The following is a 57,671-nucleotide window of genomic DNA, read 5'->3' as shown; positions in this document are numbered from 1 at the left end:
GAGTTAGAGCAAGAATCCCTCTATCGAATCCTTTATCAAAATGGATTAGACATCGAACGTTTCATGGATGATTTCCTAGCGATTGAGCTAACAAATGAGCAACAAAAACTTCTTCAAACTGAGGCAAAGGTTGCTTTGAAGAGAATGCGAAAATCGTATGACTATGATCAAAAGGTGATTGAGTATTCTGAAGCTTTTTACAATACTTCCGACCATGCGTATCAAATTGAATATGAAACTTAAGAGTGAAGCTGTGATAGATTTCTATTGCAGCTTTTTTAAATATAAAACAATTGAAAAGCTTTTTTTAAAAAGAAGTGAAAAATAAAATCTAAAAAGCGTTTACAATAGAAAATGCATATGCTATTATTCACCTTGTAAACATTATAATGTTATAAACGGAGGTTAAGAAATGGATAGACTTGTAAATTCGATTGAACAGAAATTGATGCCGTTCGCTAACAAAATTGGTACCCAGCGACATATGATGGCAATCAGAAAGGGAATCGTGGCAACGATGCCGCTGACGATCGTCGGCTCATTCTTCACGATCTTCTTGAATTTTCCGATTCCTTCAGTCGCCGCAATGATTGAACCGTATTTAGCTATTTTAGATATTCCTTTTCGTTACACAGTAGGTATTTTGGCATTATACGCAACATTCGGGATAGCTTCACAATTAGCTAAAAGCTATAAAGTTGATTCCTTAACTGCCGGAATCTTGTCAGTCATGGCTTTTCTAGTAACTGCAGCACCTCCGCTTCGCGTATTCGACAATGTGGACGGCGTTATTGATGCTGGTCGTTACATCAATATTGCAAACCTTGGTGCAGCATCATTGTTTGGCGCAATTGTGACAGCACTTATTTCAGTTGAAAGCTATCGTATTTTCATCGAAAAGAACATTACGATTAAAATGCCAGACGGAGTTCCACCAGAAGTAACCAACTCATTTATGGCGTTAATCCCCGGAGGAGCGATTTTAGTTTTATTTTGGGTGATTCGCCATATGATTGGTTTTGATATCAATGGATTCTTGAGTAATTTATTAATGCCGTTTAAAGATGTATTAGCAGGAAATAGCTTGTTTGGCGGCTTATTAACAGTTTTCTTGATTTGCTTCTTCTGGGTATTAGGAATTCATGGCCCAGCGATCATGGGGCCAGTGATTCGTCCTTTCTGGGAATTATCGATTGCTGAAAATATGGAAGCTTTTGCGGATGGTGCTAGTGCCACTGCAATGCCAAATATTTTCACTGAGCAATTTTTACAATGGTTCATCTGGATCGGCGGAGCAGGAACTACTCTGGCATTGGTCGTATTCTTCATGTTCTCAAAATCAAAATATTTAAAGAGCCTTGGCCGTTTGTCTTTCTTACCAGGACTTTTCAATATCAACGAACCGATGATTTTCGGTGCGCCGATCGTAATGAATCCACTATTAGGGATTCCGTTTATCGTAGCGCCATTAGTGACAACGACGCTGTCTTATTTCTTGACAGTCTCAGGATTAATTCCAATGATGGTCGCGCGTTATGGCTTTACCATCCCCGCACCGATTGCTGCTTGGATGAGTACCGATTGGAGTATTGGCGCAGCGATTCTGGTAATCGTCAACTTCTTAATCTCAATGGCGATCTACTACCCGTTCTTTAAAGTATTTGAAAAACAGCAGTTAGCGCGTGAAGCAGCTGAACTAGAAGCAGAAGAGAAAGCGAAAAAAGAACAAGCTGCAAGCTTGCAGGGGGCAACTTCAAATTAAGAAGTAATTGTTCAATAGCAGAAAGGATAGAGAGGATAGCCAAATGACTGTCCTCTTCGGTAATGAAATGAACTTAATTTATTTGATCCTTCTTTTTCTAGCGAGCCATATTTATTTGGAAAAGGGGAAACTACCAGAAAAATTTGAAGAAATGAAACTTAGATATATTTTATTAGGCTCTTTAGCAGGTATTACGTTAGCGATCGTGGTGGGTATCGTACTAAATATTGCTCCATTCTTGGTGATGACCGTTACGATTTGTTCGGCATCATTGATTGCTTATAAATACCGCTCAAAATTTGATGACTTGGAACGAGGAAAAAGTGTATGAAACGTGTATTAGGAATTTCGGTCTATCCAGACCACAGTGAGATTGAACAAGATAAAGCTTACATTAAGTTGGCGCATAAATATGGGTTTGGCCGTATCTTTATGAGTATGCTAGAAGTTACTGAAGGCAAAGAGGTTGTCAAAAAGAAATTTAAAGAATTGATTTTTTTTGCCAAAGAATTAGGGTATGAAACGGTTCTAGACGTAGCGCCAAATATTTTTGAAGAATTGGGAATTTCTTATGATGATATGAGTTTCTTTCATGAATTAGGTGCAGACGGCATTCGTTTGGATTTAGGCTTTGATGGAAATAAGGAAGCTATGCTGACCTATAACCCATTTGGTGTGGCAATCGAACTGAACATGAGTAATGACGTGGCATACTTAGACAATATTCTGACCTATGAAGCCAATACGCCATTTCTATATGGCTGTCACAATTTTTATCCTCAAGATGGAACGGCTCTACCTTATGATTTCTTTGTGAAATGCAGTGAACGCTTTAAAGCTTATGGGATCCGAACAGCAGCGTTTGTTTCTTCTCAAGTAGGTACTATTGGCCCCTGGGATATCAATGATGGCTTGCCAACTCTAGAGATGCACCGTCACTTGTCGGTTGAGACAGCGACAAAACATTTATTCGCCACCAACTTAATTGATGATGTGATCATCGGAAATGCCTATGCTTCAGAAGAAGAGCTAAAAGCGATGGGAGATGTGGATCGCTATCAAACTGAATTTGCCGTTGAGTTCGTATCAGATACTACTGATGTAGAGAAACAAATTGTTTTAAACGAACAACATTATCGTCGAGGAGACATCACAGATCAGATGGTTCGTTCGACTTTTGTCCGCAAAAAATACGGACAAGAAGCCAATCCACCGCATGACAATGAAATTGAGTTTCAGCCAGGTGATATTGTGATCGGAAATGATGAATTTGGTAAGTATAAAAATGAGTTGCAAGTTGTACTAAAAGCCCATAAAGATTCAAGAAAGAATAAAGTTGGGCAGATCATTGAGGATGAAAAGATTCTTTTATCATTTATTCATCCATGGTCAAAATTCAAATTCACAGAAAAGTAGGAACGAAAATGTTGGATTTAGTTGTGCGGAATGCCAAAACAATTGACGGACAGAAATTTGATTTAGGGATTTCTGATGGAAAAATAGTAGAAATAGCTGATAAAATCACAAATAAAAGTCAAAATAAACTTGCTTTAACAGATGATCAGTACCTTTCACCAGGCTGGATCGATGATCATGTCCATTGCTATGAAAAAATGAGGCTGTACTATGATTACCCTGATGAGGTCGGAGTAAATAGAGGTGTAACGACTGTCATCGATGCGGGAACAACCGGAGCAGAAAACATCGGCAATTTTTGTGAACTAGTAAAAAAGGCGAAGACCAATGTGTATGCGCTACTGAACATTTCTAAATGGGGGATTGTCGAGCAAGATGAATTAGCTGATCTAACTAAAGTCCAACATGATGCTGTTAGAGATGCAATTGAAAAATATCCAGAGTTTATCGTAGGTTTGAAAGCTCGGATGAGCAAAACAGTGATTGGTTCAAGTGGGATCGAACCCTTACGTTTAGCTAAAGAATTTCAAAGTGAATATGGTGGACTGCCCTTGATGGTTCATGTTGGCTCCGCTCCTCCTGAATTGTCAGAAATAATGGATTTGATGGATTCAGGTGATGTATTGACGCACTGTTTTAATGGTAAGGAAAATGGAATATTAGATAGAACAACTCATAAAATAAAGGATTTTGTATGGGAAGGATATAAAAAAGGAATTGTTTTTGACATTGGACATGGTACGGATAGTTTCAATTTTGAAGTGGCAAAACAGGCATTGAATGAAGGAATGATCAGTTCCTCCATCAGTTCAGATATTTATGTCCGAAATCGTCAAAATGGACCAGTCTATGATCTAGCAACAACAATGGAAAAGCTCTTCATAGTAGGGTATTCTTGGGAAGAAATCATCAAACAGGTCACAGAAGCACCAGCAAAAAATTTCTCTTTAAAAGGAAAAGGTAAACTGGCTGTTGGTTTTGATGCGGATATTACAATATTCATCCTTAAGGACTCTGAAAAAGAAGTGACAGATTCTAATGGGAATACTTGTACAGTAAAGCAGGAAATCATCCCTGTGAAAACCATCATTGGAGGTCAAGTCTATGACAATTAATTTTGAAAAGCTAGGGTTAAAAGAAGTGATTAATGCTTCTGGTCGGATGACAATTTTAGGTGTATCAAAAGTATCAGAATCGGTATTGGCAGCACAGCGTTTTGGTGGCGAACATTTTTTTGAAATGGCTGATTTAAGTGAAAAAACCGGAGCATATATTGCGCAGCTTTTAAAGGTAGATGACGCACAGATCGTTTCTTCTGCTTCAGCAGGAATTGCACAAAGTGTTGCCGCGGTCATTGGTAAAGGAGATATCTATCATGCTTATCATCCCTATACTGATCGTATCACACAACGAGAGATCATTTTACCGAAAGGCCATAATGTCGACTATGGAACTCCTGTCGAAGTAATGGTGGAGCAAGGCGGTGGGAAAGTCGTAGAGGCTGGCTATGCCAATATGTGCTCAGCAGAGCATCTAGAAATGATGATCACTGAAAATACGGCAGCAATTTTATATGTTAAAAGCCATCATACGATTCAAAAAAGTATGCTCACTGTAGAAGAAGCGGCGGCTGTTGCGAACAGAAATCAATTGCCTCTAATCGTGGATGCCGCTGCGGAAGAAGATTTATTCTTCTATTACAAGGCGGGTGCTGATTTAGTGATTTATTCTGGGGCAAAGGCGATCGAAGGACCAAGTGCTGGGTTGGTGATCGGTAAAAAGAATAAAATCAAATGGGTTCGTTTACAGGGCAAAGGAATCGGCAGAGCGATGAAGATCGGTAAAGACAATATTCTTGGTTTTACTCAGGCGATAGAGGACTATTTAAACAACGGAAGTGAATCAGGGGATTCGATGAAAAAAAGATTGGCACCATTCATTGAATCAGTCAATCAAATCGATGGCTTAACAGCTAAGGTTGTTCAAGATGGTGCCGGTCGTGATATTTACCGCGCAAACGTTCATGTTTCAGGCAATCATACAGCAAAAGAAGTCATTGCCGAGTTAAAAAAAGAATCGCCGGCTGTTTATACGAGAGAATATCAAGCCAATAATGGCGTTATCGAATTTGATATCCGTTCTGTGGATGCAAAAGAAATGGCTTTGATCGCAGCACGTTTACGTGAGATCATGAATTAAAAGGAGAAGAAAATGTCACTACAACCAAATTATTTAGAAGATCGAATTTGTTTAAACGTTTTGGCTAATTCAGTGGAAAATGCCAAGGACTGCTATGAAGCAGCTGAAAGGCATGTTATCTTAGGTGTATTGTCGAAAAATTATGAGAGTGATGAAGCTGCAATCATAGATATGAAAAATTATCAAAAGGCGACGAACAATGCGCTATCTGTTGGCTTAGGAGCGGGTGATCCAAATCAGAGTCAAATGGTTTCACGTATATCTGGAGAATTACAGCCTCAGCATGTAAACCAAGTCTTTACGGGTGTTGGTACATCAAGAGCGTTGTTAGGTCAATCTGAAACAGTTATCAATGGCTTAGTTTCACCAACAGGAAAAGTCGGCTACGTAAATATCGCGACAGGACCGTTGAGTTCGCAAGGAGCAGAAGGAATTGTCCCAATCGAAACAGCAATCAAATTATTGCAGGATATGGGTGGAAGCTCCATTAAGTATTTCCCAATGAAAGGCCTTGCTCATAAGGAAGAATTTAAAGCAGTGGCGGAGGCTTGTGCCAAGTATAATTTTTACTTAGAACCTACTGGCGGGATTGATTTGGACAACTTTGAAGAAATCATTCAAATCGCAGTAGATGCCGACGTGAAGAAAATCATCCCTCATGTATACAGCTCGATTATCGATGCTGAAACCGGCGATACACGTCCTGAAGACGTTAAAGAATTGCTTGAAATCTGTAAAAAAGTGTTGTAATAAGTTCGTTCACTTTTTACAGTTGATGTGGCAGAAGAAATATACCTATAAAAAAACAAATCGAATGATATATGGCAAGTGAAAAGAATTCATTTTTTAAATGAAAATCTACTGATGAATAAGAAGAGGGGAGTCAGCTATGAGATTTGCTGCTTTTGGCGAAGTAATGCTACGGCTATCACCGCCAGAATACCTATTATTGGATCAAACAAATGATTTACGGATGGATTACACGGGTACCGGTGTCAACATCATGGCGAATCTGGCTCAGTTTGGTTATGAGACTTCGTTGGTGACGGTATTGCCAGATAATCGGCTTGGACAAGTGGCTAAAGCAGCGATAGCAAAATACGGAATCAAGACGGATTTATTAAGGTTCGCTCATCATCATATTGGCAGCTATTTTGCCGAAAATGGGTATGGCGCACGTCCAACACAAGTGACGTATCAGAATCGTCACCATAGTTCATTTGGTCTTAGCAATCATGAGGCCTATGATTTCGAGAAAGTTGTTGTTGAGAATGATCTGGTTCAAATTTGTGGGATTTCATTAAGCTTGACGGATGATACACGTGATGCTGCGCACACTTTAGCGAAAAAAACGGCTGAGGTCGGAAAAAAAGTTTGTTTCGATTTTAATTTCCGCCCGAGTCTGAACACTGAGCCTGATAAAGTTGCCTTTATGAGGGAACAGTATGAAAAAATCCTGCCGTATTGTGATATTGTTTTTGGGAGTGTGCGAGATTTGACTGAATTACTTCAGTTAGAGATGATAGGCACGGAAGATGAGTTGATTATGCAATTCATGGATAAGTATCAGATTGAGTGGTTTGCGGGTACTAGAAGATTCTCAGAAAACAAACTAAAACAGCAAGAGGGGTTTCTTTATAGTCGTGAAGAATATGCGGTTAGTCCAAAGCGTGAATTAACAATCTTAGATCGAATTGGTGCTGGTGATGCCTATGCTGCAGGAATTTTAACGGGGTATGTGGAGAGATGGCGTTTACAAGAAACAGTTGAATTTGCTGCGATGAATGCGGTACTGGCTCATACGATTCATGGGGACGTGCCGTTGACAACGAAAGAACAGGTTTTTACCGTTTTGGAAAATCCGGGGATTGATTTGATACGCTGATTCATCTAACTATTTAAAATCATATAGAAACGAAGGAATGAATAGCTGAATAAAGCTGTTCATTCTTTTTTGTACTTTTGAAGCAAGTTTACTCCATGCAAATTAATAATAAAAGACTGCTTAATTTGGTTTTCTTTTAGATACCTAAATCTGGTACAATTATTATATTAGGAAATAACTAGTAATTATTCATGGTTTACTCATCTTCAAATGATCGTCATTCAAATCGAAATGAGAAGGGAAGTGAAGGAAAGCTATTTGTGAAACTCTGCAAATAGTCTTTTCCGAAAGTATGAATCGAAAAGCATTATGGGTTGCTCAAACAGGGGTACTATTAGCATTATTGATCGTCGTTCAAGCGGTGACTTCTGGGTTAGGGAACACCTTAGTGACAGGCTCATTGGTCAATTTGATCTTGATTGTGGCTGTTACTACTGGAGGCTTGGCCAGTGGCATTACTATCGCTTTATTATCACCGCTCTTTGCTTTTATCTTTGGTATTGGACCGGCATTCCCACAAATTGTTTTTTGTGTTGCGATTGGAAATGCTGTATTAGTTACCATCTGGCATTTCATTGCGGGCTTCAACAAAAGACAAAGTGTTACTAATTTTGTGGTAGCGACCATCATCGGAGCGGTGGCAAAATTTGGTGTCTTATACTTATCAATTGTACAGTTCGTCGTTCCAGTGTTACTTAAAATGCCTGCTCCCAAAGCAGCTATGGTTTCAGGAGCCTTCTCATTTCCGCAGTTAATTACTGCCTTAATTGGTGGAGGGCTATCAATTTTAGTCGTACCTGTGTTGTCAAAAGCATTAAATCGTCAAAGAGCATAGCAGTTAGCTAAAAAATAGGACCCTAATCGAATTTCACGATTAGGGCCCTATTTTTATGCCTTCACTTTAGTACGATCACGATAGCTTGTATGGAGAATATGATGAGCTTTTAGGCTTCCAGGTTTTTCTAAGAAATCTTGATAGATTTTTTGAACAAGTGGGTTGTCGTTTGATTTCCGCAAGCCTTTGCCTTTATCTTCAGAGTACAAAGCCGCGGCCCGTTTGGTTTTCAAATCGACAAAGTTGCGAACCGATGCAGGTTGGACAGGTTGCCCGCCGCCGTTGATACAGCCGCCGGGACAGCCCATGATTTCAACAAAATGATAGAATTTTTCGCCAGATTCGATTCGTTCTAGCAATTTCTTCGCATTGCTGATGCCGGAAGCGACCGCCACGTTGATCGTTGCTCCGCTCATTTCATAGGTTGCTTCTTTGATTCCTTTCATTCCGCGAACTTCTGTGAACTCCACTTGTTCCAGTGAATGACCAGCCAAAGTTTCCGCAGCTGTTCTTAACGCTGCCTCCATAACGCCACCGGTAGCACCGAAGATATAGCCAGCTCCCGTTGCTTCACCGAACGGATCATCGAACGATTCGTCTGCCAGTTCCACAAAACGAACCCCGGCTTTATCAATCATCCGTGCTAATTCACGAGTCGTCAACGCCACATCACAGTCAGAATATCCGGCTGCGGCTTGATCTTCACGGGTGACTTCGAATTTCTTCGCCGTACAGGGCATGATTCCGACAACAAAAATATCTTTTGGATCGATGCCTTCTTTTTCCGCATACCAAGTCTTCGCTAATGCGCCAAACATTTGCTGCGGTGATTTGCAGGTGGACAGGTTAGGAATCAATTCAGGATGATAAGCTTCTAAATACTTAACCCAACCTGGCGAACAAGAGGTAAACATTGGGAAAGGTCCATCGTTTCCAACCCGTTCTAAAAATTCATTGGCTTCTTCCATAATAGTAAAATCTGCAGCGACATTCGTATCAAAAACCTTATCAAAGCCGATTTGTCTTAATGCAGCAACCATTTTTCCTTCAACATTAGTACCGATTGGCATATTGAAAGCTTCACCAAGAGTAACTCGAATAGAAGGGGCTGTTTGTACAATCACATGCTTCGTTGGATCTTCTAATGCTTCCCAAACTTCCTGTGTTTGATCCTTTTCATGGATCGCTCCTGTTGGGCAAACAACAATACATTGGCCACAAGAGATACATGGGACATCATCTAAGTTCTGTTCATAAGCACTGCCAATATGCGTATTGAATCCGCGGTCGTTTGGTCCAATCACGCCGACAGCTTGCCATTTCGAACAAGCGGCAACACATCTGCGACATAAAATACATTTATTATTATTACGGACCATGTGCACCGCACTGTCATCGAATTCGTATTCACAGTTTTCTCCGTTGAAATAATCCTCATCTGCCACATTAAATTCTTTACATAGTTTCTGCAACTCACAATTTCCGCTACGGATGCAGGAAAGGCATTTTCGTTCATGTGTGGATAGGATCAATTCCAGTGTGACTCTACGTGAATCGAAAACTTTCTTAGAATTGGTATTGATTTCCATTCCTTCACTAATTGGATAAACACAAGCAGTCACTAAACTGCGAGCACCTTTAACTTCCACCACACACATACGGCAAGCGCCAATTTCGTTAATTTCTTTTAAAAAGCACAAAGTAGGGATTTCAATGTTGTTGATTCGAGCTGCTTCAAGAATCGTCGATCCTTCAGGAGCAGTACAAATTTTTCCGTTGATTGTTATCATAACTTCTTTCATTTGCTCCACCTCCTATATGACCGTGATCGCATCATAGCGACAAGTATCAATACATAAGCCACATTTCGTACAGATCGACTGATCGATTTCATGGACTTGTTTCACTTCACCACTGATCGCACTAACTGGACAACCTTTAGCACATGCTCGACAGCCTGTACATTTATCAGGCAAAATTCGATATTGAATCAAGTTCTTACATACGCCAGAAGGACATCGACGCTCTTCAACATGGGCCAAGTACTCATCCTTGAAATATCGGAAGGTCGAAAGTACAGGGTTTGGAGCGGTTTGACCAAGTCCACAAAGGGAATTTTCCTGTATGTGGTGACAAAGTTCTTCCATTCGATCCAAGTCTGCTAGAGTTGCTTTTCCCATAGTAATTTTTTTTAAAATTTCTAAAAGACGTTTCGTCCCCACACGACAAGGTACACATTTTCCGCAACTTTCTTCAACGGTGAACTCAAGGAAGAACTTAGCAATGTCCACCATACAATTATCCTCGTCCATAACAATTAGACCGCCAGACCCCATCATTGAGCCGATTTTCTTTAAATTTTCATAATCAATCGGAACATCGTAATGCTCTTGTGGGATACAGCCACCTGAAGGACCACCTGTTTGAGCGGCTTTAAATTTCTTGCCTTCAGGTATACCTCCGCCAATATCTTCAACAATTTCTCGCAAAGTCGTTCCCATTGGGATTTCAACCAGGCCAGTATTTTGAATTTTTCCTCCTAAAGCGAAAACCTTCGTTCCTTTCGATTTTTCCGTTCCAAAACTAGCAAACCATTCAGGACCTCTTAAGATAATTTGAGGAATGTTGGCTAAGGTTTCAACGTTGTTTACGATTGTCGGCTTTCCAAACAATCCTTTTACAGCAGGGAATGGAGGCCGAGGACGTGGTTCACCACGATGTCCTTCGATACTTTCTAGTAATGCAGTTTCTTCGCCACAAACAAATGCTCCCGCGCCTAAACGCAGGTCTAAATCAAAGGAAAAATTACTGCCAAAGATATTTTTTCCTAGAACACCTTCTTTGCGAGCTTGTTTGATTGCGATTCGTAATCGATTAACAGCAATCGGGTATTCTGCTCGCACATAAATATATCCTTGGTTTGCTCCAATCGTATATCCTGCGATAGCCATTGCTTCGATAACAGCATGAGGATCTCCTTCCAAAACTGATCGATCCATAAACGCACCAGGATCTCCTTCATCAGCGTTACAGATAACATACTTTTGATCGGATTGGATAGCTTTAGCAAATGACCACTTCATAAAGGTAGGAAAACCAGCGCCGCCGCGTCCTCTTAGCCCTGAGGTCTCTAAGGTATTCAACACATCATCTCGTGAATACTCGTTGACTACTTTTGCTAAGGCTTGATAGCCATCGAAAGCAATGTATTCTTCGATCTTTTCAGGATTGATCCGCCCACAATTTCGCAGGGCGACACGCTTTTGTTTATGATAAAAAGGTGTATCCATCAATTTATTGATAATTTCTTTCGTTTCGTTATCGTGGTACAAAAGTTTCTCAACTAGTTTTCCTTTAACTAAATGATCTGAAACAATTTTTTTTGCATGCTTTGGCTGTACTTGGTGATAGAAGACGGCCTCTGGATAAATAATGACAATTGGTCCTTGAGCGCATAATCCAAAACAGCCAGTTTTTACAATATTTATTTTGTCTGTTAACTCATGTTTTGCCATTTCTTCTTTTAAAGCTTCAACAAACTCACCACTTTTAGAAGAAATGCATCCTGTACCGGCACAAACTAATATTTCCTTTTCGTACTGATTTTCATTGAGACCTTCATCGTCCAAACGCATTGTTACGGTTTGACGATATGTATCTCGAAGTTCCTTTAATTCATTCCAATCTCTCATATTTTTTACTCCTGACTCATGAGGCTTTATTCAACGACAACGTTCTTTCCAAAAGATTTTTATACACCTTTTGAAAAATAAAGGAGCAACAACCAGTTATTCTTTCTTTTGATACGTTAACAATACTTTGTCGGCCTTCTTCTTAGATAGGCGACCATAAACTTCTTCATTTACAGTTAAGACAGGTGCTAAGCCACAGGCACCAATACAACGGCATGATTCCAAGGTGAATTTCCGATCGGTTGTTGTTTCACCAGGTTCGATATTTAGTTCCGTTGAAAACGAATCTAAAATATCTCCTGCACCTTTTACATAGCAAGCAGTTCCCATACAAATACTAATCGTATGTTCTCCTTTAGGGACGAAAGTGAACTGCGCGTAGAAGGTTGCTGTACTGTAAAGTTCCTCCATGGGAAGTTCCAGCTCTTTAGAAAGCCTTTTCAAAACTTCGATTGGTAAATAGCCGTAGATTCTCTGTGCCTCTTGTAGAGCGGGCATTTGCGCGCCTCGTTGGCCTTTTAACTCCTCGATATAAGCTTGAAACTCTTGATACTGGCTTTCAGTTTCAATAAATTCAAATACTGCTTCTGTACTCATAAATCTATGCCTCCTCCTTCCTAATGTTAAATCAAATTTTCTGACTACTCATCATAATTTTATTTGAAAAAATTATTCTATATAAAATAAGTATATCAAAAATATCAGCATCTTTGTGATTAATCAGACAAATGAGAATGAGAACTGTTCTCGAATAATCTTCGTTGCATTAATAGACATTGTTTTTATAGGGGTGAATGAACTAAAAAGATTTGATATAGATAAAAAATTTGTTATCTAAAAATTGTGAATGATGATTAGTAAAAGCACATAAAGAAGGCTGAATATTTTAGATTTATTTAACACAGTGTTATTTTAATTTCTTTGATGAAAATATGGAGAAGGAAAATAAAACTTAAAAAAGATTTGTTTAGTTATTTTTACCTGATAATTGTTCTAGCTGCATGATTCATTTTTGGCAGAAAAAGAGGAGAAAGATGAACGGACCATGATAAAATAGTTTATTGACATGGGACGCGTCCCATAGGTTACATTGGTAGTGTAAACTGTCTTTAGGAGGAAGTCCCAATGGTAAATATCCGCGACATTGCAAAAATTACAGGTGTCTCTAAGTCAACGGTTTCACGGGTAGTTAACAAGCATCCATACGTTTCAGAAGATATCCGAAAGAAGGTACAATCCGTGATTGAGGATACAGGGTATGTGGTTAATGGCAATGCAGTAAAATTGAGTAATGGCAAAAATTATACACTTGGTGTTACCTTGCCTTATAACAGCTCTTGTTACGATAGATTAGTAAATAGCTTGCTGTTTCATGCAAGAGAAAAGGGGTATCAGGTTTTACTTCTACCGACTTATTATGATGAAAAAGCAGAAAAGGAGTATTACTCACTATTAGAGAAACGAATGATTGATGGATTAGTGTTGGTTTCTCGAGCGAAAAATTTAAAAAATTGGGACAAGCTCAACTCTAGAGGTCGAATTATTTCTACTGAAAAGGTTGATGATCCAAAAATTCCTATGATTTATCCAGACCGTACTATGGTATACCATCGGTTGTTTAAGGAACTTGGTCAGAAGGGATTTTCCAAGGTGGTCTTCACTAATAAACGAGCACTTTCTGAGAGCATTAGTGCTAAAGATAAGGCAAAGGGCTATCAAAAGTACTTCGGTGAGGTAATAACTGGTGAGAATTTCTTTCCAGGAATTGAAGGGTTCAATGACGGTTATTATTGGGCAAAAGAAACTTACAAAAAAAAGACGATTCCTGAGGTGATTTATGCGAGTGCAGATGATACAGCAGCAGGGATTATTCATGGGCTCCAAGAAATAGGCTTCCTTCACAAGCAGGATTATCATATTATTGGTGAAGGAAATTTACCCTATAGTCAGTTATTAAATTTTACTACAATTGATTTTCTTGCAGAGGACATTGGATTTGAAGTAGTGGATTATATTCTATCTAAGCAAGAAATGATTCATAAAGCTAAGGAGCCATTAATTATCAGAAGATAAAATACAATAGAAAATTTTGATTTAGGAAAGGAAATAAGAGAATGCATATCGAGCACGTAGCAATTTGGACGAAGGATTTAGAAAAAATGAGAGAGTTTTATGAAAAGTATTTTAATGTTCGCAGTTCAGAGCGTTATCATAATAAAAGAACTGGTTTTCAATCATATTTTGTCAGCTTTGATTCAGGAAGTCGCTTAGAGCTGACCTCTAAGCAACATCTTTCTAACAGGATAGCAGATAGTTTAGGTTACACGCATTTGGCGATTTCAGTTGGAACAAAGGTGGATGTCGATGCGTATGTTGAAACATTCTTAGCAGATGGTTTTCCATTGTTGAGTGGACCTAGAACTACTGGAGATGGTTATTATGAAGCGGTCATCCAAGATCCTGAAGGGAATTTGATTGAGCTTACAACAGATTAAATTATTTTATGTTATGAGAAGTTGAATAATTGGTTGCTTTTGTTTGGCCAGGTAAAAAAACTTCAATCATGTTGAGAAGTATCTTTAATCAACAAATGTGATTGAATAATTCAAATTGCTATCATAGATTTGTGAAAAGGAAATGGCTCTCGTTATTACAGATGAAGATAAAGGGCGATAAATGAGAGTTTTGAAACATTCATGATATAGCTTAATTTAATAAAGAGCTGATTTTTATATTGAATCGGTTCCAGCGGAAGAAAATATAATATATGTATAGGGATACCCAAGCACATCGTTTCACCAACTAGGTCATCCAGTATCTCTATAAATAATGGAGCGATTATTGCAATAAAAAAGAGTAGTGATTTTTTCACTGCTCTTTTTTGGACGGTTCTAAATTAAGTAGTTTCCTAAATTGTTTAAACCATTGAATTTCAAATTTTGCCTTTTCAATTCCTAGATCCAAAGTTGCGTATTGAAAACGGGCGATATCCTCCACATTTTTTAAGGTCATGAATTCAACGGCACCACCGCGCTCTTTTAAATCATTAATAATAGTTTCATCAAATTGAAAGCGAGAACCTATCCTTTCACTGAGTTTTTCTAAAGATGCCAGTTCTTGTTCCAATTCTTTAATATAATTTGCTAGTAATTCATCTCGTTTTGTTTCGTTAGTAAACCCCATAAAAAATAATTTACTTAATTCCATATTCTTTTCCTTGTAAAGGATCGGTTGAGAAATTGCTTTTTGAAAATATTCTTTTCCAGTATCAGTAATATAATAAACTTTTTTATTTACTCCACTGTCAACTCGTTCCTTAAAGGTGATCATGTTTTTGCTCAGCAGCTTTTTTAAAGCTGCTTGGATGCTGCCGGTACTATCGCTGCTAACGGTTGAAAGGGAATTTTTAATTGATTGACGTAGTTCGTAAATTGTTGATGCTTGAATCATTAGAAAACCTAAGATAATAGTGTCCATTTTTCCAACTCCTCAGAAAGCTATATCATTAAAAAAATTATAAAAAGGCTGTTGCGAAAAAGCATATAGATCCAATCAAGGCCAAAGGTGTCATTACATATTTTTCTTTTTTACTGAAGGACATAAGATTCATGCCAGTATTCAACAGCAAGTAAAATCCGAAGAAGATGCAGATTCCACGTGCTAGCGAAAAAGAGATGTTCAATGAAATAATTTTGCCAACATAAAGGACAGAGAAGATCGCTATTAATTGAAAAACGAAAGCACTGCCACTAACAAAACGCATTTTAACTGGTAGAACCTTATGTTTTCCTCCCATAGTAAACTCACCAAACGGAAGTCCCAGTGTCACTAATAAGGTTAATACTGCCATCATTCCAAAAATCACTGCCCCAATGATTGAAAATAATTCCATTTTGTTTCCCCCTAAATTGTTTTATGATGTTTGGTAATCTGTTCAATCCGCTACTTGTCAAACGAAATTGTAAAAATTTTCTGCCTTTATATTACTAATAGTAACATTACTAAAAGTAATACGCAATCTCTTTTAAAATTTTTTTGAATTTGTGATTGACTCCCACGTTACGTGTGACTCTATACTATAAGTAAGCTAGCGAAACAAAAAAGGAGAAAACTAAATGTTTAAAATTGGAGAATTCTCAAAATTATCAAACACTACAGTTCGCACATTAGACCATTATGCCACGTTAGGTCTTCTAAAACCGAAAGGAATTGATGATCAAACCAATTATCGATACTACTCGGCGGACCAATTGGCACAACTCAATCAAATCAAATTGTTGCAGCAAACGGGTTTGCCTTTAAAAACAATCAAGGAAATTATTGACACCAATGATTTAGATTTTTTAGAGAAACATTACACACTTCAAGAAGAAAAATTGCAGGAAGACTTAGATGAGCTGTTGAAAAAACAGCGAATGGTCTCTTTACTCAAGCAGAAGATGAAAGAAGGAAAAAGCATGACTCAATATAACGTAGTAGTAAAGGAAGTTCCAGAAAGAAATGTGCTCAGTGTTCGCAGTGTAATCGCGGATTACACGTTGGAAGGGGACTTGTGGCAAAAATTGCAGCAAGGTTTGAAAGAAACGAATGCTAAAATGAAGCAGCCGCCATTGAATATGACTCTTTTTCATGATGTGGAATATGTCGAGAAAAATGCGGATGTTGAAGTTCAAACAAGTGTGGTTGGAGACTACCCTGAAGTTCACACCGTTGAGTTCAAAAAAGAGCCAGCCTTTATCATGGCTTCGGTGACCTTCAGCGGCAGCTTTGAGCAAATGCCGCAAGTGACTCAAACTATCGCCGAGTGGTTAGAAGCAAACGAGTATAAAATCGTTGGTCCTATGATCAATATTGGTCACGTTTCTCCAGGAGAAGATCCAAATCCAGAAAACTGGGTGACTGAATCAGGTTTTGTTGTTTCAAAATAAGCTTAGTATCTAGCAGTTAATTCTTTTATCTAACCGCTTTTTATTATTGAAAGGATAAGCACGATGAAACATATTATTGAAGCATTTCATCCCTCGGGAGGGAAGCACTGTATTACTAATGCTTTAAAGCAGGTTTTTGACTATTATCATCGACCACTATCTGAAGCTATGCTCTTCGGTATTGGTTCTGGCTTGTCATTTACTTACATCAACTTAGCCCACTCGCCGATGATTTCTGGCAGATCAAAACCAATCGAGTTTGAAGCAAAGCTTGCGGAACGTTTAGGAGTTCGTATCAAATGTCGCCAACCGAAAAACTATCCAGTAGCTCTAGCTAAAACGAAAAAACTGATTCAGAAAAATAAACCTGTTTTGATTTATGTGGACATGCCGTTTCTAAATTATTTAAACATGGATCGAAACAGTCATTTTGGCGGACATGCTGTCGTATTATTTGGCTATGATGATGAAAATCAAGAGTTTTATCTAACTGATCGTGATTGCGCGGATTATCCCATTCGTACACCTAAAGGAAAAATCGCCTGTGATTATCATCGGGTCAGCTATCAAGAAATGGAACGTGCACGAAATAGCAATTTTAGACCCTTTCCAGCAAACAATAAATATCTAGAGTTTGATTTTTCATCTTACGAGGGAATTCAAAAAAGGGAACTTATTGCTGCTATAAAAGAGACCTGTGACAATATGCTGTGTCCTCCAGCTAAGTTGTTAGGAATCAATGGAATCATCAAGTTTTCGCAAGAAATTTTAAAATGGAAATCTTTTGACCAAAGTAAAAGGAAAATCGCTGGTATAACGAACTACTTCCAGATTAGTGAAGATGGTGGTACAGGAGGAGGCGCCTTCCGAAAAATGTACGGAGAGTTTTTAATCGAGGCCAATCAGTTGTTTAACAATCAGAGGCTTGAGCAGATTGGTCAAGGTTTCATGAAACTGGGAGAAGACTGGGATTCGCTTGCAGAAGAGTTATGGCAGCTGGGAGCGACGGGTGATGACAGTTTATTATGCACATTAAGTGAACACACTCGTACATTAGCGGATACCGAAAAAATTCTATTGGAAGAGCTAGAATTTTCGATATGTAAATAAAGTAATAAAACAGTAAATTGAACAGAAATACTGTTCAATTTACTGTTTTACTCGTTCAAATAATCTAGCTGTTTAATTAACGTATTCATTCTGAAGTCATCAATTTTTCTTCCCAAAGCAGCCAGACTTTTTATTGATGGGACGTCCTCTAAAACAAATAATCTTTCCTCAGGGATTATTGGAGTAGAAAAATTTGTCACATAAAGGTCAGAAATTAATGAATCAGACGCGACTTCAGCATAAATTTTTTCGGACTGAACATCCAACAAAAGTTTATCATGAAAATTTTTATTCAGATAATAGGCGAGAAGTTGAGCATGTTTTGGTCCTAAGTCACTACAGACTTCAGTAAGGACAGGTCTTCTTAATTGATCTAATTGCTTTGGAAGATCCTCCCAATAAATAAATAGCTCAAATAAAACTTGATGATAGTACATTGTGTACCAAGGAAATCGGTTTTTTGATTCTTGATCCTTTAAGATTTTTTCTAAGACCTTACTAAAAACAGCAAAATCTCGTTGAATAGTCAAACTATTGTATAGCTGTCTGTTATAAGCAATGTACGTTTCATAGGGATAGGTTTTGTAGGAGTTATAGACCGTTTTAAATAATGAAATACAGTTTTTACGGCTTTCATTAGAAATAGTAATTCCTAAAGCATTGACGATTAAATCGATTATATTATCACTAAAGCGTTCGATTCGTTCCTCTTCAGCTAAATTATCCCAGCTGAAATCATACCAAAAAATAGTTTGGATCAAATCTTTCTTTACCAGTTCAGTAATAGGTAGAGAGAAACTAGACAGTAACTCAGTGATTAGTGTTTCATACAAGAGCGTTTTTTCACTAGATAAGTCACGCTTATCTGAGTTAAGAAATCCTTGCTGTTGTCGAATGATACTAACGGCTATTAAAAAGGAGAGCTCAGCCCTTTGCAGGAAGTTCAACTTTAGATCAAAATGCCTATCTATTTGATTAACAGTAGTCCAGACTACTTTTTGATCTAACTGGAAGGGCCATTCATAGACATCATAAACTTCTAAAAAATAAGCAGCCATGAATAAACGAACTTGAAGCTCGTTCGTTCCAGTTAGCATCAGATTATTACGATCAATTTGTAAACCCCGCATCTTTAGTCCTTCATTTAATTTGACGATGCGGCGATACAGACTTGATGAACTGAGAAAAAGTTCCTTTTCTAATTCAGTTCGTAATTTTCCAGGTTGAAAAAAAAGAATTTCCAAAAGTTGAAAAGTTGGAGATTCTTTTAAAATATCAGAAAAGACTTCACGTACGGTATAGTTATGTTTTTCACTTAGATGTAAGTCTCCAGAGGTATTTCTTTCGATTTGTAGAATAGCATTCCATCGTTCTTCAATTTCTTGGCAATCATTTACAATTGTTTTTGGAACCGCATCCACGATTTTCGCTATTTTTTTTACAGATACATAGCTGTTAGTTGTTCGAAGTAATTCAATTATCTTAATTTGACGATTTTGGGTAGAAGATAAGGCATGTCTCATGTTAAACCCTCTTTCAATCGATTGATACCTTTAGTATATAGTAAAATTTCTCAACTGAAAATAAATAATATAATTAATATATAAAGTCCTTTTTGTTTTGAAAATTGGAAGAATTATTGATTTGTTTGTGTAATACTCGTTATATATGGAGGAATGTATAGAGTGAATAAAATAATAGATGGGTTTAAGTTGAAAGTAATCGCAATCTTGGCAATGCTGTTGAACCACATCGATAGTGGTTTCAGTATATACGAACAATCTAGCTTAGCTTTTTTCTTTACTGAATTTATTGGGAAGCTAACCTTTCCAATTATAGCATATCTCTTAGTGGAAGGATTTTTTTTACATGTAATCGAAAACTTTATGCTATAAGAATGATGTTTTTTGGCTGATTTCTATTTATCCTTTTTATCTCCTCTTTAATGGAAAAAATCCCTTCACTCTTATTGAATTAGTAAATAATATTTTTTTCACTTTACTAATAGGATTGCTACTAATGATAGTTTATGAGAAAGTTGCTTCATCCTTCTTGAGGTATTTAGTGGTTTTATTCTTTACGATGGCGGCTATGTTTTCTGATTGGCCTTTGGTCGGTGTCTTACTGATTTGTGGTTTTTACAGATGGAAAAATACGAAGTGGGACGTCCAATTACCAATTATATATACGACATTTTTTTACGTCGATGCTGATATTAATATATGTCTCTTCACCTCAATCAATGCCATTTTCTCAAGTTTTTTCTGGATTAGATATGCTAATAGTCATCCCGTTACTCGTTGCATATAGCGGTGAAAGAGACTATTCGCCAAGTTGGGTAAAATGGGGATTTTATAGTTTTTATCCTTTACATTTAGTTGCTTTAGCGTTGATTCATCAAGTGATTCAATGAAGTGATTTTAGAAGAAACATGTGAATTTTAATGAGACTAGAAAAATCGCGGGTCGCAATTTATTTTATAAAAAACTATTAATAAACAATTCAATCGGCGATGATAAGTGGAAGATTATACCTGATTTTTAACAGAAAAAAGACTCTGTTTTAAGGTTTCCTTTGAAAGAGTAAAGTGTAAAACTTAGAATTATCATCAAAATAACTAAAAATTTTACAGATTCTCAAATAAATGAGATGATTCAAGTAGTGTAATAGGACTTTAGACGGGTCCAAAATAATCTATAATGATTGTAAAATGGTATAAACAAAATGAAGCAAGGGGAGGATATTTTTGAAGAAGGTAATTATTTTAGGTTTATCAGTTGCATTGTTAGGTGGTCTAGCAGGCTGTAATTCAGATTCGGAGGAATCAATCAGTTCGAGTTCTACCTCACAACAGACAAGTCAAACAAGCAAAAGTCAATCAAGTAGTCAACAAAATACAGATTTTAAGGTTAATGTAGAGGATGCGATCAAAGAATATCAAAAGGAATATCCAGATAGCGATATTACTTCAATTGATTTAGAAACTTCTTTTGGGAACTATTTTTACAAAATCGAAGGGGTCGACGACAATAAAGAATATGAAGTCCGAGTGGACGCCGATACGAAGAAGGTCTCTAAAGAACGTGAAGAAGAATTAGATATGGAAGACAAAGAAGGTGTAAAAAGAAAAGAAGACAAGCTGAACATAGATAATCTTTTAAGCATCGAGAAAGTTTCCGAAATTGCTACAGAAAATGTTGGCAGCGGGAAAGCGACTGAATGGAGCTTAGACAAGGATATGGGGATTACCTATTGGGAAGTCAAAGTAATCGATGGACAGAAAGAAACAGAAGTAAAGATCAATGCACAATCTGGGGATATTTTAGAAACTGAAACGGATGATTAATGCTTTAAAAGAAGCTCATGGAGATAGTTATCCATGAGCCTTTTATATTTAGCCTGAGGAAATTATTCGTTCAGATTATTAAACTTTTCGATATCGTTTAAGCCCAATAATATTTAGAATAGTAAAGACAGCGATGAAGAGTACGAGAACGGCTAGATCAAGCCAAATGTTCTCCCATCCTTGTCCCTTGATCATAATATTAGTTAATGCATTACCCGCGTAGCTGAGAGGGAAGATGTAAGCAAGATCACGTACCCAGTCTGCCATGGTATCTAATGGAATCAATCCTGAGAAGAATACCTGTGGGATAACGATCAACGGAATAAACTGAACCATTTGAAATTCCGAACTAGCAAATGTCGAGACAAAAATTCCCACTGCCAATGCGGTTAATGCAATAAGAATATTAGTCAATATTACCCATAATAAACTACCGACTATTTGCAGATCGAGGACATAAATAGAGAAAAAGACGATAATAAAAGTTTGCAGAATCGCAAAAAGGCCATAACCGACTAAGTAGCCCATAACAATTTCGCTTCTTTTTACAGGTGTTGCTAGCAATCGCTCTAACGTTCCGCTGGTTCGTTCGCGAAGAAGGGCGATTCCAGAAATCAAGAAAACAAAGAAGAACACGAAAAATCCAATTAAAATTGGAAAGATTTTATCAAAGAAAGTACTGTTTGCATCACCGTAAACATACGAGTCTTTGATTTTAAAATTTTGAATAGTTATCGGTTTTTGTGCTTGAACAGCTAATTCCTGAAGCTCTTTACTCATCTCTTTCATTTTGTTAGCAGTCAAAATATTTTGAATTATCCCTTTAATTTGGGCAGTACTGCTAGGGTCTTCATTCTCATAGGAAACATGAAGGGTTGATCCGTCAAGAGTGATAAAGGCATCTAAATCATTTTCCTTCATAGTGTCGTGAATATTTTTAGTATCGGAATATTTTTTGGTTTTGACTTCATCTGAAGGGAAACTTTTCACTAAAGAGGAGGGAACTGTTTGGTCGACTCCGATTTTGACATGTGTTTCAGAATTGGAATCAAAAACAACGTTCATCAAGGATAAGACAATAACTGGCGCAATCAACATAAGGGCTAACGTTCTCTTATCACGGATTAATTCTTTGACTACACGGGTTAAAATTGCATTAAAGCGCATCATTAGCTTTCCACCTCGGCTTTTAAGAAGACTTCTTCAATTGAATCAGCCTCAAATTTTTGTTTCAACTCAGTAGGGGTTCCAAACGCGAACAGCTTTCCATCGATAATTAATCCGACGTAATCACATTTTTCGGCTTCATCCATGACATGAGTAGTGACAACGATGGCTTTATTCTGATCGGCCAAAGAACGAAGCTGGTCCCAAATTGCCACTCGCAAGCTAGGATCGATTCCTACTGTTGGTTCATCCAAAACGATTAAATCTGGGTTGGACAAGAGTGTAGTCGCTAAGGATAGTCGTCGTTTCATTCCACCTGAATATGTTTTGACAGTTTGATTTAGAAAATCCGTTAAATTGACTAAAGACATATTTTTATCGATCGCTTGTTTCAGTTTATCCTTTTCCATTCCCATCAGGTGACCGAAGAAAATCAAATTTTCTTTGGCAGTCAGCTCATTGTATAAAGCATCGCTTTGTCCCATGTAGCCGACACGACCTAAGATTTTTCGGTTAGGCATTTTGGTTTCGAAAATGGTCGTTTCCCCTTTGTCTAACTTTTCCATTCCCAGCAAACATTTTATAGTTGTAGACTTTCCAGCACCACTTGGTCCGATCAATCCTAAAATTTTTCCGGATTCAATTTGAAGATTGACATCTTGTAAGACCTCACGCTTACCAAAAGCTTTGTAAGCGTGAGAAATTTTCGCTACAGCATCATTTTCTGTCGTCAAAATATGTTCCTCCTGTTCTTCTTTTCGATTTTTCGTTTTACAATGTTAATGAATTAGATGGGAAAAATGAAGGCTGTTAACACAATAGAACAAATTTTTTTTGTACATAATCTATTTACTGAACTGCTAAAAGTCTAGGATAGAGATAGCATAATAGACAGACTGTCTATCATTTTGTACTATATGGATTATAGAACGACGAATTTGTGATGCAAGAAAAGAACTCTAATAATGGACATATTATAAAAAAATGTTCACTATGTTGTGAAAGGATATACCACGTTGAAGGAAAAAGACCTACGTTACTATCGAACTCGTAAAAATATTTTATCGGCAATGACTAGATTGCTACAAACGAAAGCATTTGAGCAGATTACTGTAACGAATATTTGTGAGGAAGCAGAAATCAGCCGCAGCGGTTTTTATCTGCACTATGTAGATAAATACGATTTAGTAGAAGTCAATTTAAAAGAATTTCGGGATCAGGCGAATCAATTTATTTTCTCAAATGCCGATACCAGTAAAACAGCTTTGTTTTCTAATATGTTGGCCTATCTCCAAAGTGATGGTAAGTTAATCGCCGCTTTAATTTCAGAAAATGGATCGGTCGAGGTTCAAAATTATATTAAACGTATGATGCAAGAAAACGCCCGAATCAATATTTTTCCGAATTTAGATTTAAAGATCAAGAATGAGATTGAAGAACATTACGCGTTATTGTTTTTAAGTAATGCGCTGTTTGGTGTTTTACAGGATTGGATCAATCGAGGACAAAAGGAATCACCAGAAGAATTGGTTAGGATAATGGACCGATTAATAACCTTTGATTTTAAGAAATCGGAAAAGCTTTAAAGAGATTCAATGCTCTTTAAAGCTTTTTTTTACGGATGAAATGAAGCCGCAATATTTCATGTGTATTCAAGAAAGTTTCCTTCTATTAGTGAAAAAAGAACATATATATAGAAGGTTGCGTATTGCACATGTATTGAATGCTTATAAAGCATGCTCTTTCTGTTTTAAGCGCATAAATAATTGTATTATTGACTACTGAATCAGAAAAGATTAGTATAGAATGATAAAAAATTAAAGGATGATGAATGTTGGAGTATGCCAATCGAATGAAAAATCTTACTGCTTCAGAAATTCGTGAATTATTGAAAGTCGCTGATCGGCCAGAAGTACTCTCGTTTGCTGGCGGACTACCAGCGGCTGAACTTTTTCCAATTAAGGAAATGGCCGCGGCCGGGGCAAGTGTCTTGAAAAACAATGGGGAAAAAGCCTTGCAATACTCTACGACTGAAGGCTTTCTACCGCTTAGAGAATGGGTAGCAAAACGTGAAAATAAACGAATCGGAACTGAATTAACTGCCGATAATATTTTGATCACCCATGGCTCTCAACAAGCATTGGATTTAGTGGGCAAATTATTGATCAATAAGGATGATGTTGTCTTATGCGAAAGTCCCACCTATTTAGCAGCGTTGAATGTTTTTAAAACTTTTGAAGGACGAATGATAGAGGTTCAGACAGATCAGGATGGGATGATCGTAAGCGACTTGGAACGAATTCTTGCTACTACAGCCAATGTGAAATTGATCTATGTGATTCCGACTTTTCAGAATCCGTCAGGGAAAACCTGGTCCTTTGAACGGAAAAAGCAAATTCTAGCAGTGGCTGATCGCTATGATATAGCTGTTATTGAAGATGCTCCCTATGAAGAATTACGTTATTCCGGTGAGTTTACCCTCCCAATGTTCAGCATTTCAGAGAATGCTAATGTCATCAGAACCGGCAGTTTTTCTAAAGTTTTATGTCCGGGTCTTCGGATTGGGTGGATCTGTGCAGATACCAAAGTGATTGAGAAATTAGTCCTGATTAAACAAAATACTGACTTACAATGCAATACGTTAACTCAAATGCAGATCGCAGAGTTTGTTCGAACGAATGATTTGGATGCACATATCGCTCACTTGATTCACACGTATAGAATACGAAGGGATGCGGCAATTTCAGCAGTTGAAAACTACTTTCCCAAAACTATTCGATATACGCATCCTGAGGGCGGCTTATTCATATGGGTGGAATTACCAGAAAAAATCAACGCAACAGACCTATTACAAAAAGGTTTGAAACGTCATGTGGCGTTTGTAAGCGGGGAATCGTTCTATGCAGAACAGCCTAAATACAATACGATGCGCCTGAATTTCTCGTGTATGGATGAAGAAAAAATTAATGCAGGATTTAAAATTTTAGGAGAATTAATCATGGAAGAACTAAAAAATGAATAAGGACATAATTGAATCAGTCAGAGAGAGTCCCTTAGTTGGAGGACTCTCTTTTTTACTGGTGATAAAAAAATAAATTGGTGAAAGTCAACTTAATGCTATACTTAAAATAGTAAAATGAAGGAGGGATTTGATGGTTGATTATGTGACACTTACTGAAGAAAATATTGCAAAGGAACATTTATGCTGCGCAATCTCAGGCAAAAAGCATAAAGCAGGTGTCGATACAAAAAGAGCCTGGCTCAGTGAGCGTTTGTCGGAAGGACATGTGTTCCGCAAATTGGATGCTAATGGGAAAGTATTCATTGAATATGCACCTCTGGAAACCGCTTGGGTACCGGTAGTCGGAGAAAACTATTTGTATATTTATTGTCTATGGGTTTCTGGCAGTTTTAAAAGACAAGGTCACGGGAAAAACCTGCTGCAGTCTTGCATTGACGATGCTAAGTGTCAAAATAAATCTGGTGTTTGTGTGATCAGTTCCCCAAAAAAGACGCCTTTTTTGACAGATAAAAAATTTGTTGAAAGGCACGGGTTTAAAGTAGTTGATCAAATTGAGGGCGGTTACGAACTTTTAGCATTATCTCTTGATGGAACAGTGCCTGCTTTTTCCGAGACGGCTAGGCAACAGACTATTGATGATCAGGCATTGACGATTTTTTATGGTCAACAATGTCCCTTCATTCCTAATGGTTTAAAAGAGGTGCAGGAATACTGTGAGGAAGAAAAGGTTCCATTGACTCTGATTCCAGTAGACAGCTATGAAAAAGCAAAAAATCTGCCGGGAATATTCAATAATTGGGCAGTGTATTATCAAGGGAAATTTTTAACGATTCATATGTTGAACAAAAATGTATTAAAAAAATTATTGGCCGGAATGTGAGTGTAAGAAGTTGAAAAAGTATATTGCCTTTTTACGGGGAGTCAATGTCAGCGGTAAAAATAAAATTGTGATGCCTTTATTGAAAAAAGCCTTTGAGGCAATCGGATTTTCAGCAGTTACAACGTATATTAATAGCGGGAATGTGCTGTTTTCTAGTGAAAGTGAAGATAGAGAAAAATTGATCCAACAATGTGAAGCAATAATTACTGATCAATTTGATTTAACCATACCAGTAACTGTTGTGGCTGTTGAAGAACTAGCTGATACCATAATGAATGCACCAGATTGGTGGAATCAGGAGAAGGAAACGGTTCATTACGCTATTTTTGTGATTCCTCCAATGACGGTGTCAGAAGTTTTCTCAGCAGTTGGTGAAATAAATCCTGATTATGAAAAAATCGCATATCATGGGGAGGTGATTTTCTGGTCGGCACCTCGTCAAACATTCAATAAGGCGCGCTGGTCAAAAATCGCCAGTTCCTCGGTCAATAAAAAATCAAGCAGCCGCTAAACTGCTTGATTTTTTTAGATAAGCGGTAAAATTTCTTGCTGGATAAAATCGATTCGATCAAAAACGTTTTCTTTGAAAAAAGCGGTGATTGCAACAACAAGTTTTTGTTCGTGATCGATGTAAATAATATTGCCACCATCTCCCATCGCCGCAATAATTGGTTTTGAGGGATCAACAATCCACCATAAATAGCCATAATCAAGATCTTCTTGATCCCAATGACTGTGCTTTTTCTGCATAGCTTCTAACCAGCTTTTTGGAACAATCTGTTGATCGTTCCAAATGCCGTTGTTTAAGATTAATTCTCCAAGCTTTATCATATCTCGCGTTGAAAAGGTTAATCCCCAGCCACCTGCATTCAACCCGGTATCATCTGCCACCCATCCATTTGAGGTGGTCGATTGATTAAATGCCATTTGATCTTTAGCGGATTTTAAATGGATGGTTTTCTCGATATCAATCTCTAATGGTTCGAATAGCTTTTCGCGAGCAAATTCTAAAGTACTTTGATTCGTTGAACGAGCAAGGATCGCAGACAGCAGATCAGGTCCAATCAGCGGTGTGTAGTTAAACTCTCCAATTGGTTGGTGTCCGCCTATTTTTTTTAACGTGAATTTCACCCAATCTTTACTCATAAAATATCTGATATAAGTCAGCGGCCAAGACTTATATTTGTAAGGCGTGGTCATCGTAAGTAAATTCTTTAGTGTAATATTTTTGAGCGCTGGATCTTTCGGTTGATATTCAGGGAAATAATCCATTAGCGGACGATTTAAATGATCGATAGAGCCATCATCGTGAGCGATTCCCAATAATAATGATAAAACACTTTTTGCAATTGAATACACATGGATCTTACTGGCTTCATCGCAGCCGTTAAAATACTGTTCATAAATCCTCTGATTATTTTTTTGCACAATAATCCCTGTAATGTTTTCGTGAGTTGTCTCGATTTTCTGTTGAATCAGCTTAAATTCTTTATCGTTCATCGTGTTCCTCCATTTCCGAAGGCGCCTTCTATACTTAGAGTAAGCGGATTAAAAATCATAATCAAGCGTTATTTTAAAAAATTACTTTATATTTTCATCTCAAACCAACTTGAAGGGCATGTATGGAATTTTTATACTTAGTTTTCTATATTCTAAATTAATTTTTTTAATTTGATTATAATTATTTTACTCAAAAACGGAGCTGGAAACTTACGTATCCTTAGAAGATCAAGCTTGTTTAGAAATCTGGTTGCCGATAAAGAAAATGAAATATATGATTAATTATTTACTCCTGCATAACCGAATTGAGGAGATTTTGACGATAAAACGTTTTCGTGATATTGTAAAGTTAGAAGAAGGAAAGTGAGGGATCCCGTATGTTTTATTCATCAATGAAGTAGGAAGCTGCATTTAGACTGTACCTCTGGAGACTAAGGGAGCAGTGTGCAGATTTTCGAAAAATTGGTGAATGGTCATCGGGGTTCTTTTTTATGCAAAAAAAGGCTTATTTGTTGTAGGCCTGATTGTCTAAAATAACACTGTGACCCAGTTTTTCGGAAATAACTGGGTCTTTTTACGCGTTCTGCTTTTCGCAGTTTATTGGAAAAGCATTATCATGCAGGTGGCTTTTGCAAGATATTGAAGGGCACAGTCTAGCAGAATCGTATGAGTATGAAGATAGAACGCGTTCATTTACGATGAGCTAGCTGTGAGCTTCATTGAAGCTAATATGAGGTGTTTATTATGACAAACATAAAAATTGATCACTTAACCTTTGGCTATGACCAACTTGGATCATTGCTTTTTGATGAGACTACAATGACTATTTCTGCTGATTGGAAGCTTGGTTTAGTGGGGAGAAACGGGCGTGGGAAAACAACGTTATTACAGCTATTAAGAGGAGAACTTCCTTATCAAGGAAAAATTACGCATCAGTTACAGATGATCTATTTTCCTAAAAAAATTGAAGATCCTACACAGATAACATATTTTGCTATATCGGAGGAAGAGTTAGAGCTTTGGAAAATAGAGCGGGAGTTAACAATGTTGGATTGTGACTTGAATGTGCTGTGGCGTCCATTTTTCACATTGTCTGGTGGCGAGCAAACAAAAGTTCTTCTGGCACTCTTATTTGTTGATGAAAATCCTTTTCCTTTGATTGATGAACCAACGAACCATTTGGATATAAAAGGAAGAGAGCAGGTTGCGAAGTACCTTAAAAAAAAGCAGCAAGGATACATCGTAGTCAGTCATGATCGAACATTTTTAGATCAAACAGTCGATCATATTTTAGCGATCGAAAAAAATCAATTGATTCTTTATCAAGGAAATTTTTCGACCTATGAAGAGCAAAAAGCACAGCGCGATGCCTATGAGCAAATTCAGAATATCAAACTAAAAAAAGAAATAAATCGATTGCATAAGACAGCTAAGGAAAAAGCAGAGTGGTCCTTTACAAGAGAGAAAGATAAAACAAATAAACCTAAGGGATTTATCGATACTGAATATCGAAGAGTTAGTCCAGGCGCGATTGGTGCTGATGCAGCTCGTATGATGAAGCGGTCAAAAGCAATTGTTCAACGAGTGGAAGGGAAAATCAGTGAGAAAGAAAAGTTACTAAAAAATATCGAGTCTATTGATTCCTTAAAAATTTCATACGAAGAAAATTATCATCGACGAATATTCAATGTAGAAAATTTAGTATTGAGATATTCTGACAAACCATTATTTAAACCAATTAGTTTTGAACTATTACGAGGAGAATGTCTAGCGATCATAGGGAGAAATGGAAGCGGAAAAACGTCGTTAATTCAAGCACTACTGGGAGAGTTTTCAGGCGAAGTTGGTGGTGTGATCCACCGAGCAAATGGATTGAAGGTTAGTCGAATAAGACAAAATTATGAAAGCAATGAAGGGACACTAGCAGAGTTTGCGGAAAAAGAGAATTTGGAGTACTCACAATTTTTAAACAATCTAAGAAAACTTGGCATGGAGCGACGAGTATTCAATAATAAAATCCAAGATATGAGTATGGGGCAACGTAAAAAAGTTGAATTAGCAAAATCGTTGTCGCAAGCGGCCAATCTCTATGTTTGGGATGAACTTTTAAATTATCTCGATGTCTTCAATCAAAAGCAAATTTTAGATTTATTGCTTCGCGCAAAGCCTACGATGATTCTGATTGAACATGACGAATATTTTGTGAAAAAGGTTAATGACAAGATGGTGATACTGTAATAAAAGGACCAATTGAGTGGAAAATTCAATTGGTCCTTTAACTATAAAGTTTTACTTAAACGATTGTAAGCGACAATCCCGAAAAGATATTGGATGATTAGTAAGAGCCCCAACCCAATACAAGCGTACTTAGAAAATGGAGAAAAGTAGTCTAAGATACTAAGAATGGAAAATAGAAATACTAGAAGGAGCTGTAGCAGTAACGTAGCTGTATAAGCTATACGTCCGCTTCTGTCTCTCAACATAATTTTCCGTTCGTCAGTCAGATCGATTGCTTCTTTCTTCAGACGCTTCTCATATTCTGCTTGATGTTTAGAGCTTGACCAATAAAAGTACTTACCAATCATAATTGCCCCCGGACAAATGCCTGCACCTGCAAAACCCCATAATAAAGATTCTAATTTAAAAGTTGTCGTTAAAGCAATCGTTAAACATACGAATCCAAATAACATGTATAGAATCCCTGTGTAAAGCATTGATTTTTTCATGATTCCTCCTCCTTTAGCAAAATGGAAAGATACCTATACCAAGAGTAGAATAAATAGGAGACAATGAATAGATTGTAGTTCAATGAGTAAAATATGGAAAGTTTCCTTTCCTTATCCTTATGATAAGTATAAGTTCATTTTACACGTATGTAAAGTGAACTTTCCATTCAGGAAATTTAACAATCATCAAATTATTGGGAAAAATATATGATGAAGTTAGATCGAATAAAAAAACAACCAACATAGTCAGCTGGTTGTCGTTTTTATCTTTTTATAAAATGGTGAGGGATACAAATCTTTTCATGTTTGTTATGGTAGAAAGCCTCAAATGCCCTCTTACCGCATTCTGCTAAGTGATGATCGATGGTTGCAAAACCCATCACTTCACTAATCAAAAGATTTTCTCGTCCAATCACTAACGGTTTTTCACTTTTGTATTGTTGTAAAATTGTGGCAGCGATGCTATCCCCAAAAGTTAAAATGCCATCGACTTTTTGTTTTTTGAAGAAACTAGCTGCTTGGACACCATCTGTAGCAACAATACAATCCCAAAAAATATTCGCCTCATCAAAATCAGGATAGACCTCTTTTGCTTTTTGAATAGAAAATTCTGAGTTGTGACTAATATTTTTACTTCGTCCCAGTGTCATACCAGGATTTTTGATTCCTTTTTCTTTCATATAGCCAAATGCTTCTTTAATCGAATTTTTTAAGTTGATATACACACAGCTTACATCAGCATTAGGAATTTCCTCGCAAAAAATAATTGGTCCGTATTGCAAGTAATCAAGAAAGACTTTGATCGAGTTCGCCTTTGTTGTGACGATTAGTCCATCAAATGCGCGCTTTGAAAATTCAGCTAAATAGCGCTTTTCCAATTCTTGATCATAGTTCGTAGGTAACAAACTAATTTGATACCCGTGGTCAAAAGCCGCCTGCATGATACCACTGAGCATCTGATCATAATAATCATGATTGATAAATGGTAAAATCACACCAATATTTTTGGTTCGTCCATAACTAAGATTTTGCGCAGAACGATTAGGAACGTAATTTAAGTCAGACATGACTTGCAGAACTTTTGCTCGCTTTTCGTCATCAACATATGGATGGTTATTAATAACTCTTGAAATTGTGGAGACTGAGTAGCCGGTGATTTTTGCGATGTCACGGATATTTGCCATGGAATCCCCTCTTTAAAATAAAACTAAGCAGCTAAATGCTCCTTTAGATATTCGATAACTGCTGGTCCAAATTGATAAAATGTGTACCGTCGATCTTCATAAAAGAAACTAACGATGGGACAACCTAAAAACTCATTAATAAATAAATGTTTGATTTCACGCAATTTAAGGTTTTGTATAATTGGTCGTTTAAACCCTCGACTTTGAACAAGCCTCAAATGATCTTCAGAAAAATGCAGGGAAACTTGAAAATGCTCTTGTGTATTCTCGTGTTGAACTTTCACATACGTATTCATAAAAATTCCTCCTTTTTTTCTTTACAAAGGAAGTATAATTTATGAAACGAGTTTCATAGCAAGCATTTTATTCCTTTTTTTAGAATAAGGAGAGCTGCTTGCGTTTATCTTCAAACGAATGTAAATAATCAAACACTTCATTACTTCTCCAAAGGATACCATGTTCTTGACAAGTTTCGCCAAAAATCTTCATTAATAGCTCATTATTGGGACTATTGCAGACGTAATTATCACCAAAAGCATATGTATATTTTTGTCTCATTCCTGGGAAATGCTTATCCAATTGCTGATAAAAATATTCACGGTTTCCGACACGCATAGTTACACCAAAACCGAAACAAAGGATTCCCTTTACACCAGCTTGAATACAATAATCTAAAATCCCACGTAAATTCTCTTCCGTGTCATTTATGAAAGGAAGGATCGGTGATAACCAAACAACAGTTGGAACTCCAACCTCCTTAAACTTTAATAATGCTTCAAAGCGTTCTTTAGTAGTTGAAACGTGAGGTTCGAGAATTTTACACAAGTTCTCATCATAGGTGGTCAAAGTCATTTCCACAACGGCTTTTGTCTTCTGATTGATGGATGTTAGTAGTTCTAAATCACGAAGAATCTGTGAAGACTTCGTTTGGATTGCGACACCAAACTCATACTTATCAATCAACTTCAATGCTCCTTGTGTTAGTTGCAGACGCGACTCTATTTGGATATAGGGGTCAGTCATAGCGCCAGTACCAATCATACAAGGTTTACGACGTCGCTGTAATTCTTGTTCAAAGATTTCTAGGGCATTGGACTTCACTTCAATATCCTCGAAGATATGGTTGATTTGATAACAGTCACTGCGACTATCACAGTAGATGCAGCCGTGAGTGCATCCTCGAAAAAGGTTCAAACCATTTTTTGCAGATAGAATTGTTTTGTACTCTTTATAATGCATGGGACACCACTTTCTTAAAACACTAAAAAGAACGAACGTTCGCTTATATTATCCCATAAAAATCTACTGTAAACAATCAAAAGTATCAGTATAATATTAGATGGAGGTGCTTTTATTGCTGAAAATTGGGGAATTCTCTCAACTTGGACAAGTATCAATTCGAACATTGCGTCATTACGATGAAATTGATCTGCTTCACCCACAACTAATTGATGAAGAATCTGGTTATCGCTATTATTCAGTAAAGCAATTAGAAATTTTGGCACAAATTGTTTTATTGAAGGACTTAAAGTTTTCTTTAAAAGAAATTAAAAGTTTAATCCAAGAAGATAAAAAGATTTTTACTGCAGCATTATTAAAAAAAGATCGTGAGATTGAAAAAGAAATTCAGCGAGATCGATTTCGCCAACAACAAATCTATCAAATGATCCAGCGAATGGAGCAGAAGGAAAAATATCAAGTAACAATAAGAAAACTTCCTGTTACCAGAGTCATTAGTCTTAGAAAAAAAATCAAAAGTTTTTATCATGAGGGATTGTTATGGGAGGAATTCATGGACTTGCTAAAAAAACAGGCAATTTTTGTTCCTTCTGATCCTGAAAAAAGTTTAACTATTTTTCACGATGGGGAATATCTAGAAGAGGACGTAGACATTGAGGTGGCGATTATTTCTGATGAAGAGGGATGCAATCCATTGGAAGTAAGAGAGCTTTCTGAATATAATCAAGCTGCTATTATGTTCGTTAAGGGAAATTACCATCAACTTCCAGAAGCTTATCGATCCTTTGCCGAATGGCTAGACAAACATCCAGAATTTGAAATGATAAAAACAACTCGACAAATTTGTCATATTGGGCCAGAACATACTGATAATCCAGAAGAATATCTAACCGAACTACAAATTCCATTGATCCCCTTGACTCTCACGTAACGTGAGGATTTATCTTCTAATTAGAGGTCGCAACTCAAAAAATTAGGAGATGTAGGTTTGATTAAATGCTATTTAGATAGAATAAAAAATAATAGATAATTCTTACTTATTACTAAACTGTTCGTTATCATTTTTTATTGTTCTAAATAAAGAGGCCTACTAATCCGAGTGGGGAGATATTATGGAAATTAGAGAAATTGGAAAAGTAAAACAGATGGATACAGGAGTCTATCTAGAAGTGTTACCTGAATATCAAGAGGGTCTTATAGGATTAGATGATTTCAGTCATCTTTATGTTTTGTACTGGTTTCACCATTTAGATATTCCGGAACTTAGAGGAGTGACTGTAAGCAAGCCTTATACAAATGGGCCAGATGAACTGGGAACATTTGCGACGCGAGGCCCCGTAAGACCCAATCCAATCGCATTATCTGCCGCAAAAATTATGAATATTCAGGGAAATAAAGTGTATTTGGAATACCTTGATGCAGAGGATGACAGTCCTATTCTGGATATTAAGCCCTATACAGCAAGTTCAGATATTTTAGAGACCTTCACAGGTCCAGAGTGGTGTAAGCATTGGCCGCAAAGTTTTGAAAGCTCAGGAGATTTTGATTGGGAAGCAGAATTCAATTTTACAGATTAAAGGAAGAAGTCTCAGAAATGAGGCTTCTTTTTTTGAATTTTGATAAAACAATTCGAGAGAGTGTTTCATCGTTGATAAATAAATCAAATGGTGCTATATTGTCAAATGTAAGTGATACAGATTTTAAGGAGATGTAATACAGTGAGTAGTAAAGGATCAGAAATTATTGTTAAAAGTTTAGAAAATCATAACGTACCGTTTATCTTTGGAATCCCTGGTGCCAAGATTGATGGTGTGTTTGATACATTAGAGGATCACGGACCAAAATTAATTTTGGCACGTCACGAACAAAACGCTGCTTTCATGGCTCAGGCTATTGGACGATTAACTGGAGAACCAGGAGTAGTGATTGCTACAAGCGGCCCCGGCGCAAGTAATCTAGCGACCGGTTTAGTTACAGCAACAGCGGAAGGGGATCCGGTATTAGCTTTAGCTGGACAAGTAAAACGCTCAGACCTTTCTAAGTTAACTCATCAAAGTATGGATAACGCCGCGCTGTTCGCGCCAATTACAAAATATAGTTCAGAAATACAGGATCCAGAAACATTATCTGAAAACATCGCAAATGCTTATCGCATTGCCAAGACTGCCAAAAAAGGTGCAAGCTTCTTATCCATCCCTCAAGATGTCACGGATGGAGAGGTTAACGGAGATGCGATTAATCCGCTATCAGCGCCGATATTGGGATCAGCTTCTGATGAAGATATTGTTGATTTAGTAAAACGTATCAGTGATGCGAAACTACCGACACTACTCGTCGGAATGCGTGCTTCTGGTAAAAAAGAAACAGCGGCTATCCGAAAATTAGTAGAAAAAACAGGTTTGCCTGTGGTTGAGACTTTCCAAGGTGCCGGGATTATTTCTAGGGAATTAGAGAACCGTTTCTTTGGTCGCGTGGGATTATTCCGTAATCAACCGGGAGATATGTTGCTGAAGCGCAGTGATCTTGTTTTAGCGATTGGTTACGATCCAATTGAGTATGAAGCAAGAAACTGGAATGCAGAAAAGGATGCGCGTATTGTGGTCATCGATGAAGTGCCTATGGAGATTGATCAATACATGCAACCAGAAGCAGAGCTAATTGGTAGCATCGCAAAAACAATTGAAAAACTAAGCGAAACAATTGAATCGTATCAGTTGTCTGCTGATGCTGAACATTATTTATCTACGCTGCAAGAAAAATTAACCAATGGCAATAGCAAAATTAAAACTGTTGAAGGTCGAGTACATCCACTAGAAGTGATTGAGACCTTACAAAAGAATGTAACAGATGATATGACTGTTACTGTGGATGTGGGTAGTCATTATATTTGGATGGCTCGCCATTTTCGCAGCTACGAACCGCGTCACTTACTATTTAGTAATGGGATGCAGACGTTAGGTGTTGCTCTTCCATGGGCGATATCTTCTGCACTGGTTCGACCTAATACACAAATTTTTTCAATTTCTGGAGATGGGGGTTTCTTGTTTTCGGCACAAGAATTAGAGACAGCCGTTCGTTTGAAACAAAAAATTATTCATTTGATTTGGAATGATGGCAGCTACAACATGGTGGAATTCCAAGAAGAAATGAAATATGATCGTTCTTCAGGCGTTCATTTCGGACCTGTTGATTTTGTAAAATATGCGGAAGCTTTTGGAGCAAAGGGTCTGCGTGCAACATCAAATACGGAGTTGGAAGCAGCGATCCAAGAAGGTTTAGCAACAGATGGACCTGTAGTTATTGATATCCCTATTGATTATACAGACAACAAAGAATTAGGGAAGACAATTTTACCGGATCAATTTTATTAAGATACGAATTATACAAACGGTATCGTTATCTCAATTAATTGTAAGCGATAAGCTGACTAATAGTTGTGAGAGTAATAGGAAGGGATTATTATGATAGTGAAAACAAAAAGTTATATCTACCAACATGGAACATTGGGTGGGTTAATGCAAGATTTGATGGAGGGTACAGAAAAAATTGGTACATTATCAAATTACGGAAATTTTGGTCTAGGAACGTTAGAGGGATCAAACGGAGAGGTTATCTTTCTAGATGGTATTATTTATCATGCTGATGAAACGGGAAAAATCAACCAATTATCTGGTGGAGAGTTGACGCCATATGCTGCAGTAACGAACTTTGAATCGGATGCAAATTACTCCTTATCTAATGTTACTGACGATACTGTTAAAAATTGGATATTAGACCAGATTAGTCACAATTTATTTGCAGCGGTCAAAATAGAAGGCTTGTTTAAAAACATGCATGTGCGTGTTGCGCCAAAACAGGAAAAACCTTATCCGCGTTTTGTAGACATTGCTCGGAATCAGCCTGAGTTTGAAGCAGAAGATATAACCGGTACAATTGTAGGCTTTTTTACACCCGGATTGTTTCATGGAGCAGCCGCAGCAGGCTTTCATCTTCACTTTATTAGTGATGATCGTAAATTCGGCGGTCATGTATTAGATTTCCAATTAAGTGAAGGTTCGGTCAATCTGATGGAGTTAGCAGAATTTCGTCAACATTTTCCAACAGAAAATGCAGCCTATTTAAAAAATGAAATTAAATTAGACGAGATTACGAAAGATATTGAAGAAGCCGAATAAAAATACCGCACCTGTTCAGGTGCGGTATTTTTATGGCTCTATAATTTCTAGGACTGATAGAAAATCATTCTTTCTAGCAAAATAAAAGTGTGAAACAGGAATCAGATACAGTCTGACCATTCTTGTTCCACACTTTTTAAATCATATTAAATACCTAATAGTGGGGCAGGATTAACGAAGCCTGACCATAAAGCAGTAGAAACTCCGAAGTGTAGATGGACACCAGTTGAGTTGCCTGTTGTTCCCATGCCACCTAATACTTGGCCGGCACTTACTTCAGAACCAATACCAACACTTGGCGCAGAGACCATATGCATGTAATAAGAGTAGTAACCATCTGGATGTTGAATGACCACATGATTCCCTGCAGACCAGTGGAAGCCAGCCTCAACAACTTTTCCACCTTTAGAAGCCATGATTGGTGTGCCAGCAGAACCAGCGAAGTCGATACCGTCATGCTGGGTACCAGAAGCTCCAGTAGGGTCTTGACGAGGTCCGAATGGACTAGTAACTACTAAACCAATTGATAGAGGAGAGGCCCAGCCGCTACTGTTTGTAGCGGGTTTTGACTCTGTTTCTGTTGTAACCATTGGATTCGTTGTTACTTGACTTGCGCTTGTATCTGTGACTGTTTGAGCTTGCTCTTGCTGCTGTTTCGCTTGCTGTTCTTGCTGTTGAGCTTCTAATTGAGCGATTTCCGCTTCTTGTTTTTGTTTAGCAGTCTCAGCCTCAGCAGCTTGCTTTTCCGCTTCTTCCGCTGCTTTTTGAGCTTCTTCTGCGGCTTTTTTCGCTTGTTTCTCAGCTTCGGCTTGTGCTTTAGCACGCGCTTCTTCTTCTTTCTTGCGTTGTTCTTCTAAAGCCTTCAATGCTTCTTGGCGTTTTTTTTCTGCTTCTTCTTTTTGTTTTTCATATTTTTCTTTTTGACCTTTTTCTGTTGCAATGCTTGCTTGAATCTCATTGATTTTCACTTGCTGATCCAATTTCGTTTGTACCAGTTGGTCTTGTTTTTCCTTTAATTCAGCAGTTTTCTTATTAATTACTGCTAAACGTTGCTCCGCTTCTTTTTCAAGCTTTTCAAGCTCAGCTTTATCTTTTGTTTGTTGTTCCATGATATTTTTACTAGCTGTTAAAATAGTAGAGACAGCCATGGTTTTCTTCACAGCTTCACCAACTGATTTAGAGTTGATTACGGCATCCACGATAGAAGCAGAATCATGCTTGGTTTGAACATCTCTTGCTTGATTACGAATCTGTTCTTCACGTTTTTGAATTTTTTCTTGAAGGACACCAATCTTAGCCGTTAAGTCACTCATTTTCTTTTCTTCATTGGTTTTTTCTTTCAAGACTTCGCTAACTTCTTTTTCTACAGCTGCAACTTGTTGTTCTACAGCCGCTTTTTGATCCTCAGCAGATTGCTCTGTTTGCTGCAACTCAGAGATTTTTTTATCTTGATCGGCAATCTTTTGATCATATTCATCTGCTAAGACGCTCAATGGAGTACTAGTTAATGTTAAGGCACATAAAGTTAGCGCCGTATATTTTTTCAACTTAATCAATGGATTCCCTCACTTTTTTCATCTTTCGGATTCAATTATATAAGAAGATATGAACAAAAACTTTAAAGTATTTGAATTTTTATCTAACCGTATAGTTTGTAACGAGAATGAAATATTTAAGTGGGAAAATAAGCAATAATTCACTTGACAGAATGTCAATTTGGTGAGCGAGATAAAATTTTATTTTCGAATGGCTCTTTTCAGTTAATGGAGTTATTCATTAAGTTAGGGTAGAATAAACCAAAAGTTATTAGTTTACTAAGGATTCGATATTTCGAATAAACTATTAACTAAATATATTTGTATAAAAATGGGGGTACCTTTATGACTTGGAAAAATCAGGAAGCGAAAGAGGAAGCATATAAACTGTTGCTATTACAACAAAAAGCATTATTGGAAGGTGAAACAGATTTAATAGCAAACTTAGCAAATTCATCTGCATTATTAAATCAAACGTTGCAAGACACAGTTTTTGCTGGGTACTATTTGTTCAAAAATGATGAGTTGGTCTTGGGGCCATTTCAAGGGAATGTTTCCTGTGTCCATATCGCGATGGGAAAAGGAGTTTGTGGAGAAGCAGCTGAAAAAAATCAAACATTCATTGTTGATAATGTATTAGAACACAAAAATTACATTGCCTGTGATTCTGCTGCTCGTTCGGAAATTGTTGTACCTATGAAGAAGGGGAATAGCTTAATTGGTGTATTAGACTTAGACAGTTCGGAAATTGGTATGTACGATCAAATTGACAGATTTTATTTAGAGCAATATGTCTCATTATTATTAGAAAATATTGGTTAAAATTACGAATGTTGCTTAAAAACACGCTTATTTCATAAATAACACCCTTAATGTGGCTTTTTAATCCGCTTAATGCTACTATATAAGTGTAGTATAAAACATTAATGAGGTGGTTGAATGAATAAAGAAGCGATTATTGTAGGGGAAAGCTATGAGTGCCGTAAAACTGATTTTGCTCGGCCGATCATTGGAGAAGTAATCCGTAAAGAGAGTAACGGCTGTATCGTAAATGTTGAACGATTTTACGGATTGGATGCAGATAAGATTGACCAAGTAAATGGGCAAGTGTTAATCAAATATAGTGAAGTTGCCGGAATCATTTCTAAAGAATGTTTCTTTAGTTAATAAGACCGTCCTGTGAAAAAAGCGCTCAGAATGATTTTCTGAGTGCTTTTTTGATGTGTCATAATAAAACTATTTTGGCCACATTATTTAAATAACGGCACCTTTTTTATTATAAACTATAAAAAAAGAGGATAAAAAAAGTTAAAATCTTTTTATGTAGAATGTTGCTTAGAAATAAGCACGGAAAACACCTATGATAAAAATTGATATCATAGGTGTTTTCTTTATCTTAAAGTTTTTCATAGATAAGGGAAGTTAAGTAATTTGCAAATTCAGTTGTAGACAGTTCATCGATATTCAGCATTTGAGCGAAATCATGAGTCATTTTTTGTTTCTGAAGCGCTTGTTCGATAGCTTTTACAATTTTTTGACTTGCTTCAAACCAACCAAGGTGATCAAGCATCATCGTTGCTGACAAAAGTAGAGAACAAGGATTAGCCCAGCCCTTCCCAGCAATATCTGGGGCAGTGCCGTGAGTTGCTTCAAAAATAGCGTGCCCAGTTTTATAATTGATGTTTGCACCTGGGGAAATGCCTATACCACCAACTTGAGCAGCTAAAGCATCTGAAATATAGTCACCATTTAAATTGGTAGTAGCTACTACTTGATACTTCTCGGGATAAAGCAGAATTTGTTGCAGAAAGTTATCAGCAATTACATCATCGACAATAATCTTTCCTGAAGCCTGGGCATCTGCTAATGCTTTCTCTGCTTTTTCAATTGTTGAATCTGCAGAGATATTTTTATAATGATTCATAGTGAAGGCTTGAGGATAATTTTTTTCAATAAAATCATAACCCCAATTTTTAAACCCACCTTCAGTAAATTTCATAATGTTTCCCTTATGAATTAATGTGACGCGTTTTTTTCCTTGTTCAATCGTATAGTCTAACGCAGCGGCTACCAATCGTTCACTGCCTTCTTGGGAAATCGGTTTGATTCCTAGCGCACTTGTCGCAGGGAAACGAACTTTGGTGACAGAGAACTGGTCTGTCAAAAAATTCATAAGCTTTTCAACTTCTTCGGAATCTTTAGCAAATTCAATACCCGCATACACATCTTCCGTATTTTCACGAAAAATGGTCATGTTCGTTTTCTCAGGTTCCTTCAAAGGTGATGGAACTCCTTTAAAATAGCGTACGGGTCTAACACAAGCGTAGAGATCCAACTCTTGACGCAAAGTGACATTCAATGAGCGAAAGCCTTCTCCAATTGGAGTCGTTAATGGCCCTTTTATAGCGATCTTATGCTTTTTGATAGCTTCCAGTGTTTCATCTGGAAGCCAAGTACCTTTTTCATTGAAAGCTTTTTCGCCAGCAAGAATTTCTAGCCAATCAATTTTGCGTTCATCCGAATATGCTGAGGAGACCGCTGCATCAACAACTTGTTTTGTAGCTTGCCAGATTTCTGGGCCGATTCCATCGCCTTCAATATAGGGGATGACTGGATTGAATGTGTATGTCATTAAGCTTGCTCCTTTTGCATTTTTTTGTTGATAACAAGTGGTAAAATACCCTGATTTTTCCAATAAGCAATGTCTGCTTCGGAATCGAAACGTAATTTTACTTGGAAGGCGATATCTTTTTCGCCTTTGGCAGTCACATGAATGATTTGATTGATCTCTGGTTCTGCAGGAAGGGCAAAACTGTAGCTTTCCAAACCGTTCAAACCGAGTGTTTCTGCTGATTCACCTGGAAGATATTCAAAAGGAATAACGCCCATCATGACAAGGTTACTACGATGAATTCGTTCATAACTCTCTGCCAGTACTGCTTTGACACCTAAAAGATTTGTTCCTTTAGCAGCCCAGTCGCGGGAAGAACCCATGCCGTAATCTTTACCAGCAAGAATAATTGTCCCAATACCTTCGTTTTGATAGCGCATAGCAGCATCGTAAATCGAAAGCTCCTCTCCTGTAGTAGAAAGCTTCGTAAATCCCCCTGTTGTATCAGGGACTAGTTGGTTTTGAATACGGATATTTCCAAATGTACCACGCATCATTACCTCGTGATTTCCACGTCTTGATCCAAAAGAGTTAAATTCTTTATAAGTCAATCCATGTTCTTTTAGGTATTTACCGGCAGGTGATTGAAGTCCAATGTTACCCGCTGGTGAAATGTGGTCTGTTGTTACTGTATCTCCGAATTTAGCCAATACTTGGAGATTTATCAATGAATTATTCTTATTTTCTTGATCGAGATTTGTAAAGAAAGGGGGATTAGCGATATAAGTCGACGTATCATCCCAGTCGTAACAATCACCATCTGAGGTTTCGATTTTGTTCCAACGTTCATTTGATTGATAAACATTCTTATATGCTTCTCTAAAATCTTCGGGATTTAAAAAATTATTGATATAATTATTTACCTCTTCTTGAGAAGGCCATAAGTCAGCTAAATAAATTTCTTTTCCGTTAACTTCAGCAAGTGCTTCTTTTGTTAAATCCTTTTTGATAGAGCCAGCTAAAGCATAGGCGATTACTAATGGCGGTGAGGCTAAATAGTTCGCCTTGATTAATGGATGAATACGTCCCTCAAAATTTCGATTCCCCGACAAAACAGCGGAAACAACGAGCTCACTTTCTTTTAAAGTAGTTTCAATCTCATCATCTAAAGGGCCGGAGTTACCAATACATGTCGTGCAGCCATAACCCACAATATCAAAGCCTAGTTTAGCTAAAGGATCTAGCAAGTTGCCTTTTTCTAAATACTGCGTCACAATCTTTGAACCTGGGGCCAAAGAAGTTTTGATAGTTGACGGAACTTTTAGTCCCAGTTCAACCGCTTTTTTAGCTAACAAGCCAGCAGCTACCATGACAGACGGGTTACTAGTATTTGTACAACTAGTAATAGCCGCTAAAGCTAAATCGCCAGTTTCAATAAATTGATCGGTCCCTTGAATTGTTTCTTTCCGAGTGAATTCTTCCGGTGTTAGGCCAAAGCCTTTCGGTCCACTTGGGTTTGTTAACGATGATTCAAAATTGTCAGCGACATCTGCTAACGGAATACGGTCCTGAGGTCTCTTAGGGCCAGCGACAGAAGAGTGTACTGTTGACAGATCTAACTCTATGATACGTGTATATACAGGAGTTTCACTTCCATCATAAAATAGTTGATTTTTCTTTGCATACGCTTCGACTAACTCAACTTGCTCGGAGGAACGACCTGTTAAACGAAGGTAGCTTAAGGTTTCTTCGTCAATCGGACAGAAACCGCAGGTAGCACCATATTCAGGTGCCATATTTGCAATTGTTGCTCGGTCGGAAAGACTGAGTGTTTTATAGCCAGAGCCAAAATATTCAACAAATTTACCTACTACTTTTTCATTACGCAGGAGTTCAGTTAAATAAAGTGCTAAATCTGTTGCTGTTGCTCCTGGGCTTAACATTCCAGTTAATTCTACTCCAATGACTTCAGGAGTAGGGAAATAGGAGGCCTCGCCTAGGATAGCAGCTTCCGCCTCAATCCCTCCGACACCCCAACCCAGTACTCCTAATCCATTAATCATTGTGGTATGAGAATCTGTTCCTTCGAGAGAATCGGGATAAAGTAGATTCTGATCATTTTTTAAAATTACATCGGAAAGATATTCAAGGTTAACCTGATGGATGATCCCGGTCTCTGGAGGAACCACCTCAAAGTTATCAAAGGCTTGTTGGGCCCATTTGAGAAATTGATAGCGTTCGTGGTTTCGTTCAAACTCTTTTTCGGTATTGTAGGATAAACTGTCTTTTGTACCTGCGCAGTCCACCTGTACAGAGTGGTCCACAACCAATGTTACTGGAATTTCAGGGTTGATTACTCTAGGATTTCCCCCTAGTTTAACAACAGCATCACGCATAGCAGCGAGATCCACTACTGCTGGAACACCAGTAAAGTCTTGTAAAACGACTCGTGACGGACGAAAAGGAACAACGCCTGTCGGCTCCTTTGCATTAAAAGCAATTAGATTCTCTAAATCAGCCAATTCATTGTGCCGCGCTAAGCTTTCTAGTAAGACTCTTATGCTGAATGGATAATCAGCAATCCTTTTCTGGTAAGCACTGACAATTTCTGAAAGATCGTAGTATGTATAATGTTCGTTATTCACAGTAAGCTCTTTTTTCCAATTCAATACAAAATACCTCCTAATTACGTTATCATTTAAAATCAGATGGGTTTATTATACGAATAAAAAAAAAGAAAGTAAATGAAATTATTAAAAGTATTTCATTTTACGCCAATGGTGTTATAATGTTTCTTAACCCGATTATAAAATAAAAATGGTTAGGAGGACACAGAGATGTTAGATTTGAACCAAATGGCTGAGGTATGCCGAAAAGAAGATTATTTAGAGGCTTCTTTATATAGGAAACACAATGTTAAAAAGGGTTTGCGTGACCTCGACGGGAAAGGTGTCTTAGCTGGTTTAACCAATATTTCTACGATTCATCCCCAAATTATGGATGGGGACAAGGTCATTTCCAAGTATGGAGAGTTACGTTATCGTGGAATAGATATCAATGAACTAGTCAACGGTTTTGTTTCAGAAGAACGTTTAGGCTTCGAAGAAATCAGTTATTTGTTATTATTTGGTACCTTGCCGACTCAGACAGAACTCTCGGAATTTAGAGCTTTGATTGGCAAAAGACGAACACTTCCTACAAACTTTGTACGTGATGTTATTATGAAGGCGCCATCACATAATATCATGAACATGATGGCTCGAAGCGTTCTAACATTAGGCTGTTATGACAAAAAAACTGATGATGTTAGTATAGAAAATGTGCTGGATCAGAGCTTGTCTCTTATTGCTACATTTCCAATGATCGCGGTCTATTCCTATCATGCGTATAATCATTATACAAAAGGAGATAGTATGTATATTCATCGGCCAGATGAAAATCTTAGCACAGCAGAAGCAATCTTAACAATGTTACGGCCAGATAAAAAGTATACTTTCCAAGAGGCACAGACATTGGATATGGCCCTTGTTTTACATATGGAACATGGCGGAGGAAATAACTCAACGTTTACAACCAGAGTAGTAACTTCCAGCGGGACAGATACTTATTCAACGATTGCAGCAGCATTAGGTTCATTGAAAGGACCTAAACACGGTGGCGCAAATATCAAAGTTACACAAATGATGGAAGATTTGAAAGCGACTGTCAACGATTGTGAAGACGAGAACGAAATTAGAGATTATTTGGAAAAAATACTGAATAAAGAGGCCTTTGATAAACAAGGGCTGATTTATGGGATGGGGCACGCGATTTATGCTGAATCTGATCCGCGCGCAGAAATTTTTAAACGATATGTTGAAAAATTAGCGGCAGAAAAGGGATCAGAAGCATCTGCCGAGTTTAATTTGTACCGCAAGGTTGAACGCTTAGCACCAGAGATTATTTCTGAAAAACGTAAAGTCTATAAAGGAGTCAGTGCGAACATTGATTTCTTCAGCGGGTTTGTCTACCATATGCTCGATTTGCCGCAGGAGTTGTATACACCAATGTTTGCAATCGCTCGGATTGTCGGCTGGTCCGCTCATCGAATTGAAGAACTAATCAACGTACAAAAGATTATTCGTCCAGCTTATATGGAAGTCTCAGAGGATCGTGTGTACCAAGAACTGATCAAACGATAAAAAAACCGTCAGAATATTTCTGACGGTTTTTCTAATCCGTAATTAACCCTAGCTCTATACAAGCATTCCAAATCCCATCATCAGATACTGATGATGTCACATGAGCAGCCCTTTCTTTCAAAGCAGATACGGCATTACCCATGGCAACAGGGAAGCCTACCACATCAAACATAGTGAAATCATTTTCTTCATCACCGAAGGCTAAAGCTTGTTCTGTCGAAATGTTCATGGCGCTACATATTTTCTGAATCCCTTCTGATTTTGTTCCGTTCCTCAAATGAATACTTGCTGCGACAGGAGCTACCTTTTCAGCAATTAGAACAGAGTCTTTGGGTAGCTGGTAATCAATTGTCTCATTCCAAGGAACAAGAAGTTGAACAACATCATTGGGTAATGGATCATGACTTTTTAAAATATTATTCTCTGCAATCTGATGCTTCATTGTTTTATTCGATTCAAAGCAATATAAATTGTGTGGTGTTTCAATCAAGCAGTCAATTTCTCGTTCTTGTAGATGATCTAACACATTATTTAGTAATTTGGGGGACAATACATTTTTGTGAATCATCTTTCCCTGGTAGTGAACACAATTACCATTAGAAGAAATAATGCTACTTACTCCTAAGTCAGAAGCAAATTCATCGATTAATTGGTAGTGCCGCCCCGAAGCTATCACAGGTTCAATATTATTTTCTTTTAGCTGCTTTAGTGCTTTTTTTGCAGAATCCGGAATGCGATCCAGAAAAGATAAGTGATGTGGTAATCGATGGTCCACTAGTGTACCGTCAATGTCAAAAAAGGCCACATGATAATCATTCATACGTTTTCCTCCTTAATGAATTCGATTACACTAATTATAAAAGAAAAAAGGCGATACAGCACGAAACTTTTTAAAACCCTTCTGTTAATGTGAACGTAATGAGTTCGATAGCAAAGTAACTAATGATTTGCATAAAAAAACGTTTAGAAGTATAAAATAAAATTAAAACAATTTCAGCAAAAGGCTAATCTTTCCAATTGCTTAGAAATTCGCTACAATAATAAAAAAGATAGTTGGAGCGTACGAAATGAAAAAAATTACAATCAAAGAGGTTGCCGAAGAAGCAGGGGTTTCTAAAACAACGATCTCTCGATTTTTAAATAATAACTATGGCAATATGTCTAAAGAGACAAAGGAAAAAATAGCGGAAGTAATTGAACGGTTGAATTACCGTCCTAGTAAGCAGGCCCAAGCATTAAAATCAAAACATAGCTATTTGATTGGTGTTGTGGTTGCCGATATTTCCAATCTTTATTCCTCCTTATTATTAAAAGGAATCGGATCGATTCTTGAAAAAAGCGGCTACCAAATGATTATTGTGGATGCTGCAAATTCCGTAAAACAAGAAAAAGAACTTTTGGAAAAACTGATTGATCAAAACGTCGAAGGAATTATTCTACAACCATCCTCACGACAAACGGCCAATTATGATTTCATTACTGAACGAAATATTCCATTATTATTAGTTGATCGACAAACTGAGCCAGAAAAGTGGTCTTCCGTGATGACCAATAATATCGACTCGACACAAGAAGTTATAGAGAAGGCGCTAGCTAAAGGGTATGAAAATGTAGTTGTTATTAGCGAACCCGTACAAGATGTGAGTACCAGAGAACTCCGTTATGAGACGGTTAAGAAAACAATGGAGAAAGCTGGAAAAGGATGGAAGCTGCTTGAAGTAACAGATGAAGATCAATTAACTGAATCTTTGGCACCGATTATCGCTGATACAAGAAAAAATTTACTCTTTGCATCAAATGGCCGAGTTTTAATGGATGTTCTTGCTTGGCTGATCCAACATGGAATCAAAATACCAGAGGATGTGGGAATTACTGGTTTCGATGATTGGAATTTAACAGAGCTTGTTGGACCAGGAATAACGAGTATCGAACAGCCATCTAGAGAAATTGGGAAAATTGCTGGTCAATATTTGATGGATCTGTTAATTAAACGTGAAATACAACAGGAAATTATCGTGCCTTCAGTTATTCGTTGGCGGAAATCAGTTTAATTTAGTTATTTTAAAAAAGATGTTTTTCTAAGATAAGTTATGTTTGGAAACCGATTTCTAAACATAGCTTATTTTATTTTGTTCAAAAAAATGTTTTTTAAAAATGAAACCGTTGACATCATTTGGAAACCGGTTTACTATACGTATATAGAAACCGGTTAACCAATTGAAGGGAAGCGAAATTATGAAGAAAGAAAAATTAGTTCTAAATTTTTTAGTTTTTGCTGATAAAGTTAAAGATGGAGCACTTCAGGCTGATTTATTACAAAAAGCCGCAGACTTAGGATTTACACAGGTTGAAATTAGAAGAGAGTATTTTAGAGATATTAACGAAGAAAAAAATGTTATTGAATCAGAAGCGAAGCGCTTGGGGCTAGACTTGTTTTACAGTGTTCCTGATGAGGTCTACGTTAATGGAAAAATCAATCCTAAGTTAGAACAATATGTGATTGAAGCAAAACAAATGGGTGTTAAGCATATTAAATGGAACATTGGCGACTACAATGGTGAACTCTATCTGAATGAATTGAAAGCGCTTCTTGATAGGGGTATAGCTATTTCAATTGAAAATGATCAAACCCAAACATCTGGAACAATCGCTGCAATTGACACTTATATGAAAGCTGTGACAAAAGCAGGCGTTAACATTGGGTATGTTTATGATCTTGGAAATTGGCGATTTGTTGGAGAAGATGAAAGAGCGGCTGCTGAATTACTAAAAGATTATGTACAGTATATCCATGTAAAGGATGTTCAATTGGTAGACCAAAAACCACAGGCTATTGGGCTTGATCATGGGGAAATTGATTGGCGAAAAGTTTTACAAATTTTACCACAAGACGTTCCTGTCGCAATTGAGTATCCAACAATTAAAACTACTGAAATTTTAGAGGCAAAGAAATTATTAGAAGAAAACGGTAAGTAAAAGTGTCCAGATGATAAACTGGCACGTCGCTGTGTTGTGTCGGATTGTCGAAAGGTCAAACAAAATACAACGAATTCATTCATATAGTTTAGGAGGAAGTATTATGACCGAGCAACAAACAAAGATTGATCCAGAAAAATTCGCGTATCATTTTATGGAAACGATTCATCGACCAGAGATTGATAAAGAAAATATGGAGGGTGCCGCAAAAGAAGCATTGGCAGCATACTTGACTGGTTACTATTTAATTCAAAAATTTAATCATATGGAAAATGATTTTTTTGTTGAAGATCATGGGAAACCAATCTCAAAATATCAACGTATCTTAAGTGAGTTAAATAAATATTAGGAGGTGAACCACCGTGGGGAGTGCAATAACTGGAATACTATTAGCAGTAACTTTTATCATCTTTGTTCTTTATGCTATGAAAGGCGGGAACTTAACTGTTGGTTTCTTTGTAATGGCTGTTCTGTGGACAATCATCGGAATGGTTCCCTTTAATACGGCTGTTAAAGAAATCTTTACTGAACCCGTATTGAATTATGGGAAAACAGCTTCATATATCATCTTCGGTTCATGGTTTGGTCGAGTGTTGGTTGATACGGGGATTGCTGGTAGTATCAGTCGCCGTACAGAAAAGGTTGGAAAGAAGAGTCCAGTCTTAGCTACGATTTTAATCGCTCTTGTAATCGCTTTAATATTCACTAGTTCATATGGTGTGGGTTCTGCTATAGCAGTTGGAGTCATTTTATTCCCAATCATGTTTTCAATCGGTGTACCAAAAAATATTGCAGTATCTATTTTTACCATCGCAATTGGTGCAGCGATGTATGTCAATAATGTATTGTTCGTTCAATTTCAAGTTTTTTTTCCAAAAGTTGAATGGGGTCCGCACTATCAACGTTTTGGTTTTGTAGCGATGGGCGTCCAAATGGTGATTTTGATCCTATTTATCTTGTTTAATGCGAAGAAAATTCGAAATGGCAAGCCTGAGATCATTGAAAGTGATAGTGAAGAAGAAATTGTTGAAGTCCCTGTCTGGACCTATGTGTTGCCAGTCATGCCTGTGGCATTAAGTATTTTTGCTAAATGGGATGCAGTACCAGCACTCTTATTATCTACAATTATTGCCTTCGCTGCTACTGGTAATATGAAACGTTACAGCAAATTTGTCACTATGATGAATGAAACCGCTAAACATGCAATTAGTGACATTGCTGGCTTATTGATTATGCTGTTTGTCTTAACGATGTTCCAATCCGCCGCAGTTCATGCAATGAGTGGTTTCACTAGTGTATTCCAAGAGATCATTCCAAGTAGCAAGCTTGTTCTAATCATTATTGTGGCCATTATCGCACCACTTTCGTACTTCAGAGGACCATTGATGTTGTATGGTGCAGGTGCTGCTACTGCGGCAATCTTGGTAGGAACGGGGATGTTTGACCAATACTTCTTATATGGATTGCTAGTTGTACCGTCTATGATGGGGGTATCTGCATGTATTACTCAATCATGGAACTTATGGTCTGTCCAATATGCTGGGTTAGACACCAAAACCTTCCTATTGACGGGAATGCCATGGGCTTGGGCTGCGACTGTTCTAAATTTAGTCGCTGCGTATATCTTGCTGTAACAAATAACTATTAGTTTCATTATTTAAATGACTTGAAAATACATCAAATTTGAAAAGGAGTAATAAACATGAGTGAATTTTTGACTATCGGAGAACCTATTGCATTATTTGGATCGGAAGAGGTAGACAAGTCTCTAAAAGACGCTTGCCACTTTCAAAAATTTCTTGCTGGTGCAGAAGTGAATGTTGCCGTCGGAGTATCACGTTTAGGGCATAGCAGCGAATACATTACACAGGTCGGAAAAGATCCTTTCGGTGAATTTATCATTGACCGCTTGCATGAGAATAAAATTGGAACCGATTATATTTCTGAAACTGCTGATTTTTGGACAGCATTTCAATTAAAGGATCGTGTCAGTCAAGGAGATCCAAGTATTTTCTACTTTCGTAAAGGATCCGCCGCAGCGCATTTTGATCAGGCTGTGTTGGATAAAATTGATTTTTCGGAAGTAAAGATGGCGCATCTATCGGGTATTTTCCCAGCGATTTCAAAAGAAGCGCAAAAAGCGTTCAGGTACTTAATCAATCTATTAGAAAAAAATCAAATTCGAACAACGTTTGATCCTAATCTGCGCCCTCAACTTTGGGCGAGCCAAGAAGAAATGATAACAACAATCAATGATTTAGCGTCACATGCTGAGATTGTGTTACCAGGCATCAATGAGGGTGAAATTTTAATGGGTAGCCGTGAGCCCGAAGCAATCGCAGATTTTTATCTAAATAATGGTGAGGCTACTCAAACAGTCATCGTAAAATTAGGCACTGATGGCGCATATGTAAAACAGAAAGACGGAACAAGTTATACTGTACCAGGCTTTACAGTTGAAAAGGTTGTCGACACTGTTGGAGCAGGGGATGGATTTGCGGTGGGATTAATCACTGCTTTAATAGAAGAAAAAACATTAGAAGAGGCAGTTGTTCGAGCCAATGCAATCGGTGCGATGGCTGTTCAGTCACCTGGAGATAATGACGGTTACCCAACACCGCAGGAGTTAGAAGAATTTTTACAAAAACAGGAAGTGGAAGCATGAGATTACAAACGGCAATTGACCGTGTCTCAATGGAAGATGCAGTCCATTTAGCGGAACAATTAAATGGGAAAACAGACATTTTAGAAATGGGCACGTCATTAGTGAAGGATTATGGTAATTTAGCGATAGAAAAATTGAGAGAAGCATTGTCAGAAACTAGTTTACTGGTAGACAGTAAAACTATTGATGAAGGCGCTTATGAGTTTACACAGGCATTTCGTCACGGAGCTGATATTGTTACTGCGATGGGGGCAGCATCTGTCGAAACTCTGAGAGCGTGCTATGAAGTAGCGGAGCAGGAGAAGAAAACGATGATGATTGATTTGTTAGAAGTTGAAGAGGATAAGATTGAGAAAATCAAGGACTTTCCTAATGCGATTTACGCGCTGCACCATTCTATTGATCGTAAAGATCAGTTTGATGCAACAGCTAGCGTTGCAGCTTTTCGAAAAAAATTTCCAGAAATTAAACGACTGGCAATTGCGGGTGGCATTGATTTACAGCAGGCAAAGTCTTTAACAGAACAAGGGATTATTGAAATCGTCATAGTAGGATCAAAAATTGCTAAAGCTAAAGATCCTTTACAAGCAGTAAATGAATTTATGGGAGCTGTTCACTAATGAAAACAATCGAAACAATTATGCAAGAAATCAATCAAGTCATGGAATTAGTAGATGAACAAGAATTAGATCAAGCAATGCCACTGATCCAAAAGAACAAACGAGTCTTTGTTATCGGTGCGGGTCGAAGTGGCTTTCAGGCAAAAGGGTTTGCTATGCGTTTGATGCATATAGGCTATACAGATTATGTTATGGGTGAAACAATCACTCCGTCTATTCAAAAAGGGGATACATGGATTGCCATTTCAGGATCAGGAACTACAAAGGGGATAGTGGCAGATACTGAAGCAGCAAAAAAAATGGGCTTGTCTATTATTGCTTTGACAAGTGATAAAGAGTCGCGGTTGGCAAAATTAGCTGATCGAGTGATTGTAGTACCAGGAGCGACTAAAACAGGCGCGGGTGTAAAATCTATTCAACTATTGTCCACTCTGTTCGATCAAACGGTACACATCACCTTAGATGCATTAACGTTGAAACTTGCTCAGAGAGATCAAACATCAAATGAAGATGCGCTTCACGAACATGTGAATGTAGAGTAGGTGAAAAGAATGAAAAAGTCTGAAGTACTTACACGTATTGAAAAAGCTGGTGTCGTTGCTGTAATAAGAGAAAAATCTAGTGAAGATGCTTATAACGCTGCCAAAGCAGTTGTAAAGGGAGGAATAAAAGGAATTGAAGTAACCTTTTCTGTTCCACAAGCAGCGAAACTAATCACCAACCTGAAAAAAATGGTTGAAAGTGATTCTGAGGTTGTCATAGGCGCAGGGACCGTTTTAGATGCGATAACTGCTCGTTTAGCGATTGAAGCGGGCGCAGAATTCATTGTTAGTCCATGTTTCGATCAGACAACCGCTGAGCTTTGCAACATATATCAAGTTCCATATATTCCTGGGTGTATGACTGTGACAGAAATGCAGCAGGCAATGAAAAGCGGCTCAGAGATCGTAAAACTATTTCCAGCTAATAATTTTACACCACAAATGATCGAAGCAGCGAAAGCACCTTTGCCCCAGTTGAATATCATGCCTACTGGGGGCATTAATCTAGATAATTTATCAGAATGGAAACGAGCAGGTGCGGTAGTTGTAGGTGTCGGCGGTAATTTATTTAAGGGTGTAAAAGAAAATGACTTTATTCAGGTAACAAATGCGTCGAAAGAATATTTAAAAAAATGGCAAAATAGCTAATACTTTTTTTGATAGTTTTCTTGTTTATTGAAAAATAGACAAGAAAACTAATTTTTTTATAAAATTAAATAACTAGTGTAATTTTATGAGTGAAATGCATACGCATTTTAACCAAAAATATTTGCAGCTATTTATTCATTTTTGTGAATAAAAATAATAAAATTGTATTTTATATTCTCCTAGAATCCTTGTAAATAGGCGGAAACATATGATAATATTTCTTTGATAAGGAAATTTATTCTTTAAAGGAGGAAATTATGAATAATTTTGAAGAGGATCTCCACCTGATTCTTGAGAGTAAAAAAGAGCGCATGATTGACATCCGACGTTATTTACACGCGCACCCTGAGTTATCTTTCAAGGAACAAAAAACAGCGAAGTACATTGCTGAGTTTTATCAAGAGTTAGATTGTAAGGTGGAAGAAAATGTAGGCGGTTACGGAGTAGTTGTTGAAATTGACAGTGGAAAGCCAGGGAAGAATGTAGCGTTGCGAGCTGATTTTGATGCGTTACCAATCCAAGAGGAAACAGGGTTGCCTTTTGCATCAGAAAACCCTGGGGTAATGCATGCTTGTGGTCATGACGCTCATACGGCTTATATGCTGATCTTAGCAGAGAGTCTAATCGAAATGAAGAATCGATTGAATGGGAAAATTACAATTCTTCATCAACCGGCAGAAGAAACACCGCCTGGAGGAGCTATCCAAATGATTCAAGATGGTTGTCTTCAAGGGGTGGACCATGTGCTTGGTTGTCATGTAATGTCTGGATTTGATTTAGGAACTGTTTATTATCATGCTGGAGCAACACAAACCGGACGTGCAACATTCAAACTAAAGATCCAAGGGAAAGGGAGCCACGGCTCGATGCCAAATGCTGGAATCGATGCTGTATTAGTCGGAAGCCAAATTGTTGTCAATCTACAAAGTATTGTCAGCAGACGTGTGAATCCATTTGATATGACGACTTTAACTGTTGGGTCCTTTGACGGAAAAGGTTCTGCGAATGTTCTGAAAGATGCTGTTTTTCTTGAAGGGGACATTCGCATGATGAATGAGGCGAGTCGATCAACTGTTAAAGAGGCTTTTGAAGCTGTGGTTAAAGGTGTTTGTGAAGCTTATGGTGCTTCTTTCGAGCTAGATTATATTGACGATTATCCAGTTTTGATGAATGATCCAGACTTGACTGGTTTTGTTGCAAACTGCTTAAAGGAACATTCTTTTACAGAATTAAAAAATGTTATTGACAGTGGACCAATCGCACCTTCTGAAGATTTTGCCTATTATTGTCAAGAAAGGCCTAGTTGTTTCTTTTATATAGGGGCAACAGGAGAAGGACAAACTGCTTATCCTCATCACCATCCCAAATTTGATATTGATGAAGCATCTATGCTGATTGCTGCTAAATCAATGGCGACTATTGTTTCAGGCTATTTTAGTCAGGAGACTTAGTTATGGGAGATAAAAAGATTTTCTACGGATGGAAAGTTGTCATCGGATGTGTATGTATTACCGCGACAGTTGTTCCGATGGTTATGTCATTAGCTAACGTTTATCTTCTATCTGTCACAGAAGATATGGGGATTTCTCGCAGTGCTTTTACTTTAGTCAATACCATCACACAATCGATGGGTATAGTATTTTCTCCATTTGTGGCACGAAAATTGGCAACTGGAAATCTAAAAAGGATTCAAACGATCGCGTTACTGTTATTCATTGCGGCATATTTTAGCTTTTCATTTGCCACAGCTGTTTGGCAACTATATCTATTGGCAATTGTATTGGGAGTTGCTTACACAAGCAGTACACTAATTCCTGTAAGTATGATTATTACGAACTGGTTTGAGGAAAAGCGTGGATTGGCGATGAGTATTGCTATGGCAGGCATAGGATTGGGGGGCTTCATTTTCAGTCCCGTACTGAGCTACTTGTTAGCAAATTTCGGCTGGCGTGCTTCCTATCGAATTATCGCAATTCTATTGTTGGTCATTACCATTCCCGTCTCATTGTTTGTGCTGAAAAAAACGCCGACAGAAATGGGCTTACAGGCTTATGGTGCCAGTGATAAGTCCATTCAAGCGGAAAGGGCAGAAAGCAAAGAAACGCTAAAGATCAATCAACTAATCAAACAGCCGGTCTTTTTAATGCTGGTGATTGGTATTTTCTGTAATGGGTTGCTGAATTCTGGATCATTAGGGCAGTTTCCGCCGGCTCTTGAAGAAATGCATGGGGTAGTTGTAAAATCCTCTATCATTTCGTTGTATTCTTTAGTCGGAGTTTTTGGGAAATTAATATTAGGCTGGATTGACGATCGGTTTGGAACAGTAAAAAGTACAATATTTGGATGTGGCTTCATGACATTAGCTTTTATTTTGTTACTAAATGGGCATCAGATTGTGATGGTCTATCTGATGGCAGTCTGTTTCGGATTGGGAACACCTATTGGAACCGTATCGCCACCACTAATTACGGCTCGTATTTACGGCAGAAAACATTATGCTGACGTTTATGGATTAATTAGTAGTATTTCACAGGTTGGCTTAACATTTGGTTCTTTATTGATAGCGAATATCTATGACAAAACAGGTTCCTATCAAACAGGTTGGCAATTACTGATTGCTTTAACGATTATTACAATGATCACTTGGATATTTTCAATGCAAATACCGAAAAGAAAAGGCAATACCTTAGAAGCTGAATAGTAAAACAAATACCCTTCAAACATCGTAACAGTGTTTGAAGGGTATTTGTTTTACTCAATTTGAATTACTTTTACTCCGGCATTCATGATTTCGCTCAATCTTTTTTGTGAGCAAAATTGATCAGTTATCAAGTAATCAAAGACAGATATATCCGCAATTTTGAATTTTGAGGTCAGTCCGATTTTTCGATGATCAGCAACTAGAATTTTACATCTAGTTGTTTTATTGATCATCATTTCATTAATAGTAGACTCATTTAAGATTTTAGTTGTAACCCCATCTTCTACGCTGACACCGCTGCATCCGATGACACAAACATCTGCATTCATTGAAGAGATTGTATTTAATGCAATATCACCGACTAATGCTTCTTTTGGAAATCGCATTTCTCCCCCTGTCAGAATATAGCTGCAATTATCTTTGTGAGGGGAGTAATTGACTTTTACATTGTTGGTAACAATCGTTAGATGATTGGAATGAATAAAGTCTAAGGTTTTTAATGCGGTCGAGCTTGAATTAATGAATAGTGTATCGTAATCGTTAATATATTTACTAGCTTCTCTTGCAATCGCTTGCTTGATTCTTTCTGGACCAGATTGATCAAAGTCGGTCTTATTATCATAATTGTAGGAGCAGTAACCATAATTACGGATAATATCGTTCTTTTCTTCCAATAAGTTTAAATCTCTCCGAATCGTACTAATCGATACGCCTAAAGACTGCGCCAGTTCAAGAGTCGTCATTTTTTCCGATTGCTGGAGTAGCTCTAGAATCTCTTTTTGACGTTTATCGATATTTATGAGTGAGTTCTTCATTGCTTACCTCCTATAGGACACTTAGTTTGTATAAATGATTTTAATCATCGAGAAGTTCGTTTAAAATTCTTTAACCGCTTACATTATACTAAGAAAATCATTAAAAATGGAAAGAAAATCATATAAAGAGTAGAAAGTCATATAAAAGGGTTTTCATAGCTTCGAAAACACTTTAAGCTTTAAATGTAAGTCATAACAAACATATGTGAGGAGCAATCATAATGAGTAAAAACATCAATGAAGTTACTAAAGAAAGCTGGGTATTAGATACCTTTCCCGAATGGGGAACGTATTTAAATGAGGAAATTGAATCAGAAGTAGTTAAAGAAGGAACTTTCGCTATGTGGTGGTTGGGCTGTACAGGAATTTGGCTGAAGAGCCATGAAGGAACCAATATCTTGTGTGACTTATGGTGCGGAACGGGGAAACGTAGTCATGGTAACGGTATGATGAAAAAAGGCCATCAAATGATGCGAATGAGCGGTGTACAAAAGATGCAGCCTAACTTACGGACACAGCCATTTGTCATTGATCCGTTTGAAGTGAAAAATGTCGATGCTCTTGTCGTAACACATATCCATTCCGATCATCTTGATATCAATACAGCTGCGGCAGTTCATCAAAATTGTCCAGAAGCAAAATTTGTCGGTCCAACAGAAGTCGTTAACACTTGGTTGAAATGGGGGATTCCAAAAGAAAAGACAATCATTGTAAAACCAGGAGATAAAGTCAAAATCAAAGATATTAATGTAGTGGCTTTAGAAGCCTTTGACCGGACGGCCTTAGTAACTTGTGAAGACCCAGAAGTAACATTAAAAGGGAAAGTACCGCAAGACATGGATCAAATCGCTGTGAACTATCTATTCGAAACATCTGGCGGCAATCTTTACCATGCAGGAGATTCACATTATTCAAATATGTTTGCTAAGCATGGAAATGAACACCAAATTGATGTTTGTCTTGGCGCCTATGGTGAAAATCCACGAGGCATCACCGATAAGGTAACTTCTGTGGATATGCTTCGGATGGCGGAATCGCTCAATGCAAAAGTGGTTATTCCAGTTCATTACGACATTTGGGCGAACTTCATGGCAGATCCAAAGGAAATCACTGAAATATGGAAATTCAAAAAAGACCGATTGAAATATGATTTTAAGCCATATATTTGGCAAGTTGGCGGGAAATTCATTTATCCAACAGATAGAGATGATCTTGAATTTAACTTCTATCGCGGTTTTGAAGATGTCTTCTCAATAGAAAATGACACGCCATTTCCATCATTCCTATAGAAGAAAGGAGCAGCAACATGCT

56 protein-coding genes (2 of these 56 only partly in view) are annotated in these 57,671 nt (G+C 37.5%); 38 read left to right on the top strand and 18 right to left on the bottom strand.

The window, feature by feature from the left end; translation table 11 throughout:
* From J9537_RS09300 to J9537_RS09260, 9 genes are all read left to right on the top strand, one after another.
* A protein-coding gene (locus J9537_RS09300; RefSeq protein WP_218255893.1) for a GntR family transcriptional regulator crosses the window boundary here: on the top strand, nucleotides 1-243 show its 3' end. 459 nt of this gene lie to the left of the window's left edge; the window shows 243 of its 702 coding nt (coding positions 460-702); the start codon falls outside the window, past its left edge; the stop codon is at nucleotides 241-243.
* Nucleotides 244-412: 169 nt separating this feature from the next.
* Entirely contained in the window at nucleotides 413-1,762 is a 1,350-nt protein-coding gene (locus J9537_RS09295) for a PTS sugar transporter subunit IIC (protein ID WP_218255891.1), read from the top strand.
* A gap of 43 nt (nucleotides 1,763-1,805) precedes the next feature.
* Entirely contained in the window at nucleotides 1,806-2,093 is a 288-nt protein-coding gene (locus tag J9537_RS09290; RefSeq protein ID WP_245001250.1) for a hypothetical protein, read from the top strand.
* Nucleotides 2,090-3,178 carry a DUF871 domain-containing protein gene (locus tag J9537_RS09285; protein WP_218255890.1) on the top strand — a complete coding sequence of 363 codons (1,089 nt, stop codon included), beginning with the start codon at nucleotides 2,090-2,092 and terminating at the stop codon, nucleotides 3,176-3,178. The genes J9537_RS09290 and J9537_RS09285 overlap by 4 nt, the downstream gene beginning before the upstream one ends.
* An 8-nt stretch (nucleotides 3,179-3,186) precedes the next feature.
* Nucleotides 3,187-4,293 (top strand): amidohydrolase/deacetylase family metallohydrolase, encoded by a 1,107-nt coding sequence (locus J9537_RS09280; protein ID WP_218255888.1) that lies wholly within the window; start codon nucleotides 3,187-3,189, stop codon nucleotides 4,291-4,293.
* Nucleotides 4,283-5,377 (top strand): DgaE family pyridoxal phosphate-dependent ammonia lyase, encoded by a 1,095-nt coding sequence (locus tag J9537_RS09275; protein WP_218255886.1) that lies wholly within the window; start codon nucleotides 4,283-4,285, stop codon nucleotides 5,375-5,377. Before J9537_RS09280 ends, J9537_RS09275 begins: the two co-directional genes overlap by 11 nt.
* 12 nt (nucleotides 5,378-5,389) lie before the next feature.
* Complete coding sequence (dagF, locus tag J9537_RS09270; protein WP_218255884.1) at nucleotides 5,390-6,127, top strand: 2-dehydro-3-deoxy-phosphogluconate aldolase; 738 nt, start codon at nucleotides 5,390-5,392, stop codon at nucleotides 6,125-6,127.
* A gap of 139 nt (nucleotides 6,128-6,266) precedes the next feature.
* Nucleotides 6,267-7,262 (top strand): sugar kinase, encoded by a 996-nt coding sequence (locus tag J9537_RS09265; protein WP_218255883.1) that lies wholly within the window; start codon nucleotides 6,267-6,269, stop codon nucleotides 7,260-7,262.
* 292 nt (nucleotides 7,263-7,554) lie between these two features.
* On the top strand, nucleotides 7,555-8,097 hold the full coding sequence (locus J9537_RS09260) for an ECF transporter S component (protein WP_218255881.1): 543 nt from the start codon (nucleotides 7,555-7,557) through the stop codon (nucleotides 8,095-8,097).
* 53 nt (nucleotides 8,098-8,150) lie between these two features.
* Here the strand turns inward: J9537_RS09260 and J9537_RS09255 are convergent, their stop codons facing one another.
* From J9537_RS09255 to J9537_RS09245, 3 genes are all read right to left on the bottom strand, one after another.
* Nucleotides 8,151-9,899: an NADH-dependent [FeFe] hydrogenase, group A6 gene (locus tag J9537_RS09255; protein ID WP_218255879.1), complete on the bottom strand. Its 1,749-nt coding sequence runs from the start codon at nucleotides 9,897-9,899 to the stop codon at nucleotides 8,151-8,153.
* A gap of 12 nt (nucleotides 9,900-9,911) precedes the next feature.
* Nucleotides 9,912-11,789 carry an NADH-quinone oxidoreductase subunit NuoF gene (nuoF, locus tag J9537_RS09250; RefSeq protein WP_218255878.1) on the bottom strand — a complete coding sequence of 626 codons (1,878 nt, stop codon included), beginning with the start codon at nucleotides 11,787-11,789 and terminating at the stop codon, nucleotides 9,912-9,914.
* A gap of 96 nt (nucleotides 11,790-11,885) precedes the next feature.
* Nucleotides 11,886-12,386 (bottom strand): NADH-quinone oxidoreductase subunit NuoE family protein, encoded by a 501-nt coding sequence (locus tag J9537_RS09245; protein ID WP_218255876.1) that lies wholly within the window; start codon nucleotides 12,384-12,386, stop codon nucleotides 11,886-11,888.
* A 528-nt stretch (nucleotides 12,387-12,914) separates the two neighbouring features.
* On the opposite strand from J9537_RS09245, the gene J9537_RS09240 reads away from it, so the two are divergent.
* Nucleotides 12,915-13,862, top strand: coding sequence for a LacI family DNA-binding transcriptional regulator (locus J9537_RS09240; protein ID WP_218255875.1), 948 nt, complete (start codon nucleotides 12,915-12,917; stop codon nucleotides 13,860-13,862).
* Nucleotides 13,863-13,903: 41 nt separating this feature from the next.
* Nucleotides 13,904-14,284: a VOC family protein gene (locus J9537_RS09235; RefSeq protein WP_218255873.1), complete on the top strand. Its 381-nt coding sequence runs from the start codon at nucleotides 13,904-13,906 to the stop codon at nucleotides 14,282-14,284.
* A 373-nt stretch (nucleotides 14,285-14,657) separates the two neighbouring features.
* On the opposite strand, the gene J9537_RS09230 is transcribed toward J9537_RS09235, so the two are convergent.
* Both J9537_RS09230 and J9537_RS09225 read right to left on the bottom strand, forming a co-directional pair.
* Nucleotides 14,658-15,266 (bottom strand): PadR family transcriptional regulator, encoded by a 609-nt coding sequence (locus J9537_RS09230; RefSeq protein WP_218255871.1) that lies wholly within the window; start codon nucleotides 15,264-15,266, stop codon nucleotides 14,658-14,660.
* Between the two features lie 37 nt (nucleotides 15,267-15,303).
* A complete protein-coding gene (locus J9537_RS09225) occupies nucleotides 15,304-15,681 on the bottom strand; it encodes a hypothetical protein (RefSeq protein ID WP_218255869.1) in 378 nt (125 codons plus the stop codon).
* 223 nt (nucleotides 15,682-15,904) lie between these two features.
* On the opposite strand from J9537_RS09225, the gene J9537_RS09220 reads away from it, so the two are divergent.
* Both J9537_RS09220 and J9537_RS09215 read left to right on the top strand, forming a co-directional pair.
* Complete coding sequence (locus J9537_RS09220; protein ID WP_218255867.1) at nucleotides 15,905-16,717, top strand: MerR family transcriptional regulator; 813 nt, start codon at nucleotides 15,905-15,907, stop codon at nucleotides 16,715-16,717.
* 63 nt (nucleotides 16,718-16,780) lie between these two features.
* Nucleotides 16,781-17,827 (top strand): BtrH N-terminal domain-containing protein, encoded by a 1,047-nt coding sequence (locus J9537_RS09215; RefSeq protein WP_218255865.1) that lies wholly within the window; start codon nucleotides 16,781-16,783, stop codon nucleotides 17,825-17,827.
* A 47-nt stretch (nucleotides 17,828-17,874) separates the two neighbouring features.
* Here the strand turns inward: J9537_RS09215 and J9537_RS09210 are convergent, their stop codons facing one another.
* A complete protein-coding gene (locus J9537_RS09210) occupies nucleotides 17,875-19,350 on the bottom strand; it encodes an AcpB/EbpR/MafR family transcriptional regulator (RefSeq protein ID WP_218255863.1) in 1,476 nt (491 codons plus the stop codon).
* A 1,223-nt stretch (nucleotides 19,351-20,573) separates the two neighbouring features.
* Between J9537_RS09210 and J9537_RS09200 the strand changes: the two genes are divergently transcribed.
* Nucleotides 20,574-21,173, top strand: a complete 600-nt coding sequence (locus J9537_RS09200) for a PepSY domain-containing protein (RefSeq protein ID WP_218255861.1) — start codon at nucleotides 20,574-20,576, stop codon at nucleotides 21,171-21,173.
* Between the two features lie 78 nt (nucleotides 21,174-21,251).
* Here J9537_RS09200 and J9537_RS09195 read toward each other — a convergent pair whose 3' ends face one another.
* Both J9537_RS09195 and J9537_RS09190 read right to left on the bottom strand, forming a co-directional pair.
* Nucleotides 21,252-22,343, bottom strand: coding sequence for an ABC transporter permease (locus J9537_RS09195; RefSeq protein ID WP_218255860.1), 1,092 nt, complete (start codon nucleotides 22,341-22,343; stop codon nucleotides 21,252-21,254).
* A complete protein-coding gene (locus J9537_RS09190; protein ID WP_218255858.1) occupies nucleotides 22,343-23,074 on the bottom strand; it encodes an ABC transporter ATP-binding protein in 732 nt (243 codons plus the stop codon). The genes J9537_RS09195 and J9537_RS09190 overlap by 1 nt, the downstream gene beginning before the upstream one ends.
* A gap of 282 nt (nucleotides 23,075-23,356) precedes the next feature.
* On the opposite strand from J9537_RS09190, the gene J9537_RS09185 reads away from it, so the two are divergent.
* From J9537_RS09185 to J9537_RS09170, 4 genes are all read left to right on the top strand, one after another.
* Complete coding sequence (locus tag J9537_RS09185; RefSeq protein ID WP_218255856.1) at nucleotides 23,357-23,926, top strand: TetR/AcrR family transcriptional regulator; 570 nt, start codon at nucleotides 23,357-23,359, stop codon at nucleotides 23,924-23,926.
* Nucleotides 23,927-24,171: 245 nt separating this feature from the next.
* Nucleotides 24,172-25,362 carry an aminotransferase-like domain-containing protein gene (locus J9537_RS09180; RefSeq protein ID WP_218255854.1) on the top strand — a complete coding sequence of 397 codons (1,191 nt, stop codon included), beginning with the start codon at nucleotides 24,172-24,174 and terminating at the stop codon, nucleotides 25,360-25,362.
* A gap of 130 nt (nucleotides 25,363-25,492) precedes the next feature.
* The gene (locus J9537_RS09175) at nucleotides 25,493-26,242 is read left to right on the top strand and encodes a GNAT family N-acetyltransferase (RefSeq protein WP_218255853.1); all 750 of its coding nucleotides are present in this window, start codon (nucleotides 25,493-25,495) and stop codon (nucleotides 26,240-26,242) included.
* 10 nt (nucleotides 26,243-26,252) lie between these two features.
* Nucleotides 26,253-26,753, top strand: coding sequence for a DUF1697 domain-containing protein (locus J9537_RS09170; protein ID WP_218255851.1), 501 nt, complete (start codon nucleotides 26,253-26,255; stop codon nucleotides 26,751-26,753).
* A 14-nt stretch (nucleotides 26,754-26,767) separates the two neighbouring features.
* Here the strand turns inward: J9537_RS09170 and J9537_RS09165 are convergent, their stop codons facing one another.
* Nucleotides 26,768-27,742, bottom strand: coding sequence for a serine hydrolase domain-containing protein (locus tag J9537_RS09165; protein WP_218255849.1), 975 nt, complete (start codon nucleotides 27,740-27,742; stop codon nucleotides 26,768-26,770).
* Between the two features lie 744 nt (nucleotides 27,743-28,486).
* Between J9537_RS09165 and abc-f the strand changes: the two genes are divergently transcribed.
* Nucleotides 28,487-29,980 carry a ribosomal protection-like ABC-F family protein gene (gene abc-f, locus J9537_RS09160; protein WP_218255847.1) on the top strand — a complete coding sequence of 498 codons (1,494 nt, stop codon included), beginning with the start codon at nucleotides 28,487-28,489 and terminating at the stop codon, nucleotides 29,978-29,980.
* A 41-nt stretch (nucleotides 29,981-30,021) separates the two neighbouring features.
* Here abc-f and J9537_RS09155 read toward each other — a convergent pair whose 3' ends face one another.
* From J9537_RS09155 to J9537_RS09140, 4 genes are all read right to left on the bottom strand, one after another.
* Complete coding sequence (locus J9537_RS09155) at nucleotides 30,022-30,468, bottom strand: hypothetical protein (protein ID WP_218255845.1); 447 nt, start codon at nucleotides 30,466-30,468, stop codon at nucleotides 30,022-30,024.
* A gap of 263 nt (nucleotides 30,469-30,731) precedes the next feature.
* The gene (locus tag J9537_RS09150) at nucleotides 30,732-31,652 is read right to left on the bottom strand and encodes a LacI family DNA-binding transcriptional regulator (protein WP_218255843.1); all 921 of its coding nucleotides are present in this window, start codon (nucleotides 31,650-31,652) and stop codon (nucleotides 30,732-30,734) included.
* A gap of 23 nt (nucleotides 31,653-31,675) precedes the next feature.
* Nucleotides 31,676-31,948, bottom strand: coding sequence for a hypothetical protein (locus tag J9537_RS09145; RefSeq protein ID WP_218255841.1), 273 nt, complete (start codon nucleotides 31,946-31,948; stop codon nucleotides 31,676-31,678).
* Nucleotides 31,949-32,027: 79 nt separating this feature from the next.
* Nucleotides 32,028-32,891: an SPL family radical SAM protein gene (locus tag J9537_RS09140; protein ID WP_218255840.1), complete on the bottom strand. Its 864-nt coding sequence runs from the start codon at nucleotides 32,889-32,891 to the stop codon at nucleotides 32,028-32,030.
* A gap of 106 nt (nucleotides 32,892-32,997) precedes the next feature.
* Here J9537_RS09140 and J9537_RS09135 point away from each other — a divergent pair, with 106 nt between their 5' ends.
* The 4 genes from J9537_RS09135 to budA all read left to right on the top strand — a co-directional run bounded on the left by J9537_RS09135 (nucleotide 32,998) and on the right by budA (nucleotide 37,066).
* On the top strand, nucleotides 32,998-33,822 hold the full coding sequence (locus J9537_RS09135) for a MerR family transcriptional regulator (protein ID WP_245001315.1): 825 nt from the start codon (nucleotides 32,998-33,000) through the stop codon (nucleotides 33,820-33,822).
* 181 nt (nucleotides 33,823-34,003) lie between these two features.
* The gene (gene tsaA, locus J9537_RS09130) at nucleotides 34,004-34,468 is read left to right on the top strand and encodes a tRNA (N6-threonylcarbamoyladenosine(37)-N6)-methyltransferase TrmO (protein ID WP_218255836.1); all 465 of its coding nucleotides are present in this window, start codon (nucleotides 34,004-34,006) and stop codon (nucleotides 34,466-34,468) included.
* A 141-nt stretch (nucleotides 34,469-34,609) separates the two neighbouring features.
* Nucleotides 34,610-36,262 (top strand): acetolactate synthase AlsS, encoded by a 1,653-nt coding sequence (gene alsS, locus J9537_RS09125; protein WP_010746151.1) that lies wholly within the window; start codon nucleotides 34,610-34,612, stop codon nucleotides 36,260-36,262.
* A gap of 90 nt (nucleotides 36,263-36,352) precedes the next feature.
* On the top strand, nucleotides 36,353-37,066 hold the full coding sequence (budA, locus tag J9537_RS09120) for an acetolactate decarboxylase (RefSeq protein WP_218255835.1): 714 nt from the start codon (nucleotides 36,353-36,355) through the stop codon (nucleotides 37,064-37,066).
* Nucleotides 37,067-37,212: 146 nt separating this feature from the next.
* Here budA and J9537_RS09115 read toward each other — a convergent pair whose 3' ends face one another.
* On the bottom strand, nucleotides 37,213-38,622 hold the full coding sequence (locus J9537_RS09115) for a peptidoglycan DD-metalloendopeptidase family protein (protein ID WP_218255833.1): 1,410 nt from the start codon (nucleotides 38,620-38,622) through the stop codon (nucleotides 37,213-37,215).
* Between the two features lie 324 nt (nucleotides 38,623-38,946).
* Here J9537_RS09115 and J9537_RS09110 point away from each other — a divergent pair, with 324 nt between their 5' ends.
* Complete coding sequence (locus J9537_RS09110) at nucleotides 38,947-39,423, top strand: GAF domain-containing protein (protein ID WP_218255831.1); 477 nt, start codon at nucleotides 38,947-38,949, stop codon at nucleotides 39,421-39,423.
* Between the two features lie 117 nt (nucleotides 39,424-39,540).
* Nucleotides 39,541-39,768, top strand: coding sequence for a hypothetical protein (locus J9537_RS09105; RefSeq protein WP_010746156.1), 228 nt, complete (start codon nucleotides 39,541-39,543; stop codon nucleotides 39,766-39,768).
* 229 nt (nucleotides 39,769-39,997) lie between these two features.
* On the opposite strand, the gene icd is transcribed toward J9537_RS09105, so the two are convergent.
* Together icd and acnA are read right to left on the bottom strand one after the other, a co-directional pair.
* A complete protein-coding gene (gene icd, locus J9537_RS09100) occupies nucleotides 39,998-41,233 on the bottom strand; it encodes an NADP-dependent isocitrate dehydrogenase (protein ID WP_218255829.1) in 1,236 nt (411 codons plus the stop codon).
* Nucleotides 41,233-43,881, bottom strand: coding sequence for an aconitate hydratase AcnA (gene acnA, locus J9537_RS09095; RefSeq protein ID WP_218255827.1), 2,649 nt, complete (start codon nucleotides 43,879-43,881; stop codon nucleotides 41,233-41,235). Before acnA ends, icd begins: the two co-directional genes overlap by 1 nt.
* A 186-nt stretch (nucleotides 43,882-44,067) precedes the next feature.
* Here acnA and J9537_RS09090 point away from each other — a divergent pair, with 186 nt between their 5' ends.
* Nucleotides 44,068-45,393, top strand: coding sequence for a citrate/2-methylcitrate synthase (locus tag J9537_RS09090; RefSeq protein WP_376713201.1), 1,326 nt, complete (start codon nucleotides 44,068-44,070; stop codon nucleotides 45,391-45,393).
* A gap of 31 nt (nucleotides 45,394-45,424) precedes the next feature.
* Here the strand turns inward: J9537_RS09090 and J9537_RS09085 are convergent, their stop codons facing one another.
* Entirely contained in the window at nucleotides 45,425-46,213 is a 789-nt protein-coding gene (locus tag J9537_RS09085) for a Cof-type HAD-IIB family hydrolase (RefSeq protein ID WP_218255823.1), read from the bottom strand.
* Between the two features lie 247 nt (nucleotides 46,214-46,460).
* Here J9537_RS09085 and J9537_RS09080 point away from each other — a divergent pair, with 247 nt between their 5' ends.
* From J9537_RS09080 to J9537_RS09035, 10 genes are all read left to right on the top strand, one after another.
* On the top strand, nucleotides 46,461-47,444 hold the full coding sequence (locus J9537_RS09080; protein ID WP_218255822.1) for a LacI family DNA-binding transcriptional regulator: 984 nt from the start codon (nucleotides 46,461-46,463) through the stop codon (nucleotides 47,442-47,444).
* A gap of 184 nt (nucleotides 47,445-47,628) precedes the next feature.
* Nucleotides 47,629-48,369, top strand: a complete 741-nt coding sequence (locus J9537_RS09075; RefSeq protein ID WP_218255820.1) for a sugar phosphate isomerase/epimerase family protein — start codon at nucleotides 47,629-47,631, stop codon at nucleotides 48,367-48,369.
* A 103-nt stretch (nucleotides 48,370-48,472) separates the two neighbouring features.
* A complete protein-coding gene (locus tag J9537_RS09070) occupies nucleotides 48,473-48,718 on the top strand; it encodes a hypothetical protein (protein WP_218255819.1) in 246 nt (81 codons plus the stop codon).
* A 13-nt stretch (nucleotides 48,719-48,731) separates the two neighbouring features.
* On the top strand, nucleotides 48,732-50,003 hold the full coding sequence (locus J9537_RS09065; protein ID WP_218255817.1) for a gluconate:proton symporter: 1,272 nt from the start codon (nucleotides 48,732-48,734) through the stop codon (nucleotides 50,001-50,003).
* Nucleotides 50,004-50,071: 68 nt separating this feature from the next.
* The gene (locus J9537_RS09060) at nucleotides 50,072-51,034 is read left to right on the top strand and encodes a sugar kinase (RefSeq protein ID WP_218255815.1); all 963 of its coding nucleotides are present in this window, start codon (nucleotides 50,072-50,074) and stop codon (nucleotides 51,032-51,034) included.
* The gene (locus J9537_RS09055) at nucleotides 51,031-51,654 is read left to right on the top strand and encodes an orotidine 5'-phosphate decarboxylase / HUMPS family protein (RefSeq protein ID WP_218255813.1); all 624 of its coding nucleotides are present in this window, start codon (nucleotides 51,031-51,033) and stop codon (nucleotides 51,652-51,654) included. Before J9537_RS09060 ends, J9537_RS09055 begins: the two co-directional genes overlap by 4 nt.
* A complete protein-coding gene (gene hxlB / locus J9537_RS09050; RefSeq protein WP_218255811.1) occupies nucleotides 51,654-52,196 on the top strand; it encodes a 6-phospho-3-hexuloisomerase in 543 nt (180 codons plus the stop codon). The genes J9537_RS09055 and hxlB overlap by 1 nt, the downstream gene beginning before the upstream one ends.
* A 9-nt stretch (nucleotides 52,197-52,205) precedes the next feature.
* A complete protein-coding gene (locus J9537_RS09045; RefSeq protein ID WP_218255810.1) occupies nucleotides 52,206-52,844 on the top strand; it encodes a bifunctional 2-keto-4-hydroxyglutarate aldolase/2-keto-3-deoxy-6-phosphogluconate aldolase in 639 nt (212 codons plus the stop codon).
* Nucleotides 52,845-53,101: 257 nt separating this feature from the next.
* Nucleotides 53,102-54,295 (top strand): M20 family metallopeptidase, encoded by a 1,194-nt coding sequence (locus J9537_RS09040; RefSeq protein ID WP_218255808.1) that lies wholly within the window; start codon nucleotides 53,102-53,104, stop codon nucleotides 54,293-54,295.
* 2 nt (nucleotides 54,296-54,297) lie between these two features.
* Nucleotides 54,298-55,545: an MFS transporter gene (locus J9537_RS09035; protein ID WP_218255806.1), complete on the top strand. Its 1,248-nt coding sequence runs from the start codon at nucleotides 54,298-54,300 to the stop codon at nucleotides 55,543-55,545.
* A 50-nt stretch (nucleotides 55,546-55,595) separates the two neighbouring features.
* Here the strand turns inward: J9537_RS09035 and J9537_RS09030 are convergent, their stop codons facing one another.
* Nucleotides 55,596-56,360, bottom strand: coding sequence for a DeoR/GlpR family DNA-binding transcription regulator (locus tag J9537_RS09030; protein WP_218255804.1), 765 nt, complete (start codon nucleotides 56,358-56,360; stop codon nucleotides 55,596-55,598).
* Between the two features lie 221 nt (nucleotides 56,361-56,581).
* Between J9537_RS09030 and ulaG the strand changes: the two genes are divergently transcribed.
* Both ulaG and J9537_RS09020 read left to right on the top strand, forming a co-directional pair.
* Nucleotides 56,582-57,649 carry an L-ascorbate 6-phosphate lactonase gene (gene ulaG / locus J9537_RS09025; RefSeq protein ID WP_218255802.1) on the top strand — a complete coding sequence of 356 codons (1,068 nt, stop codon included), beginning with the start codon at nucleotides 56,582-56,584 and terminating at the stop codon, nucleotides 57,647-57,649.
* 17 nt (nucleotides 57,650-57,666) lie between these two features.
* On the top strand, nucleotides 57,667-57,671 hold the start of the coding sequence (locus J9537_RS09020) for a PTS sugar transporter subunit IIA (protein WP_218255800.1). The gene runs 454 nt beyond the window's last position; only the first 5 of its 459 coding nucleotides appear in the window; the start codon lies at nucleotides 57,667-57,669; its stop codon lies off the right edge, out of view.

It is taken from the genome of Enterococcus raffinosus (assembly GCF_019175485.1).
Lineage (GTDB): Bacteria > Bacillota > Bacilli > Lactobacillales > Enterococcaceae > Enterococcus_A > Enterococcus_A raffinosus.
The sequence above is the reverse complement of the archived record's forward strand: the minus strand, read 5'-3'. Positions and strand labels throughout refer to the sequence as shown.

Coding starts and splice junctions, on each gene's coding strand:
- J9537_RS09295 (WP_218255891.1), top strand. CDS start 413: ATGGATAGACTTGTAAATTCGATTGAACAGAAATTGATGCCGTTCGCT.
- J9537_RS09290 (WP_245001250.1), top strand. CDS start 1,806: ATGACTGTCCTCTTCGGTAATGAAATGAACTTAATTTATTTGATCCTT.
- J9537_RS09285 (WP_218255890.1), top strand. CDS start 2,090: ATGAAACGTGTATTAGGAATTTCGGTCTATCCAGACCACAGTGAGATT.
- J9537_RS09280 (WP_218255888.1), top strand. CDS start 3,187: ATGTTGGATTTAGTTGTGCGGAATGCCAAAACAATTGACGGACAGAAA.
- J9537_RS09275 (WP_218255886.1), top strand. CDS start 4,283: ATGACAATTAATTTTGAAAAGCTAGGGTTAAAAGAAGTGATTAATGCT.
- dagF (WP_218255884.1), top strand. CDS start 5,390: ATGTCACTACAACCAAATTATTTAGAAGATCGAATTTGTTTAAACGTT.
- J9537_RS09265 (WP_218255883.1), top strand. CDS start 6,267: ATGAGATTTGCTGCTTTTGGCGAAGTAATGCTACGGCTATCACCGCCA.
- J9537_RS09260 (WP_218255881.1), top strand. CDS start 7,555: ATGAATCGAAAAGCATTATGGGTTGCTCAAACAGGGGTACTATTAGCA.
- J9537_RS09255 (WP_218255879.1), bottom strand. CDS start 9,899: ATGAAAGAAGTTATGATAACAATCAACGGAAAAATTTGTACTGCTCCT.
- nuoF (WP_218255878.1), bottom strand. CDS start 11,789: ATGAGAGATTGGAATGAATTAAAGGAACTTCGAGATACATATCGTCAA.
- J9537_RS09245 (WP_218255876.1), bottom strand. CDS start 12,386: ATGAGTACAGAAGCAGTATTTGAATTTATTGAAACTGAAAGCCAGTAT.
- J9537_RS09240 (WP_218255875.1), top strand. CDS start 12,915: ATGGTAAATATCCGCGACATTGCAAAAATTACAGGTGTCTCTAAGTCA.
- J9537_RS09235 (WP_218255873.1), top strand. CDS start 13,904: ATGCATATCGAGCACGTAGCAATTTGGACGAAGGATTTAGAAAAAATG.
- J9537_RS09230 (WP_218255871.1), bottom strand. CDS start 15,266: ATGGACACTATTATCTTAGGTTTTCTAATGATTCAAGCATCAACAATT.
- J9537_RS09225 (WP_218255869.1), bottom strand. CDS start 15,681: ATGGAATTATTTTCAATCATTGGGGCAGTGATTTTTGGAATGATGGCA.
- J9537_RS09220 (WP_218255867.1), top strand. CDS start 15,905: ATGTTTAAAATTGGAGAATTCTCAAAATTATCAAACACTACAGTTCGC.
- J9537_RS09215 (WP_218255865.1), top strand. CDS start 16,781: ATGAAACATATTATTGAAGCATTTCATCCCTCGGGAGGGAAGCACTGT.
- J9537_RS09210 (WP_218255863.1), bottom strand. CDS start 19,350: ATGAGACATGCCTTATCTTCTACCCAAAATCGTCAAATTAAGATAATT.
- J9537_RS09195 (WP_218255860.1), bottom strand. CDS start 22,343: ATGATGCGCTTTAATGCAATTTTAACCCGTGTAGTCAAAGAATTAATC.
- J9537_RS09180 (WP_218255854.1), top strand. CDS start 24,172: ATGTTGGAGTATGCCAATCGAATGAAAAATCTTACTGCTTCAGAAATT.
- J9537_RS09175 (WP_218255853.1), top strand. CDS start 25,493: ATGGTTGATTATGTGACACTTACTGAAGAAAATATTGCAAAGGAACAT.
- J9537_RS09165 (WP_218255849.1), bottom strand. CDS start 27,742: ATGAACGATAAAGAATTTAAGCTGATTCAACAGAAAATCGAGACAACT.
- abc-f (WP_218255847.1), top strand. CDS start 28,487: ATGACAAACATAAAAATTGATCACTTAACCTTTGGCTATGACCAACTT.
- J9537_RS09155 (WP_218255845.1), bottom strand. CDS start 30,468: ATGAAAAAATCAATGCTTTACACAGGGATTCTATACATGTTATTTGGA.
- J9537_RS09150 (WP_218255843.1), bottom strand. CDS start 31,652: ATGGCAAATATCCGTGACATCGCAAAAATCACCGGCTACTCAGTCTCC.
- J9537_RS09145 (WP_218255841.1), bottom strand. CDS start 31,948: ATGAATACGTATGTGAAAGTTCAACACGAGAATACACAAGAGCATTTT.
- J9537_RS09140 (WP_218255840.1), bottom strand. CDS start 32,891: ATGCATTATAAAGAGTACAAAACAATTCTATCTGCAAAAAATGGTTTG.
- tsaA (WP_218255836.1), top strand. CDS start 34,004: ATGGAAATTAGAGAAATTGGAAAAGTAAAACAGATGGATACAGGAGTC.
- budA (WP_218255835.1), top strand. CDS start 36,353: ATGATAGTGAAAACAAAAAGTTATATCTACCAACATGGAACATTGGGT.
- J9537_RS09110 (WP_218255831.1), top strand. CDS start 38,947: ATGACTTGGAAAAATCAGGAAGCGAAAGAGGAAGCATATAAACTGTTG.
- J9537_RS09105 (WP_010746156.1), top strand. CDS start 39,541: ATGAATAAAGAAGCGATTATTGTAGGGGAAAGCTATGAGTGCCGTAAA.
- icd (WP_218255829.1), bottom strand. CDS start 41,233: ATGACATACACATTCAATCCAGTCATCCCCTATATTGAAGGCGATGGA.
- J9537_RS09090 (WP_376713201.1), top strand. CDS start 44,068: ATGGCTGAGGTATGCCGAAAAGAAGATTATTTAGAGGCTTCTTTATAT.
- J9537_RS09085 (WP_218255823.1), bottom strand. CDS start 46,213: ATGAATGATTATCATGTGGCCTTTTTTGACATTGACGGTACACTAGTG.
- J9537_RS09080 (WP_218255822.1), top strand. CDS start 46,461: ATGAAAAAAATTACAATCAAAGAGGTTGCCGAAGAAGCAGGGGTTTCT.
- J9537_RS09075 (WP_218255820.1), top strand. CDS start 47,629: ATGAAGAAAGAAAAATTAGTTCTAAATTTTTTAGTTTTTGCTGATAAA.
- J9537_RS09070 (WP_218255819.1), top strand. CDS start 48,473: ATGACCGAGCAACAAACAAAGATTGATCCAGAAAAATTCGCGTATCAT.
- J9537_RS09060 (WP_218255815.1), top strand. CDS start 50,072: ATGAGTGAATTTTTGACTATCGGAGAACCTATTGCATTATTTGGATCG.
- J9537_RS09055 (WP_218255813.1), top strand. CDS start 51,031: ATGAGATTACAAACGGCAATTGACCGTGTCTCAATGGAAGATGCAGTC.
- hxlB (WP_218255811.1), top strand. CDS start 51,654: ATGAAAACAATCGAAACAATTATGCAAGAAATCAATCAAGTCATGGAA.
- J9537_RS09045 (WP_218255810.1), top strand. CDS start 52,206: ATGAAAAAGTCTGAAGTACTTACACGTATTGAAAAAGCTGGTGTCGTT.
- J9537_RS09040 (WP_218255808.1), top strand. CDS start 53,102: ATGAATAATTTTGAAGAGGATCTCCACCTGATTCTTGAGAGTAAAAAA.
- J9537_RS09035 (WP_218255806.1), top strand. CDS start 54,298: ATGGGAGATAAAAAGATTTTCTACGGATGGAAAGTTGTCATCGGATGT.
- J9537_RS09030 (WP_218255804.1), bottom strand. CDS start 56,360: ATGAAGAACTCACTCATAAATATCGATAAACGTCAAAAAGAGATTCTA.
- ulaG (WP_218255802.1), top strand. CDS start 56,582: ATGAGTAAAAACATCAATGAAGTTACTAAAGAAAGCTGGGTATTAGAT.